General features: G+C 70.3%; 53 protein-coding genes and 1 riboswitch (2 of these 54 cut by a window edge). Of the genes, 20 read left to right on the plus strand and 33 right to left on the minus strand.

Annotated features, from left to right (window positions below; translation table 11 throughout):
- A protein-coding gene (gene bfr, locus AC1P0E_RS08340) for a bacterioferritin (protein WP_482741516.1) crosses the window boundary here: on the plus strand, positions 1-285 show its 3' portion. The gene continues 195 nt to the left of window position 1, outside the view; the window shows 285 of its 480 coding nt (coding positions 196-480); its start codon lies beyond the left edge, outside the window; the stop codon is at positions 283-285.
- On the opposite strand, the gene AC1P0E_RS08345 is transcribed toward bfr, so the two are convergent.
- A complete protein-coding gene (locus tag AC1P0E_RS08345; protein WP_482741517.1) occupies positions 286-546 on the minus strand; it encodes a (2Fe-2S)-binding protein in 261 nt (86 codons plus the stop codon).
- 155 nt (positions 547-701) lie between these two features.
- The gene (locus AC1P0E_RS08350) at positions 702-2,054 is read right to left on the minus strand and encodes a class II 3-deoxy-7-phosphoheptulonate synthase (RefSeq protein ID WP_482741518.1); all 1,353 of its coding nucleotides are present in this window, start codon (positions 2,052-2,054) and stop codon (positions 702-704) included.
- Positions 2,055-2,346: 292 nt separating this feature from the next.
- On the opposite strand from AC1P0E_RS08350, the gene AC1P0E_RS08355 reads away from it, so the two are divergent.
- Positions 2,347-2,403, plus strand: coding sequence for a trp operon leader peptide (locus tag AC1P0E_RS08355; RefSeq protein ID WP_482745690.1), 57 nt, complete (start codon positions 2,347-2,349; stop codon positions 2,401-2,403).
- A 113-nt stretch (positions 2,404-2,516) separates the two neighbouring features.
- Positions 2,517-4,391, plus strand: coding sequence for an anthranilate synthase family protein (locus AC1P0E_RS08360; protein ID WP_482741519.1), 1,875 nt, complete (start codon positions 2,517-2,519; stop codon positions 4,389-4,391).
- 159 nt (positions 4,392-4,550) lie between these two features.
- Here AC1P0E_RS08360 and AC1P0E_RS08365 read toward each other — a convergent pair whose 3' ends face one another.
- The 4 genes from AC1P0E_RS08365 to AC1P0E_RS08380 all read right to left on the minus strand — a co-directional run bounded on the left by AC1P0E_RS08365 (position 4,551) and on the right by AC1P0E_RS08380 (position 8,366).
- Positions 4,551-5,579, minus strand: coding sequence for a 6-phosphofructokinase (locus AC1P0E_RS08365; protein WP_482741520.1), 1,029 nt, complete (start codon positions 5,577-5,579; stop codon positions 4,551-4,553).
- A gap of 99 nt (positions 5,580-5,678) precedes the next feature.
- Positions 5,679-6,365 (minus strand): response regulator, encoded by a 687-nt coding sequence (locus AC1P0E_RS08370; protein WP_482741521.1) that lies wholly within the window; start codon positions 6,363-6,365, stop codon positions 5,679-5,681.
- Positions 6,362-7,597 (minus strand): MacS family sensor histidine kinase, encoded by a 1,236-nt coding sequence (gene macS, locus AC1P0E_RS08375; protein WP_482741522.1) that lies wholly within the window; start codon positions 7,595-7,597, stop codon positions 6,362-6,364. Before macS ends, AC1P0E_RS08370 begins: the two co-directional genes overlap by 4 nt.
- Positions 7,598-7,619: 22 nt before the next feature.
- Positions 7,620-8,366: a lysophospholipid acyltransferase family protein gene (locus AC1P0E_RS08380; RefSeq protein WP_482741523.1), complete on the minus strand. Its 747-nt coding sequence runs from the start codon at positions 8,364-8,366 to the stop codon at positions 7,620-7,622.
- A gap of 201 nt (positions 8,367-8,567) precedes the next feature.
- Here AC1P0E_RS08380 and AC1P0E_RS08385 point away from each other — a divergent pair, with 201 nt between their 5' ends.
- Complete coding sequence (locus AC1P0E_RS08385) at positions 8,568-9,347, plus strand: alpha/beta hydrolase (protein WP_482741524.1); 780 nt, start codon at positions 8,568-8,570, stop codon at positions 9,345-9,347.
- Positions 9,340-10,047: a hypothetical protein gene (locus AC1P0E_RS08390; protein ID WP_482741525.1), complete on the plus strand. Its 708-nt coding sequence runs from the start codon at positions 9,340-9,342 to the stop codon at positions 10,045-10,047. Before AC1P0E_RS08385 ends, AC1P0E_RS08390 begins: the two co-directional genes overlap by 8 nt.
- Positions 10,048-10,250: 203 nt before the next feature.
- Here AC1P0E_RS08390 and AC1P0E_RS08395 read toward each other — a convergent pair whose 3' ends face one another.
- From AC1P0E_RS08395 to AC1P0E_RS08420, 6 genes are all read right to left on the minus strand, one after another.
- Positions 10,251-11,012: an endonuclease/exonuclease/phosphatase family protein gene (locus AC1P0E_RS08395; RefSeq protein ID WP_482741526.1), complete on the minus strand. Its 762-nt coding sequence runs from the start codon at positions 11,010-11,012 to the stop codon at positions 10,251-10,253.
- Positions 11,013-11,075: 63 nt separating this feature from the next.
- Positions 11,076-12,017, minus strand: coding sequence for an ROK family glucokinase (locus tag AC1P0E_RS08400; protein ID WP_482741527.1), 942 nt, complete (start codon positions 12,015-12,017; stop codon positions 11,076-11,078).
- A gap of 56 nt (positions 12,018-12,073) precedes the next feature.
- On the minus strand, positions 12,074-12,544 hold the full coding sequence (locus AC1P0E_RS08405) for a DUF5304 domain-containing protein (protein WP_482741528.1): 471 nt from the start codon (positions 12,542-12,544) through the stop codon (positions 12,074-12,076).
- Positions 12,545-12,625: 81 nt separating this feature from the next.
- Positions 12,626-13,837, minus strand: a complete 1,212-nt coding sequence (locus AC1P0E_RS08410; RefSeq protein ID WP_482741529.1) for an ArsA family ATPase — start codon at positions 13,835-13,837, stop codon at positions 12,626-12,628.
- A 7-nt stretch (positions 13,838-13,844) separates the two neighbouring features.
- Positions 13,845-14,303: an SRPBCC family protein gene (locus tag AC1P0E_RS08415; protein ID WP_482741530.1), complete on the minus strand. Its 459-nt coding sequence runs from the start codon at positions 14,301-14,303 to the stop codon at positions 13,845-13,847.
- 108 nt (positions 14,304-14,411) lie between these two features.
- Complete coding sequence (locus tag AC1P0E_RS08420) at positions 14,412-15,161, minus strand: metallophosphoesterase family protein (RefSeq protein ID WP_482745691.1); 750 nt, start codon at positions 15,159-15,161, stop codon at positions 14,412-14,414.
- Between the two features lie 290 nt (positions 15,162-15,451).
- On the opposite strand from AC1P0E_RS08420, the gene AC1P0E_RS08425 reads away from it, so the two are divergent.
- The gene (locus tag AC1P0E_RS08425) at positions 15,452-17,248 is read left to right on the plus strand and encodes an AMP-dependent synthetase/ligase (RefSeq protein WP_482741531.1); all 1,797 of its coding nucleotides are present in this window, start codon (positions 15,452-15,454) and stop codon (positions 17,246-17,248) included.
- Between the two features lie 404 nt (positions 17,249-17,652).
- On the opposite strand, the gene AC1P0E_RS08430 is transcribed toward AC1P0E_RS08425, so the two are convergent.
- Positions 17,653-18,807, minus strand: a complete 1,155-nt coding sequence (locus tag AC1P0E_RS08430; RefSeq protein WP_482745692.1) for a glycosyltransferase family 4 protein — start codon at positions 18,805-18,807, stop codon at positions 17,653-17,655.
- Positions 18,808-18,905: 98 nt separating this feature from the next.
- Here AC1P0E_RS08430 and AC1P0E_RS08435 point away from each other — a divergent pair, with 98 nt between their 5' ends.
- On the plus strand, positions 18,906-20,153 hold the full coding sequence (locus AC1P0E_RS08435) for a glycosyltransferase 87 family protein (protein ID WP_482741532.1): 1,248 nt from the start codon (positions 18,906-18,908) through the stop codon (positions 20,151-20,153).
- A gap of 441 nt (positions 20,154-20,594) precedes the next feature.
- On the opposite strand, the gene AC1P0E_RS08440 is transcribed toward AC1P0E_RS08435, so the two are convergent.
- From AC1P0E_RS08440 to AC1P0E_RS08460, 5 genes are all read right to left on the minus strand, one after another.
- A complete protein-coding gene (locus AC1P0E_RS08440) occupies positions 20,595-21,830 on the minus strand; it encodes a hypothetical protein (protein WP_482741533.1) in 1,236 nt (411 codons plus the stop codon).
- Between the two features lie 75 nt (positions 21,831-21,905).
- Complete coding sequence (locus AC1P0E_RS08445; protein ID WP_482741534.1) at positions 21,906-22,952, minus strand: C40 family peptidase; 1,047 nt, start codon at positions 22,950-22,952, stop codon at positions 21,906-21,908.
- 289 nt (positions 22,953-23,241) lie between these two features.
- Positions 23,242-24,270, minus strand: coding sequence for a C40 family peptidase (locus AC1P0E_RS08450; protein ID WP_482745693.1), 1,029 nt, complete (start codon positions 24,268-24,270; stop codon positions 23,242-23,244).
- A gap of 307 nt (positions 24,271-24,577) precedes the next feature.
- A complete protein-coding gene (locus tag AC1P0E_RS08455) occupies positions 24,578-25,936 on the minus strand; it encodes an NYN domain-containing protein (RefSeq protein WP_482741535.1) in 1,359 nt (452 codons plus the stop codon).
- Between the two features lie 34 nt (positions 25,937-25,970).
- Positions 25,971-26,213, minus strand: a complete 243-nt coding sequence (locus AC1P0E_RS08460) for a hypothetical protein (protein WP_482741536.1) — start codon at positions 26,211-26,213, stop codon at positions 25,971-25,973.
- Between the two features lie 146 nt (positions 26,214-26,359).
- Between AC1P0E_RS08460 and AC1P0E_RS08465 the strand changes: the two genes are divergently transcribed.
- The 7 genes from AC1P0E_RS08465 to AC1P0E_RS08495 all read left to right on the plus strand — a co-directional run bounded on the left by AC1P0E_RS08465 (position 26,360) and on the right by AC1P0E_RS08495 (position 32,583).
- Complete coding sequence (locus AC1P0E_RS08465) at positions 26,360-27,073, plus strand: rhomboid family intramembrane serine protease (RefSeq protein ID WP_482741537.1); 714 nt, start codon at positions 26,360-26,362, stop codon at positions 27,071-27,073.
- Positions 27,070-27,351 carry an Lrp/AsnC family transcriptional regulator gene (locus tag AC1P0E_RS08470; protein ID WP_005318592.1) on the plus strand — a complete coding sequence of 94 codons (282 nt, stop codon included), beginning with the start codon at positions 27,070-27,072 and terminating at the stop codon, positions 27,349-27,351. The genes AC1P0E_RS08465 and AC1P0E_RS08470 overlap by 4 nt, the downstream gene beginning before the upstream one ends.
- Before the next feature lie 101 nt (positions 27,352-27,452).
- Entirely contained in the window at positions 27,453-27,776 is a 324-nt protein-coding gene (locus AC1P0E_RS08475) for a small hydrophilic protein (RefSeq protein ID WP_482741538.1), read from the plus strand.
- A 52-nt stretch (positions 27,777-27,828) separates the two neighbouring features.
- Positions 27,829-29,199: a sensor histidine kinase gene (locus AC1P0E_RS08480; RefSeq protein ID WP_482745694.1), complete on the plus strand. Its 1,371-nt coding sequence runs from the start codon at positions 27,829-27,831 to the stop codon at positions 29,197-29,199.
- The gene (locus AC1P0E_RS08485; protein ID WP_482741539.1) at positions 29,196-29,861 is read left to right on the plus strand and encodes a response regulator transcription factor; all 666 of its coding nucleotides are present in this window, start codon (positions 29,196-29,198) and stop codon (positions 29,859-29,861) included. The genes AC1P0E_RS08480 and AC1P0E_RS08485 overlap by 4 nt, the downstream gene beginning before the upstream one ends.
- Before the next feature lie 82 nt (positions 29,862-29,943).
- On the plus strand, positions 29,944-31,380 hold the full coding sequence (locus tag AC1P0E_RS08490) for an SLC13 family permease (RefSeq protein WP_482741540.1): 1,437 nt from the start codon (positions 29,944-29,946) through the stop codon (positions 31,378-31,380).
- Positions 31,381-31,383: 3 nt separating this feature from the next.
- The gene (locus AC1P0E_RS08495) at positions 31,384-32,583 is read left to right on the plus strand and encodes a glycerate kinase family protein (protein ID WP_482741541.1); all 1,200 of its coding nucleotides are present in this window, start codon (positions 31,384-31,386) and stop codon (positions 32,581-32,583) included.
- Here the strand turns inward: AC1P0E_RS08495 and AC1P0E_RS08500 are convergent.
- The 6 genes from AC1P0E_RS08500 to ctaE form a co-directional block, all read right to left on the minus strand.
- A complete protein-coding gene (locus AC1P0E_RS08500; protein WP_482741542.1) occupies positions 32,544-33,917 on the minus strand; it encodes an aminotransferase class V-fold PLP-dependent enzyme in 1,374 nt (457 codons plus the stop codon). The two genes, AC1P0E_RS08495 and AC1P0E_RS08500, sit on opposite strands and share 40 nt — an antisense overlap.
- 162 nt (positions 33,918-34,079) lie before the next feature.
- A riboswitch (SAM riboswitch) is annotated at positions 34,080-34,196 on the minus strand.
- Positions 34,197-34,280: 84 nt separating this feature from the next.
- Entirely contained in the window at positions 34,281-35,345 is a 1,065-nt protein-coding gene (gene trpD / locus AC1P0E_RS08505) for an anthranilate phosphoribosyltransferase (protein WP_482741543.1), read from the minus strand.
- 127 nt (positions 35,346-35,472) lie between these two features.
- Positions 35,473-37,101 (minus strand): cytochrome bc1 complex cytochrome b subunit, encoded by a 1,629-nt coding sequence (gene qcrB, locus AC1P0E_RS08510; RefSeq protein WP_482741544.1) that lies wholly within the window; start codon positions 37,099-37,101, stop codon positions 35,473-35,475.
- Positions 37,098-38,150: a cytochrome bc1 complex Rieske iron-sulfur subunit gene (qcrA, locus tag AC1P0E_RS08515; protein WP_482741545.1), complete on the minus strand. Its 1,053-nt coding sequence runs from the start codon at positions 38,148-38,150 to the stop codon at positions 37,098-37,100. The genes qcrB and qcrA overlap by 4 nt, the downstream gene beginning before the upstream one ends.
- The gene (gene qcrC, locus AC1P0E_RS08520; RefSeq protein WP_482741546.1) at positions 38,147-38,956 is read right to left on the minus strand and encodes a cytochrome bc1 complex diheme cytochrome c subunit; all 810 of its coding nucleotides are present in this window, start codon (positions 38,954-38,956) and stop codon (positions 38,147-38,149) included. The genes qcrA and qcrC overlap by 4 nt, the downstream gene beginning before the upstream one ends.
- Positions 38,957-39,024: 68 nt before the next feature.
- A complete protein-coding gene (gene ctaE / locus AC1P0E_RS08525) occupies positions 39,025-39,645 on the minus strand; it encodes an aa3-type cytochrome oxidase subunit III (RefSeq protein WP_482741547.1) in 621 nt (206 codons plus the stop codon).
- Positions 39,646-39,862: 217 nt separating this feature from the next.
- On the opposite strand from ctaE, the gene AC1P0E_RS08530 reads away from it, so the two are divergent.
- Positions 39,863-40,258: a hypothetical protein gene (locus AC1P0E_RS08530; RefSeq protein ID WP_482741548.1), complete on the plus strand. Its 396-nt coding sequence runs from the start codon at positions 39,863-39,865 to the stop codon at positions 40,256-40,258.
- 18 nt (positions 40,259-40,276) lie between these two features.
- Here the strand turns inward: AC1P0E_RS08530 and AC1P0E_RS08535 are convergent, their stop codons facing one another.
- The 4 genes from AC1P0E_RS08535 to ctaC all read right to left on the minus strand — a co-directional run bounded on the left by AC1P0E_RS08535 (position 40,277) and on the right by ctaC (position 44,749).
- Positions 40,277-41,536: a L,D-transpeptidase gene (locus AC1P0E_RS08535; RefSeq protein WP_482741549.1), complete on the minus strand. Its 1,260-nt coding sequence runs from the start codon at positions 41,534-41,536 to the stop codon at positions 40,277-40,279.
- A 113-nt stretch (positions 41,537-41,649) separates the two neighbouring features.
- Complete coding sequence (locus AC1P0E_RS08540) at positions 41,650-42,048, minus strand: cytochrome c oxidase subunit 4 (protein WP_482741550.1); 399 nt, start codon at positions 42,046-42,048, stop codon at positions 41,650-41,652.
- Entirely contained in the window at positions 42,045-43,784 is a 1,740-nt protein-coding gene (ctaD, locus tag AC1P0E_RS08545) for an aa3-type cytochrome oxidase subunit I (protein ID WP_482741551.1), read from the minus strand. The genes AC1P0E_RS08540 and ctaD overlap by 4 nt, the downstream gene beginning before the upstream one ends.
- A complete protein-coding gene (gene ctaC / locus AC1P0E_RS08550) occupies positions 43,781-44,749 on the minus strand; it encodes an aa3-type cytochrome oxidase subunit II (RefSeq protein WP_482741552.1) in 969 nt (322 codons plus the stop codon). Before ctaC ends, ctaD begins: the two co-directional genes overlap by 4 nt.
- A gap of 283 nt (positions 44,750-45,032) precedes the next feature.
- Here ctaC and AC1P0E_RS08555 point away from each other — a divergent pair, with 283 nt between their 5' ends.
- Complete coding sequence (locus AC1P0E_RS08555) at positions 45,033-46,415, plus strand: aminotransferase class V-fold PLP-dependent enzyme (RefSeq protein ID WP_482741553.1); 1,383 nt, start codon at positions 45,033-45,035, stop codon at positions 46,413-46,415.
- Positions 46,416-46,563: 148 nt separating this feature from the next.
- On the opposite strand, the gene AC1P0E_RS08560 is transcribed toward AC1P0E_RS08555, so the two are convergent.
- A complete protein-coding gene (locus AC1P0E_RS08560; protein WP_482741554.1) occupies positions 46,564-47,538 on the minus strand; it encodes a carbohydrate kinase family protein in 975 nt (324 codons plus the stop codon).
- A gap of 179 nt (positions 47,539-47,717) precedes the next feature.
- On the opposite strand from AC1P0E_RS08560, the gene AC1P0E_RS08565 reads away from it, so the two are divergent.
- Entirely contained in the window at positions 47,718-47,927 is a 210-nt protein-coding gene (locus AC1P0E_RS08565) for a hypothetical protein (protein ID WP_482741555.1), read from the plus strand.
- Between the two features lie 132 nt (positions 47,928-48,059).
- Positions 48,060-49,523, plus strand: a complete 1,464-nt coding sequence (locus AC1P0E_RS08570; RefSeq protein ID WP_482741556.1) for a hypothetical protein — start codon at positions 48,060-48,062, stop codon at positions 49,521-49,523.
- Between the two features lie 72 nt (positions 49,524-49,595).
- Here the strand turns inward: AC1P0E_RS08570 and AC1P0E_RS08575 are convergent, their stop codons facing one another.
- On the minus strand, positions 49,596-49,952 hold the full coding sequence (locus AC1P0E_RS08575; protein ID WP_069929089.1) for a HesB/IscA family protein: 357 nt from the start codon (positions 49,950-49,952) through the stop codon (positions 49,596-49,598).
- Positions 49,953-50,197: 245 nt separating this feature from the next.
- Here AC1P0E_RS08575 and nadA point away from each other — a divergent pair, with 245 nt between their 5' ends.
- Positions 50,198-51,385: a quinolinate synthase NadA gene (gene nadA, locus AC1P0E_RS08580; RefSeq protein ID WP_482741557.1), complete on the plus strand. Its 1,188-nt coding sequence runs from the start codon at positions 50,198-50,200 to the stop codon at positions 51,383-51,385.
- A gap of 177 nt (positions 51,386-51,562) precedes the next feature.
- Positions 51,563-51,964 carry a YciI family protein gene (locus AC1P0E_RS08585; protein WP_482741558.1) on the plus strand — a complete coding sequence of 134 codons (402 nt, stop codon included), beginning with the start codon at positions 51,563-51,565 and terminating at the stop codon, positions 51,962-51,964.
- 77 nt (positions 51,965-52,041) lie between these two features.
- Here AC1P0E_RS08585 and AC1P0E_RS08590 read toward each other — a convergent pair whose 3' ends face one another.
- The 3 genes from AC1P0E_RS08590 to AC1P0E_RS08600 all read right to left on the minus strand — a co-directional run.
- Complete coding sequence (locus tag AC1P0E_RS08590; protein ID WP_482741559.1) at positions 52,042-55,191, minus strand: efflux RND transporter permease subunit; 3,150 nt, start codon at positions 55,189-55,191, stop codon at positions 52,042-52,044.
- A gap of 163 nt (positions 55,192-55,354) precedes the next feature.
- Complete coding sequence (locus AC1P0E_RS08595) at positions 55,355-56,056, minus strand: response regulator (RefSeq protein WP_482741560.1); 702 nt, start codon at positions 56,054-56,056, stop codon at positions 55,355-55,357.
- Positions 56,053-56,827: the 3' portion of a sensor histidine kinase gene (locus AC1P0E_RS08600; RefSeq protein WP_482741561.1), read on the minus strand. The gene runs 482 nt beyond the window's last position; the window shows 775 of its 1,257 coding nt (coding positions 483-1,257); the start codon falls outside the window, past its right edge; the stop codon is at positions 56,053-56,055. The genes AC1P0E_RS08595 and AC1P0E_RS08600 overlap by 4 nt, the downstream gene beginning before the upstream one ends.

The following is a 56,827-nucleotide window of genomic DNA, read 5'->3' on the forward strand; positions in this document are numbered from 1 at the left end:
GACGGCCTGCCGAATTACCAGCGGCTCTTCCATGTGCGGGTCGGGCAGACCGTCACCGAGATGTTCCAGGCCGACCGGCAGATCGAGGTCGAGGCGATCGACCGCCTCAAGCGCGGCATCGAGGTGATGCGGGCGAAGGGCGACATCACGTCGGCGAACATCTTCGAGGACATCCTCAAGGACGAAGAGCACCACATCGACTATCTCGACACCCAGCTGGAGCTGGTCGACAAGCTCGGTGAGTCGCTCTACATCGCCCAGCTGATCGAGCAGCCGGAGAGCTGATCAGGCGGCTGCGGAGAGGCTTGAGTCGGCGAGTACGCTCTCGGCGACCGCCGTCTCGGCCAGTGCCGCCTCGCCCTGTTCGATCAACGCGCGGCGCGGGCACGCACCGCGGCCGAGAAGCCCCTGGATCGTGCGTACGCAGGACCCGCAGTCCGTCCCCGCCTTGCTGACCGACGCTATCTGGCGCGGTGTGCAGGCACCGGCGGCAGCGTGCTCCTTGATCTGCTGATCCGTTACGCCGAAGCAGGAACAGACGAACACGCGGCACACCTCCTGACACGGGCGAGGGGGACGGCTAATCGGTAAGGTCAACCTAACCTTACCCGCCGTCCCCCGCACGCAAAAGCCCCGGATACGGCTGTGGGGCGCGGATCACATTCGATCCGCGCCCCACAGCCGTTCTGTGCTGCTACCGCCTACTGGTCGCGGTACATCTCGGCGACCAGGAACGCCAGGTCCAGCGACTGGCTGCGGTTGAGCCGCGGGTCGCAGGCCGTCTCGTAGCGCTGGTGCAGGTCGTCGACGAAGATCTCGTCGCCGCCGCCCACGCACTCGGTGACGTCGTCACCGGTCAGCTCCACGTGGATGCCGCCCGGGTGCGTACCGAGGCCCTTGTGCACCTCGAAGAAGCCCTTGACCTCGTCAAGTACGTCGTCGAAGCGACGCGTCTTGTGGCCGGAGGCGGCCTCGTAGGTGTTGCCGTGCATCGGGTCGGTCACCCACGCCACGGCGGCGCCGGAGGCGGTGACCTTCTCGACCAGCTCGGGGAGCTTGTCGCGGACCTTGTCGGCGCCCATGCGGACGACGAAGGTCAGCCGGCCGGGCTCACGGTCCGGGTCGAGCTTGTCGACGTAACTCAGCGCCTCGTCGACCGTGGTCGTCGGGCCCAGCTTCACGCCGATCGGGTTACGGATCTTCGAGGCGAACTCGATGTGCGCGCCGTCGAGCTGGCGGGTGCGCTCACCGATCCACAGCATGTGGCCCGATACGTCGTACAGGTGGCCCGTACGCGAATCGACCCTGGTCAGGGCGGTCTCGTAGTCCATGAGCAGCGCTTCGTGCGAGGCGTAGAACTCGACCGTGCGGAACTCGGCGGGGTCGGTCCCCGCGGCCTTCATGAAGTTCAGCGCGTTGTCGATCTCGCGGGCGAGCTGCTCGTAACGCTGACCGGAGGGCGAGGACTTCACGAAGTCCTGGTTCCAGGCGTGCACCTGGCGCAGGTCGGCGTAACCGCCCGTGGTGAAGGCGCGCACGAGGTTCAGCGTCGAGGCGGACGCGTTGTACATCCGCTTCAGCCGCTCGGGGTCCGGGATCCGGGCCTTCTCGGTGAACTCGAAGCCGTTGACCGAGTCGCCGCGGTAGGTCGGCAGGGTCACGCCGTCGCGGGTCTCGGTGTTCTTGGAGCGCGGCTTGGAGTACTGGCCGGCGATCCGGCCCACCTTCACGACGGGCACGGAGGCGGCGTACGTCAGTACCGCGCCCATCTGGAGAAGGGTCTTGAGCTTGTTTCGGATGTGGTCGGCGGAAACGCCGTCGAAGGCCTCGGCGCAGTCGCCGCCCTGCAACAGGAACGCCTCGCCCTTGGCGACGGCTCCCAGTCGGGCGCGCAGCTGGTCGCACTCGCCCGCGAAGACGAGCGGCGGATACGACTCGAGGTCCGCGATCACATCGCGCAGAGCCTCGGCATCGGGGTACTCAGGCTGCTGCGCCGCGGGAAGGTCTCGCCAGGTGTTGCCACCGTTAGGGGTGGTCTTAGCGTTCACGGTCACCCTGACAACATTACGTGGTCAGCTCCCCGGTCCATTCTCTGGCCCACCAGATGAGACGGCGGCCGCTCGCATGGACCGCTCCCCCGCGCTCGGCGCCGCGAGTGCGAGCAGCTCGCCGCCCTCACACGCCACGACGGGGAAGGCGTCCCGCAGGATCCCGTCCAGGTCTCCGGATCGCCCGGCATGCCGGGCAGCAGCCTCATCCGTTCCTGCCTCGACGCCGCTCTCGACACGCTGATACGTCGCCGGGACACGCGTGAAGCCGACGGCCGCATCCGCTAGGGTGCGATGCATGTTCGCGCAGACGACTAAGACCTGGTGGTGGACCGCTCATCCGGCGGCCCACTGACAATCGCGCGCAACACTGATCGCGAAGGCCGCCCGAGGGGCGGCCTTTGGTGTTTCCCAGGGGCTGTTCCTCTCCACCCGGATCGACCGCATCCCCCCGGAAGGAACACCACCATGCTGATCAGCACGCTCCTCGACGACACCCGCCCCTTCGCGCTGCTGCGCAGGCGGACGCCCGGCCAGGACCACGACACCGTCGAGGTGCTGATCGGTGACGTGCACGAGGCCGCACGCCTGGCCGACATCCCGGCCGGCGCCGGGGACACGCCGGTGCTCGCGCTGGTCCCGTTCCGGCAGATCCGGGAGCGCGGGTTCGACGTACGCGACGACGGGACGCCACTGAGTGTGCTGGTCGCGCGAGAGACGTACGCGCTGGCGCTCGACGACGTCCTGGCGCAGCTTCCCGCCCACGACGTGCGGGTGGAGGGCGGCGCGTTCGACGTGGGCGACGAGGAGTACGCCGGGATCGTACGGCGGGTCATCGACGACGAGATCGGGCGCGGCGAGGGCGCGAATTTCGTCATCCGCCGCACCTTCGAGGGCGAGATTCCGGGGTTCTCGCGGGCCGACGCCCTGGCGCTCTTCCGGCGGCTGCTCACCGGAGAGCGAGGGGCGTACTGGACCTTCGTCGTGCACACCGGGGAGCGCACGCTCGTCGGCGCGAGCCCCGAGGTCCACGTCCGGATGAGCGGCGGGACCGTCGTGATGAACCCCATCAGCGGTACGTACCGCTACCCCTCGGACGGGCCCGGCGCCGAGGGCCTGCTGGACTTCCTCGACGACGGCAAGGAGACCGCCGAGCTCTCGATGGTCGTCGACGAAGAGCTCAAGATGATGTGCACCGTCGGCGACATGGGCGGGGTCGTCGTCGGCCCGCGCCTGAAGGAAATGTCCCATCTCGCGCACACCGAGTACGAGTTGCGCGGCCGCTCCTCCCTCGACGTGCGCGAAGTACTGAAGGAGACGATGTTCGCAGCGACCGTCACGGGATCGCCGGTGCAGAACGCCTGCCGCGTCATCGAGCGGTACGAGCCCGGTGGCCGTGGCTACTACGCGGGCGCGCTCGCCCTCATCGGCCGGGACGCGGGCGGCGCCCAGACCCTGGACTCGCCCATCCTGATCCGTACCGCGGACATCGCACCGGACGGCGGGCTGCGGGTGCCGGTCGGCGCGACGCTGGTGCGCGACTCGGACCCGCACAGCGAGGTCGCCGAGACGCACGCCAAGGCGGCGGGGGTGCTGGCGGCGCTGGGCGTGCGTCCGGCGCGGCCCGCGCACGAGGGCGTACGGCCGAAGCTCGCGGACGATCCGCGCGTACGGGAGGCGCTCGACTCGCGGCGCGCGTCCCTCGCGCCTTTCTGGCTGCGGATGCAGGAGCGGTCGTCGTCCCTGACCGGGCACGCGCTGGTGATCGACGCGGAGGACACCTTCACGGCGATGCTCGCGCACCTGCTGCGCTCGTCGGGCCTCGACGTGTCCGTACGGCGGTACGACGAGCCGGGCCTGCGGGCTGCCGCGCTCGCGCACGAGGGCCCCGTGGTGCTCGGCCCCGGGCCGGGCGATCCCTCCGACGCGGGCGATGGCAAGATGCGGTTCCTGCGGGGACTCGCGGCGGAGCTGGTGCGCGGGCACCGGCACGGGCTGCTCGGGGTCTGTCTGGGACACGAGCTGCTGGCGGCCGAGCTGGGGCTGGGGATCGTACGCAAGCGGGTGCCGTACCAGGGGGCGCAGGCGCGGATCGACTTCTTCGGGCGGCCCGAGACCGTCGGTTTCTACAACAGCTTTGTCGCCGGCTGCGACGAGGAGCAGGCGGCGGAGCTGGCCGCGCACGGCGTAGAGGTCAGTCGGGACCCCGCCACAGGAGAGGTGCACGCCCTGCGGGCGGCCCGCTTCGCCTCGGTGCAGTTCCACCCGGAGTCGGTGCTGACCCTGCGCGGCGCGGCCATGGTCACTGACCTGCTGACGCCGTCGCTGCTCGGCCGGCGGTAGGCGGGGTGCCCGGGGCTTGTTCCCCCTACCCGGCCCTACCCGAATTCAGCCCGTCCGGCGTTTGAGGACATGCCCGGAGGGCGTCGGGGGCTGGGGGCTTGCCCCCGGTTCGGGAAGGGGCGGGGTGGGGAACAAGCCCCCCGCGCAGCGGCGGCGCGGTCAGCCGAAGAAGACGCCGACCTCCGCGTACAGGGCCGGATCGACCGTCTTCAGCCGCGCCGTCGCCTCCCCGATCGGCACCCGCACGATGTCCGTTCCCTGGAGCGCGACCATCTTGCCGAAGTCGCCGTCCCTTACGGCCTCGATCGCGTGCAGCCCGAACCGGGTCGCCAGCCATCGGTCGAAGGCGCTCGGAGTACCGCCGCGCTGCACATGCCCGAGAACGGTGGTGCGCGCTTCCTTCCCCGTCCGCTTCTCGATCTCCTTGGCCAGCCACTCGCCGACGCCCGAGAGCCGCACATGCCCGAACGAGTCGAGCGTGCCGTCCTTGAGGACCATCTCGCCGTCCTTGGGCATCGCGCCCTCCGCGACGACGACGATCGGCGCGTACGACGCCTTGAAGCGGGAGGTGATCCAGCCGCAGACCCGCTCGATGTCGAAGCGCTGCTCGGGGATGAGGATGACGTTCGCGCCGCCCGCCAGGCCCGAGTGCAGGGCGATCCAGCCCGCGTGCCGGCCCATGACCTCGACGACGAGGACGCGCATGTGCGACTCGGCGGTGGTGTGGAGGCGGTCGATCGCCTCGGTCGCGATGCCGACGGCTGTGTTGAAACCGAAGGTGTAGTCGGTTGCGGAGAGGTCGTTGTCGATGGTCTTGGGTACGCCGACACATTTGACGCCGTACTCGTCGGACAGCCGGGCAGCGACACCCAGCGTGTCCTCGCCGCCTATCACGATGAGCGCGTCGACCTCGCGCTTGGCGAGGTTCTCCTTGACCCTTCGGATGCCGTCCTCGGCCTGGAGCGGATTGGTCCGCGAGGAGCCGAGTATGGTGCCGCCGCGGGGCAGGATGCCGCGTACGGCCGGAATGTCGAGTCGTACGGTGTCGCCTTCGAGCGGTCCGCGCCAACCGTCCCGGAAGCCGGTGAAGTCGTAGCCGTACTCCTGCACGCCCTTGCGGACGACGGCGCGGATGACCGCGTTGAGCCCGGGGCAGTCGCCTCCCCCGGTCAGTACTCCGACCCGCATGAAATTGTCCCTTCGCCACATTCAGCAGTGCCGTGTGGCGCCACGCTAGTGGTGATCCAGGTCACAGCGACATGGGGCGTCGGGCAATTCCGGGTCGTACTAAGCGTCGTCGAGGCCGCGTTCGATCGCGTAGCGGACGAGCTCCACGCGGTTGTGCAGCTGGAGCTTGCCGAGTGTGTTCTGCACGTGGTTCTGCACGGTGCGGTGCGAGATCACCAGGCGTTCGGCGATCTGCTTGTACGAGAGGCCCTTCGCGACCAGCCGCAGCACCTCGGTCTCGCGGTCGGTGAGCTGCGGCGCCTTCGGCTCGTGCGAGGAGGCGGCGGGCAGCGGGTCCGAGGCCAGCCGGCGGTACTCGCCGAGGACCAGGCCGGCCAGGCCCGGGGTGAAGACGGGGTCGCCTGCGGCCGTGCGCCGTACCGCGTCGATCAGCTCCTCGGGCCCCGCCGACTTCAGCAGATAGCCCGTCGCACCCGACTTCACCGCTTCCAGTACGTCGGCGTGCTCGCCACTCGCGGACAGCACCAGGACGCGCAGCGCCGGGTCGGCGCCGACGAGTTCCTTGCAGACCTGGACGCCGGGCATGCCGGGGAGATTGAGGTCGAGGACGAGGACCTGGGGGCCGACGGCCTGGGCGCGGCGCACCGCCTGCGGCCCGTCGCCCGCCGTGGCCACCACGTCGAAGCCCGCCGCGTCGAGGTCGCGGGCGACCGCGTCCCGCCACATCGGGTGGTCGTCGACCACCATCACCCGGATCGTCTTGCCCGTCTGCTGTTCGTCGCTCATCGCGCCTGTCCCGCCTTCCCCCGTGGAACCTTCAATTCGACTTCCGTGCCCTGCCCCGGAACCGAGATCAGCTCGGCGGTGCCGCCGATGTCCCGCAGCCGCCCGCGGATCGACAGAGCGACACCGAGGCGCCCCTCCCCCTCGGCCTGCGCGAGCCGGCCCTCCGGGATGCCGGGGCCGTCGTCCCGTACCGTCACGATCACTTCTTCCGGCCAGTCCTCGACCAGAATCCACGCCTGGGCGTCTTCCCCGGCGTGCCTGCGCACATTGTCCAGTGCGGCACTGACAGCCGCCGCGAGCTCCATGGCCGCCGCCGGTTCCAGCAGGACCGGGGCGCCGGGCTCGGCGAAGCTGACCTTGGACCCGGCGTGCGGGGCGAGCAGGGAGCGCAGGTCGCAGGGGCGCGCGCCGTCGGAACCCTCGTACTCCTCGTCGTCCACCTCGACCGTACGGACCACGGCGCCCAGCGCGGCGTCCTCCGAGGCCCGCGTGGCCGGTACGAGGCCGCTCGACACCAGGGTGCGCAGCGCGACCTCCTGTTCCCCGGCCATCCTGCCCAGTTCGGCCGCCTCGCCGCCGAGGGAGGTGCCGCGCCGCTGCACCATGGCGAGCACCTGGAGCACGCTGTCGTGGATGTCGCGGGCGAGGCGCTCGCGCTCACGGGTGGCGGCCTCGATCTCCAGGGCTCGGGCGAGGGTGCGCTCGGAGGCGCGGGCGACCTCGACGACGTAACCGATCGCGATGGAGGCGACCCACACCAGCAGGACGTTGTGGAACGTGTCCCGGCTGGGCTCGCCGCGCTCGACGATGTTGGCGGCGGCGACGAAGGACGAGGCGAAGGCCGCCCAGCGCCAGCCGCCCTTGATCGCGAACGCGAGAACGGAACCCGCGGTCCATATCGTCGGCAGCGTGGGGCCGTCGACCTGCTGCGCGTGGAAGTCGGCGAGCGGGGTGAGCATGATGCCCGTGAGGGCGATCGCGAGGTCGGAGACGAGGAAACGCTTGGTGCAGCTGGCCGCGTTCGCCACCTTGGGGAGCGTGACGAGCGTCCAGACGGACATCACCGCGAGGAACGCGACGGCCACCCAGGGGCGCTCGAACTTCTCCCGCGTGAAGACGAACAGGAGCACCGCGTACACCGTCGTCATGACGCGATAGCCGGTCAGCGCACGCCACAGCGGCTGCTCGACCGACATGCGCACGACATGCTCACGCTGAGCCTTGGCCATCATCCCCACCCCGTGACGGACACTGTTACGCGCCGGACCGTTCCGCCTGCTTGGCCTTCTCGGCCCTCTCCAGCTCGGCCCTTTCGGCCTTGGCCGCCTTCTCCGCGTCGGCGATCTGGCGCTTGGCCGCCGTGGCGTAGATGTCGACGTACTCCTGGCCGGAAAGCTTCATGATCTCGTACATGACCTCGTCGGTCACCGACCGCAGAATGAACCGGTCGCCGTCCATGCCGTGATAGCGGCTGAAGTCCAGCGGCTTGCCGATCTTGATCCCCGGGCGCATCAGCTTGGGCACGAGCTTGCCGGGCGGCTGGATCTTCTCGGTGTCGATCATCGCGACCGGGATCACGGGCGCGCCGGTGGCGAGGGCCACGCGCGCGAGGCCACCGGGCTTGCCGCGGTAGAGACGGCCGTCGGGCGAGCGGGTGCCCTCCGGGTAGATGCCGAAGAGGTTGCCGCCCTCGATGACGTCGATGCCGGCCTTGATCGCCGCCTCACCCGCGCCGCGCGCACCCGAGCGGTCCACGGGGAGCTGGCCGACGCCCTTGAAGAACGCGGCGGTGAGCTTCCCCTTCACACCGGGCGAGGTGAAGTACTCCGCCTTGGCGATGAAGGTGACCTTGCGGTCGAGGACCGCGGGCAGGAAGAAGGAGTCCGAGAAGGACAGGTGGTTGCTCGCGAGGATCGCGGGGCCCTCGGCGGGGATGTTCTCGAGGCCCTCCACCCAGGGCCTGAAGGCGACCTTCAGTGACCCTCCGATGGAGAACTTCATAGCGCCGTAGATCAACCGAGTGCCTTCCCTTGTCTGTCGACATGACCATAACCCGTGCCGGGCCTGCGCTCTCTCCCAACAAGGCTGCCCGACGGACCTGGTCGGTGTCGGTCCGGTCGCGTACGGTGAAGTACACCTTCGCGCCCCCTCAGCAGTCCAAGACTTCAGCGTCGGACTCACACTCATGAACAGGAGACCCCGGTGCCGGTCCTTCCTGGAGCCGAGCCGTTCCGCCACGAGGGCGGAGAGGTCGGCGTCCTCCTCTGTCACGGCTTCACCGGTTCCCCGCAGTCGCTGCGCCCCTGGGCGGACCATCTGGCCGAGCGCGGACTGACCGTCTCCCTTCCGCTGCTGCCCGGGCACGGCACCCGCTGGGAGGACATGCAGCTCACGGGCTGGCAGGACTGGTACGCGGAGGTCGACCGCGAGCTGCGCGTACTGCGTGAGCAGTGCGGCCAGGTCTTCGTGTTCGGGCTCTCGATGGGCGGGGCGCTGACGCTGCGGCTGGCCGCGAAGCACGGGGACGCGATCTCCGGGATCGCCGTGGTCAACCCGGCGAACAAGGTGCACGGCCTGTCGGCGTACGCACTGCCGGTGGCCCGCCATCTCGTACGTACGACAAAGGGTCTGCGCAGTGACATCGCGAAGGCGGGCGCCGAGGAGGTCGGCTACGACCGCGTCCCGCTGCACGCGGCGCACTCCGTGCGGACCTTCTTCCGGCTCGTCGACGCGGAGCTTCCGCAGGTGACGCAGCCGATGCTGCTGCTGCACAGCCCGCAGGACCATGTGGTGCCGGCGGCGGACTCGGCCCGCATCCTCAGCCGGGTCTCGTCGACGGACGTCACCGAGATCCTGCTGGAACAGAGCTACCACGTCGCGACGTTGGACCATGACGCGGAGCGGATCTTCGACGAGAGTTACGCGTTCATCGGCCGCCTCGCTCCGAGTGTCGGGAAGAAGGGGAGCACGACCGGTGGCTGAGCACGACGCGGAGCCTGCGGGCCGCGAGGAGGAACGGGAGCCGGACGAGACGGCGGGGGCGCCCGGGGCAGCCGCCTCCGGAGAGTCCGCGGAGTCCGGCGGGAGGTCCGTCGACGAGGAAGAGGCGTGGGCCGCGATCGTCGCGGGGTACGGCGAGGAGCCGCCGGACCCGCCGGGTGCGAAGCCGTTCAAGTCGATCGAGGACCTCTTCCTGCCGGAGGGCGACATCAACAGCATGGGCGGCGACCGCCCGAAGAAGTCTCCGGACAAGGACACTGAGGCGGCGGCGGCCGAGCCGGACACGACGGCCCCGGGCCCGGAACCGGACGCGGCCCCGGAACCGGACCGGGAGAGACCGCTCGGCAGTTCCGTCGTCTTCGCCCCCGGCATCGACGGCCCGCGCAACTACTCGCTCGAGGAGCCGGGCGAGGACGACCTCGACGCGAGCGACGAGGGCCACTTCGTACCGCCGGAGCCGCCGCCACTGCCGCCGGCCGACACCACGGCCAGGTTCGCCTGGCTGGCGGTCATCGGCGGCCCGGTGCTGCTGCTCGTCGCGGTGCTGCTCCAGTGGGACATGACGTGGTGGCTGACGACGCTCGGCGTCGGCGGCTTCCTGGGCGGGTTCGCCACGCTGGTGGCGCGGATGACGCACGACGACGACGAGGACGACGACCCGGGCCGCGGCGCGGTCGTCTAGAGACCTCGCTTTCCCCACCCCGCCCCTTCTGGGCGGTGCCATTTCGCACCTCCGCCGCGTGAGGGGCCCGCCCCGGCCCCCGCACGAGCCCGGCTTCCACCCGGCGCGGGCTCCCGGGCGGGGTGGGGGTTTCTGTGGAGTCGGGACCTTGGGGTGGTGGGCTTCGGAGGGGGAAAGAAACGCTCCGCTCCGGTCAGCGGCGGTTACGACGCCGGAACACGCAGGGCCGCCAGCACCGGAAGGTGGTCCGTGGCCGCGCGTACGTCCGCCTCCGGGAGGCCCAACGGGACGCCGCAGCCCAGGACTTCGACCCCCGGTGTCGCGAAGACCGCGTCGATGCGCTGATGGCGGCTGACCGGGGTCGAGGTGTACTCGCCGCCCCACGGCTTCACCGCCCAGCAGTCCTGCAGCTCCCCCGCCAGCCGGCGGAAAGTCCGCCCGTCCGGCCGTTCGTTGAGGTCGCCGCCCGCCACCGCGTGCGGCACGTCCATCTCCTTCAGCCGGTCGAGCAGCAGCCCGCCCTGTGCGTACCGCTCCTGACTCTGGAGGCTGAGGTGGCAGCTCAGTACGCCGAGCCTCGCGCCCCCGATCCGCACCACCGCCGTCGCGAACCCCCGCCGGTGCAGCCCCGGCGTACGCGGCAACAGCACATCCTCCGTACGTTCCACCGTCACCCGCAGCGAACACAGCAGCAGCGGGCCCGAAGCGGTCGCTCCGCCGCCGAGCGTCACCAGGTCGCTGTGGGCCGCGAGCCACGCGGCGCGCTTGCGCCAGCGGAAGAACCGCGGCGCCTCCTGGACGAGGACGAGGTCGGGCTCGCAGGCACTGATGACCCGGGCCAGCGCCTCGCGGTCGTCGCGCATCGAGCGGATGTTGTAGCTGAGGACACGGATGACGGCCGAACCGTCGGCCTCGGTACGGGACTCGGGCAGCGTACTCAGCGTATTGATCGGGCTCGTCGCCATGTGATCACGATACGGAAATGCCCGCCGCACCCCAAGGGGGCACAGCGGGCACAGGCAACCGCCTCAGCCCTGGCGCGCCAGGTCCGCCGCGCCGACCAGGCCGGCCTTGCCGCCCAGCTGCGCCGCGAGCACCTGCGCGTGCGGACGCCACTGACCGCCGATCAGCCAGCGCCGGAACGACTTGCGGATCGGGTCGAGGACCAGCTCGCCCTCGTCCGAGACGCCGCCGCCGACAATGAACGCCGACGGGTCGAAGAGCGAGGCCAGGTCGGCCAGGCCCGCGCCCGCCCAGCGGGCCAGCTCGCGGAAGGAGTCGACGGCCACCGGGCAGCCCTGGCGGGCGGCGGTGCTGATGTGCTTGCCCTCGATGCCCTCGACCGTACCGTCGCCGAGGGCGAGGAGGATCTTGGCGTTCTCGGGGGTGGCGTTGGCACGCTGCTTGGCGTACCTGACGAGGGCGCGCCCCGACGCGTACTGCTCCCAGCAGCCCTGGCTCCCGCAACCGCACAGCAGGCCGTCGGGGACGACCCGGATGTGACCGAACTCGGCGGCCACGCCGAAGCGTCCGCGGCGCAGCTTGTTGCCGATGATGATGCCGCCGCCGAGGCCGGTGCCGAGGGTGATGCAGATGACGTCCTCGTGGCCCTGGCCCGCGCCGAACCTGTACTCGCCCCAGGCCGCCGCGTTCGCGTCGTTCTCGACCACGACCGGCAGCCCCACCCGCTGCTCGACCTTGTCCTTCAGCGGCTCGTGCCGCCAGTCGATGTTGGGCGCGAAGAGGACGGTGGCGCGCTTGTCGTCGACGTAACCGGCGGCGCCGATGCCGACCGCCTCGATCTGGTGGCCCCTGCCGGCCTCGGAGACGGCCGCGCAGATCGCGTCGACGATGCCTTCGGCGGTCGGCGGCGTCGGCACCTTGTGCGTGTCGAGAATGGTGCCCTCTTCGTCGACCACGCCTGCCGCGATCTTCGTGCCGCCGATGTCGACGCCGATGGTGAGTCCCATGTGTCCCTCAGTTTTCGGTCGAGCCCCGCTAAGGCCAACCGTACCCGAGGCGCAGCTCAGTCCAGGTCGATGTGGGTGCTCGACGAGGGGCCTTCGGGGCCGTCGTCTTCGGCGTTCTTACGGTCCGCCGGCTGCGCCGGACCTCGGGTCCAGCGGCCCTCCTGGCCCTGGACGGCGGACCGGTAGGCGGCCAGCAGCTCGTTGCCCGCGGCGGCCAGGTGGTCGAAGACCTCCGGGTTGCGCTCCACGACGGGCTCGACCGCGGACCTCGCCTGGTTGATGAGCTGGCTGACCGTGCCCTGCGCGGCCATGCCGGGCAGTGACGACTGGAACGAGTTGACCTTGTCGGCGACGGCGTCGAGGAGCTTGCGCAGCTCCTCTGCGGCGGACCCCGGCTGTGCCCCGCCGCTCTCGGCGCGACGGCGGGCCTTCTCGGCGGCGAGGTCCTCGGCGCAGGCCTTCGCCCACGCGTCGGCTTCGGGGGCCTCGGCGGGCTCGGGGGAGGGACGCTCTGTGGCATCGCTCATGGCGGACTCCTGCGGCAGGCGGCGGTTCGTACGGCACGTACGCCTCGTACCACCGACGTTACCCGAACGGCGGCACGCGGTTCACTTGGTCTGCGGCCACAGCCGGGGATCCGGCGTGAATCGCACCCTCAGTACGCCGCCCGTCAGGCCCGCCCCCGAGACGTCGCAGCGGCGCAGGGCCGACGGCAGGGGAAGGATGCGGCGGAACGGGCCCGCGTCGAGGACGAGTTCGTCGCCGCGGCGCATCAGCCCGAGCTCCTCCTTCGCTGCCCCGGGCAGCGGCAGGTGCCATACGAGGAAGCCGTCCTGCGCGATGCGGTCCTCCACGGACCAGGACTCGTCAGCGCCCTCGGGCCCCGGCTCCACCGCCAGGGCCCCGTCGGCGGCCAGGGCGTCGAGGTCGGCGAGGCCGCGCGGGTCGCCGCCGAGGTGGCGCACCTCGCGGACCGGCGCCGTCGGCTGCCACTCGTCGGCCCACTCGGCCAGGCACTTCTGCTGCTGGGCGGCGAGCGCCGCGAGCCAGGTGTCCGGGGAGTCCTGCGGCAGCGTCCGGTTCGCCGTCACCGTCTCGACGTGGAGGCCGAAGAGGGCAAGTCCGGTGCGGGCGGTGGCCAGCGCGTCGGCTCCGGCGGGGCCCGGCTCGGCGACCAGTCGTACGGTCGTGTCCGGGTCCGCGAGCAGCGCCTCGACGGCGGCCAGCTCTCCGTCCCAGCGGGCGGCCGTCTCGTACAGCCACTGGGCGGGCATCGGGACGCCGGCGAGCTGGGCGATCATGGGACGCAGCGCGCGAGCCGCCTGTCGCTCGGCCGGAAGCAGCCGGCGCAGGTAGCGGCGCAGCTGCTCGGGAAGCGCGAGGGCGGCGAGGGCGGCGTGCAGCGGCGGCAGGTCGACGACGACGAGGTCGTACGCCGGAGAACCGTCCCCGGCGCCCTGGCCGCAGGCCCGCAGCGCGCGGAGCAGTGCGAACTGTTCGCTGCCGGGGAGTTCGGTCAGTTCCTCGGCGGCCAGGCGGTTCGCGCCGAGCAGGTCGAGTACGGATCCCGCGCGCTCCTGGAGCGACAGCAGCTCGGCGCGGAACTGGGCGCCGGAGTCGACCCTCGCGGCCCACAGCCGCGGAGCGGCCTCGGCCGGGGCGGAGCCGGTGGTTATGCCCAGGGCGGCGCCCAGGGTGTCCGCCGGATCGGTGGAGAGGACCAGGACGCGCTTGCCGTCCCGCGCGGCCGCCAGAGCGGTCGCCGCGGCGACGGTGGTGCGGCCCGCGCCGCCGGGGCCGGTGACGAGGACCGTACGCATGCAGACATCAGCCCTTCGGCTGGCTCGGGTCGCTCTCGACGCGCTTCTTCAGACCGGCCAGAGCACGGTCGATGATGACCTTCTCGGCCTTGCGCTTGATCATGCCGAGCATCGGGATCTTGACGTCGACGGTCAGCTGGTAGGTGACCTCGGTACGGTCGCCGCCGCCCGCCGGGGCGAGGCTGTACGAGCCGTCGAGGGCCCGCAGCATCTGCGACTTGACCAGCGTCCAGCTGACCTGGTTGTCGCCGGCCCAGGTGTACGCGAGGGTGTGGTCGTCCTTGATCGCGCCGGCGTCCAGGAGCAGGCGTACCTGCTCGGCGCGGCCCTGGGCGTCGGTGGCCAGGACCTCGGCCTCCTTCACCTCGCCGGTCCACTCGGGGTAGCGGGCGAAGTCGGCGATCACGCCCATCACGTCGGCCGGTGCCGCCTCGATCGTGATGCTCGAGCTGGTGTGTTCCGCCATCGCTGTGGCTCCTCCAGTGCGGTTACCGGTCAGGGGTCAGGCATGTCAGGGGTTACGTCCGCGTGAAGGCTACCGTGACCGGCCGGACCCCAATTCACCGCTCCGGGCTCACCACTCCATCGCCCACGGGCGGCCGGACGAGGCGAAGTGACCGACGTTCACACATTCCGTGGCGCCGACGCGCATGCGCCGGGCCAGCGGCTGGTGGACGTGGCCGAAGAGCGCGTACCGGGGGCGGGTCCGCCGGATCGCCGCCAGCAGCGCCCGGCTGCCGCGCTCGAACCGGCGGGCGACGGTGTCGTACACGAGCTCGGGAACCTCGGGCGGGATGTGCGAGCACAGCACGTCCACCTCGCCCAGCGCCTCGACCTTGGCGGCGTACTCCTCGTCGTCGATCTCGTAGGGCGTGCGCATCGGCGTCCTGAGCCCGCCGCCGACGAAGCCGAAGACGCGGCCGCCGATCTCGACGCGCTCGCCGTCGAGGACGGTGGTCCCGGGCCGGGCGTACTCGGGCCACAGCTGCGGCATGTCCACGTTGCCGTAGGTGGCGTACGTCGGGGTGGGGAACGCCGCGAAGAGTTCGGCGTACTGCTTGCGTACGGCCTCTTCGGTGGCAGCCGCCCGGTCGACGCCCGCCCACAGCCTGCGGCCGAGTTCCCGGGCCTCCTCGAAGCGGCGGGCGGTGCGCAGCTCGACGATCAGGTCCGCGTTCTCGATGCCGAAGAGCTCGGGGAAGATGCCGCGCGAATGATCGGCGTAGTCGAGGAAGAGCACCAGGTCACCGAGGCACACGAGCGCGTCGGCGCCGTCCCCGGCCCTGGCCAGATCCCTGGCGTTCCCGTGTACGTCGCTGACCACATGCACTCGCATGGCGATCACCCTAGGACGCCTGGGCCCAGCGTGGGTAGAGGGGGCCGGACCTGCGGATACTTCCGGGTCCCCGGGTGATTGGACTAGTCTGCCCGGAGCACCGCCACAGCGTGTGACGCAGCGAACATCTGGCCGGAACCCCCTATCGGGAACCGTCTACTGGTGGGTAACGTCCGGGCAGTCCAACCGTGCTCACCCCACTGAGCACCTGCCCGGTCTTGGACCGCAACCGACGCGCACACCGATGTGGCGCCGGCGCCCGATGAGGAGCAGCAGTCTTGCGCGAGTTCAGCCTTCCGGCCCTGTACGAGGTCCCCTCGGACGGCAACCTGACAGATCTCATCCGCCGCAACGCCACTCAGCACCCAGATGTGGCCGTCATGAGCCGCAAGGTCGGGGGCGTCTGGACGGATGTCACCGCCACCGAGTTCCTCGCCGAGGTCCGCGCCGCCGCCAAGGGCCTGATCGCCGCCGGCGTGCGGCCGGGCGACCGGGTCGCCCTGATGTCCCGTACCCGCTACGAGTGGGTGCAGATGGACTTCGCGATCTGGACCGCCGGCGCGGTGACCGTACCGGTGTACGAGACCAGCTCCGCCGAGCAGGTGCAGTGGATCCTGGGTGATTCCGGCGCGGTCGCCGTCATCGTCGAGAGCGACGGGCACGCCGCCGCCGTCGAGTCGGTACGCGACCGGCTGCCGGCCCTCCAGCACGTCTGGCAGATCGACCGGGACTGCGTGGGAGAACTGCGCGCCTCGGGTGCGGAGGTCACGGACGAGACGGTCGACGAGCGCAGTACGAGCGCCAAGGCGGACGACCCGGCGACGATCGTCTACACCTCCGGCACCACCGGCCGCCCCAAGGGCTGTGTGCTCAGCCACCGCAGCTTCTTCGCGGAGTGCGGGAACGCGGTGGAGCGCCTGAAGCCGCTGTTCCGTACCGGCGAGTGCTCGGTGCTGCTCTTCCTGCCCGCCGCGCACGTCTTCGGCCGGCTGGTCGAGATCGCCTCGGTCATGGCGCCGATCAAGCTCGGCTGCGTACCCGACATCAAGAACCTCACGGACGAGCTCGCCTCCTTCCGGCCGACGCTGATCCTCGGTGTGCCGCGCGTCTTCGAGAAGGTCTACAACTCGGCGCGCGCCAAGGCGCAGGCGGACGGCAAGGGCAAGATCTTCGACAAGGCCGCGGACACCGCGATCGCCTACAGCCGCGCGATCGGCACGCCGCAGGGCGCGTCGCTGGGCCTGAAGCTCAAGCACAAGCTCTTCGACAAGCTGGTCTACAGCAAGCTGCGCGCAGTGCTCGGCGGCCGCGGCGAGTACGCGATCTCCGGCGGCGCCCCGCTGGGCGAGCGCCTCGGCCACTTCTTCCGCGGCATCGGCTTCACGGTCCTGGAGGGCTACGGCCTGACGGAGTCGTGCGCGGCCACCGCCTTCAACCCGTGGGACCGGCAGAAGATCGGTACGGTCGGCCAGCCGCTGCCGGGGTCGGTCGTGCGGATCGCGGACGACGGCGAGGTGCTGCTGCACGGCGAGCATCTCTTCTCGGGGTACTGGAACAACGAGGCGGCCACCGCCGAGGCGCTGACGGACGGCTGGTTCCACACCGGTGACATCGGCACGCTCGACGAGGACGGCTACCTCGCGATCACCGGCCGCAAGAAGGAGATCATCGTCACGGCGGGCGGCAAGAACGTGGCCCCGGCTGTCATCGAGGACCGCATCCGCGCGCACGCGCTGGTCGCGGAGTGCATGGTGGTGGGCGACGGGCGGCCGTTCGTCGGCGCGCTGGTCACCCTCGACGAGGAGTTCCTGGGCCGCTGGGCCGCCGAGAACGGCAAGCCGGCCGGTTCGACCGCGGCCTCGCTGCGCGACGACGCGGAGCTGCTGGCGGTCGTCCAGCAGGCGGTGAACGACGGCAACGCGGCGGTGTCGAAGGCGGAATCGGTGCGGAAGTTCAAGGTGTTGCCCACCCAGTTCACTGAGGAGGCCGGTCACATCACGCCCTCGCTGAAGCTGAAGCGCAACGTGGTCGCGAAGGACTTCGCGGACGAGATCGAAGCGATCTACCGGGGCTGACGGGCCGTCACGGTGTGACGTGGTCCATCAGCGGACCGGAGCCCGCGGGCCCGCCGTCATCGCGCACCACGCGCGGTGGCGGCACAGCCACGTCACGGCAGCGCACCCGACGGCGAGCGCCACGACGGCGGCCGCCACAGCGTCAGGGCCGCCCCTCCCGCGAAGACGGCCGCCACACGGCGCAGACGGTGCGTGTCCGGTGCCGGCACACCCTCCGAGGTGGCGCCCGGCGCCAGGGCCGCCGCGGAGGCCCCGGCGGCGGCCCGGCCTACGTGCCGGCACGCAGTCCCGGGCGGCAGCCCGGAGGCTCCCCGCGAAGAGGCCTTCCCCCGCAGTGACCCGGTCGCCGCGCATCCGTCACTGGTGGCCGCGCCCGCAGAGGCGCCCACGTGGCGCCCCAGTCGTCACAGCAGCGTCTTGAGCTTCTCCGCGAGCAGGTCCCAGCGCCACTTCTCCTCGACCCACTCCCGCCCCCGCTCCCCCATCCGGTGCCGCAGTTCCGGGTCCTGGAGCAGCGTGACGATCCGGTCGGCCGACTCGTCGGCGGCGACGGCGGCGGGCCCGCCGCGCACCACCCACCCGGTCTCCCCGTCGAGTACGGCGTCGGGCGCCCCGCCCGAGTCGCCCGCCACCACGGGCAGGCCGGTCGCCGACGCCTCCAGGTAGACGATGCCGAGCCCTTCGACGTCGAGCCCGCCCCTGCGCGTACGGCACGGCATCGCGAAGACGTCACCCGCGCCGAAGTGCGCCGGCAGCTGGGCCCAGGGCACGGGCCCGGTGAAGCGGACCGAGTCCGTGACGCCGGTCTCGGCGGCGAGCTTCTTCAGTTCCTCGGCGTACGGTCCGCCGCCCACGATCAGCAGCACCGCGTCCGGCACCTCGCGCAGGATGCGGGGCATCGCGAGGATCAGCGTGTCCTGGCCCTTGCGGGGCACGAGGCGGGACACGCACACCACCACGGGCCGGTCGGCGAGCCCGAGCCGCTGGCGCACGTCGTCGCCGCCGGAGCCGGGGTGGAAGGTCTTCTCGTCGACACCGGGCGGGAGTTGGACCATGCGCGCGGCCGCTTCGGGCGTGAGCGCGGCGGCGATCCGCGAGCGCGTGTACTCACCGAGATAGGTGATCGTGTCCGTACCCTCGCCGATCCTGCGCAGCAGCTGCCGGGCGGCGGGCAGCTGGGCCCACCCCGCCTCGTGGCCGTGCGTGGTGGCGACGATCCGCCGCGCGCCCGCCCTGCGCAGTGCGGGAGCCATCAGGCCGAGCGGCGCGGCCGCCCCGAACCACACGGACGTACAGCCGTGTTCGCGCAGCAGCCCGGCCGCCCGCCGGGTGACGCGCGGCGTCGGCAGCAGCATCGTCGTCCGGTCGCGTACGACGGTGAACGGCTGCTCGGCGTCGAAGGCGGCTGTCGCCTCGGCGCCCTCGCTGCCGCGCTTCCAGGTGGAGGCGTAGACGACGAGCTGCTCGGGGTCCAGGCGCAGCGCCATGTTGTGGAGGAACGCCTGGATGCCGCCGGGGCGGGGCGGAAAGTCATTGGTCACGATCAAGGTCTTGTCCATCGTCGCCGACAGTACCGAACGGCCCAGCTCCTTGGCTCGCACAGTCCGGCCCTGCATCATGTCTCCCTCAGCCACGCAGGAAACGGACGAGGGTGGTCATGACGGGCGCAGGCAGCACAAAGCCCATCGCGGTGTGGGCGCTCACCCGGACCGTGCTGCTGATGTGCGTCTTCAAAGTACTCACTGTGCCCGGCCCCGACGTCACCAGTGACGTATCGGTGATCTACCAGGGCTGGTACGAGATCCTGCGGACCGGCACCTTCCCGCTGGACGACATCACCTGGCAGTACCCGCCGGCGGCCGCCCTCGCGGTCCTCTCCCCCGCCCTGCTGCCGTTCCTCGGCTACGCGACGGCCTTCTTCGTACTGGCCTGCCTGGCCGACGCGCTGGTCATGGGTCTGCTGCTGTACGCCGGACAGCGCCCCGGCAAGCGGCTCGCGGGCGCGTGGGTGTGGGTGGCCGGTGTGCCGCTGCTCGGCCCGACGGCGTACGCCAGATACGACGTGATGGTCACCGCGGTCGCCGTAGCGGCGCTGCTGGCGGGGACGCGCCACCCGCGCGTCCTGGGGACGCTCGCGGGCTTGGGAGCGCTCCTGAAGGTGTGGCCGCTGCTGGTGCTTGTCGGCACGGTACGGGGGCGGGTGACCCGCGCCGCCTGGACAGCGGCGGCGGCGACCGGGGCCGGGCTGGTGGTGGTGTTCTGCGCGACGATGCCGGGGGCGCTCGCCTTCCTCACCTTCCAGCGCGAGCGGGGCACCGAGGTCGAGTCGCTCGGCGCTCTCGTCTTCCATGTGGCCCGGCACTTCGGCTGGCGGGGCGAGGTGCTGCTGAACTACGGCTCGGTGGAGTTCGTCGGCCCGTACGTGCCGCTCGTGAGCACGGCCGCGATGGGGCTCACGGCGCTCGCGTTCGGGTGGCTGGTGGTGTGGCGGATGCGGGCGGGCGGGTTCCGGGCGTCGACGCCGTGCGACGCGGCGTTCGCCGCCGTCCTGTTGTTCACCACGACGAGCCGGGTGATCAGCCCGCAGTACCTGGTGTGGCTGGTCGGCTTGGCCGCGGTGTGTCTGGTCTTCCGGGGCAGCCGGATGGGGCTGCCGGCGCTGCTGGTGCTGGGGGCTGCCGGGGTCACGTTCCTGGAGTTCCCGGTGTGGTTCTCGCACGTGGTGACGAGCGACGGGCTGGGCGTGCTGCTGCTGGTGGTGCGCAATGGGCTGCTGGTGGCGGCGACGATGCTCGCGTGCCGGCGGCTGTGGCGGGACACGGTGGCGGCCCCGCGCGGCGGCGACACGAGCGCGCTGCCGGCCCAGCGTGCGGCGGCCCGGGAGCCGAAGCAACTGGCGTCGTAGGGTGCGGGCCGTCGAGTCCTGCGGAGCTGTTCCCCTGCCCGCCCCTTCCCACAACTGCGGCTCCGCCCCAGACCCCGCTCCTCAAACGCCGGAGAGGCTGATGGTGCCGGGGGGTGCAGGGGCTCGCCCCACACCCAGGTCCTCAAACGCGGAGGCGCTGAGGTGCCGGAGGGCTGCAGGGCTCCGCCCCACACACCGCTGATCAAACGCCGGACGGGCTGGAGGTGCCGGGGGCTGAGGCTTGCCACTGGGCGAAGGGAGCCCGCTGAGCTGGAAGTTGCCCCGGAGCAGAAGCTGCCGCTCGGGGGGAAGTTGCCGCCGGGAGGGAAAGGTTGCCCGACCAGCGGGCAAATCCAGCCCGTCCGGCGTTTGAGGACACGTCCGTAGGGCGTCCGGGGCTCGCCCCACCACGCGGCGGAGCCGCAAAGTGTCGCAGCGGTTTCAGCCCAGCCGCTGCCGTGCGTACTCCCGCCACCGCACCGTGAAGTCCTCCACGGTCGTGCCCAGCACGTCACGCATCGCCTTCTCCACCGTGCCCTCTCGCCCCCCGTGCCCGCCCACCGCGCGGTAGAAGTCGGTCAGCAGCTCCTCGCCCCACCTCTCCGCGATCAGCGCGCACGCCAGCCACCCGCCCTCGTACGCCCGGCCCAGTGCCCCCTCGTCCCGGCCGAAAGTGAAGTCCTTGTCCGTCGGCAGGGCCGCGGGGGCGTCCCCCGCCCGCACAGCTCGCCGGAGCTCGGGCGCGGCCTGGGCCGCCGTCCGTCCCGTCCCCCGGTACGCCGCCCAGTCGGCGAAGCCCTCCGAGAGCCACATCGGGGTGGCGGCGGAGGTGGCGGCGCGGGTGGCGACATGCGTGGACTCGTGGGTCATGACGAACTGCTGCCCGAAGTCGCCGAGCAGCCCGTACGCCTCCGGGTTCACGACCACCCGGTCCGCCGGCGCCGCACCCGAACCCCCCGCCTCCCCCGTCGTGACCGCCGCGATCCCCCGGTAACCGGCCGCCGGAGCGCCCAGCAGCGACCCCATGCCGTCGAGCGAGGACGGCACCAGGACCAGCAGCCGCCGAGACCACCGGCCCGGCCACGCCCGGTCCACCGCCGGCACCGCGCGGTCGGCGGCGTCCGCCATCGCCCGCAGCCGCTTCGCGTCCTGTCCGGCGCCGAGGACCAGGCTGCGTGCGCCGCGTACGGCCGTGACCTTGCCCTGCTCCCAGAGCGGGCTGCCGCCACGGGCCTCCTGGTGCTCGGCCGAGACGTACCAGCGCCCGTCCCGTCGCGTCAGGTCCAGCCGCTCGGCCACCTTCGTGGGCGCCTCGTCGTACCCGTCGAACCGGTACCGCAGCTCGACCCGCGCGGTGGCGCGCCCCGCGCCCGTACGGTCGAGGCCGGTCAGCCGGTACTCCCAGGAGCGCAGCGGCACCGCCGCGAGGTTCGCGAACTCCTCGCGCTCCGCCGCCCGGAGTTCTGTCGCCGCCGGGTCGAGCGCCGCCAGGTAGGCCGCCTCGTCGCGGGAGACAACGGCCGCCGCCCTGCGGTCCAGCGTCCGCTGGATGTCCTGGGCGGCGGTGTCCGCCGGCTTCCCCGGCGTCGTGCACGCGGACGCGGACGCGAGCAGCAGAGGCACGAGGACGGGGCCCGCCCACCGCCTCCACCGAGTCCCGCGCCGCTTGCCTGCCACCCCGCCGATCGTACGGGCAAGGCGGCGGGCTCGAGCCGGGCCGGGCCGGGCCGAGTCGGGTCGGGTCGGGTCGGGTCAGACCCGGGTCACCGACGACACCGGCATCATGCCGACCGGGTCGTAGCGCACCGGGGCTCCGGGGTAGGGCGCGTGGATCACCTGGCCGTTGCCCATGTACATGCCGATGTGGCTGGCGTCGTCGCGGTAGGTGACGAGGTCCCCCGGCTGCGCCTGGTCGAGGGAGACCTGCCGTCCGGCGTAACGCTGTGCCTGAGAGGTGCGCGGCAGTGAGACGCCGGCCTGCGCGTACGACCACTGGGTGAGGCCCGAACAGTCGAAGCCGGACGGGCCGTTGGCGCCCCAGATGTACGGCTTCCCCACGGCCTGCTGCGCCGCGAGGACGGCGGCCGACGCACGCCCGGAAGCGGGCGCCCCCTCCAACGCGGGCGGCGTCCCACCACGGTCGCCGGAGCGCGAGGACCGGCCGTCGAACTCCTCGCGCTCCTGTGTCGGCAGCGAGTTGAGCAGCCGCCGGGCCTCGGCGAGTTTGCCCTCGACGGTGCGCTTGTGGCGGGCGACAGCGGCCCGGCTGCGCTCCAGCTCGCCGAGCTTGGCGGAGGCCTCCGCGCGCTGCTGTCCCAGTTTGCGCTGCGCGGCCTTGAGTTCGCTCAGGGCGCTCACCTGGCGGGCGCCGATGCGGTCGAGAGCGGCGGCCTTGGACAGGTAGCTGTCGGGGTTCTCGGACAGCAGGAGGGCGAGAGCCGGGTCCAGGCCACCCGCCCGGTACTGGGCGCCCGCGACCGCTCCGAGCGCACCCCGCATGTGGTTGATGCGCTCCTGTCCGCGTGCCGTCATGTCCCGCGCCTGACCGACCTCTGCACGCAGCCGGTCGGCGCGCTCGTCGGCCTTGTTGAACCGCTCGGTCGCCTGCTCGGCCTGCGCGAAGAGCCGGTCGACCCGCGCCTGGGTGGTCGTGGCGATGGCCGACGACGCGTCGTGGGGGTCGGCGCTCGCCGGGGACGCGACAAGCGCTGCCGCCGCCGTCGCCGCCGCGGCGGACAGCACTGTGACCCGGGCGCTCTGCGTGAGGCCGGACTGTGAGGAACGCCGATGGGTCACCACAGGAAGCCGCACTCCTTCCACTGCGTGCAGCCCCCTGCCGCCCGGGCGGGCGGACCAATGGACCGGGGAGCTGCGCGAGCAGACAGTAGCGGTGCGATCACGCGGCGGCCAAAGACCGCGCCGGGCGGAGACCGGGCGCAAACAGTGACGCCCCGCTGGAGAACCAGGTCACCGGCGGGGCGGACAGTCAGCGGGAGGTGCCGGAATTCGCCCGAATGGGCGGTGCCGGCAACGGCCGTTGGGATTGGCGTTCGTCAGATACGCATTAGATACGCGTCAGCCGCGCAGCTCAGACACGCACGCCGAACTGGAAGGTGCCCATGTAGTCCATCGACTCGTAGCGCACGTTGGTGCCGGGCTTCGGGGCGTGCAGGATCTGGTTGTTGCCGGCGTAGAAGCCGACGTGCGCCAGGTTGTTGAAGAACACCATGTCGCCCGGCTGGAGCTGGCTCTTGCTGTACAGCTTCTGGCCGTCGTTGTGCTGGGTGAACGTGGTCCGGGAGATGGAGACACCGGCCTGGGCGAACGCCCACTGGGTCAGCCCGGAGCAGTCGTACGCGTTGGGCCCGGTCGCGCCGGAGATGTACGGCTTGCCGATCTGGGTGGCCGCGGCGTTCAGCGCGGCGGCGCCGCGGCCGGAGGCCGGCTTCTCGTTGCCCAGGTTCACGCGCTCGGTGGCCGCGCGGCTGGCGCGCTGCTCCTTCTCACGCAGCTCTTCACGCTCGGCGGCGGTCAGCGTGTTCAGGAGCCGCTGCGCCTCGGCGAGCTTGCCCTGGAACTTCTTCTTCTTGTCGCCGAGTTCCTGGCGTACGTCCTCGAGGTCGGCGAGCTTGTCCGTCGCCTCGGCCCGCTGCTGCGCGAGAGTGCGCTGCTTCGCCTGGATCTTCTCGAGCGACTGGGCCTGCTTGGCGCTCAGCTGGTCCATCGCGCCGGCCTTGTCGAGGAAGCTGTCCGGGTCCGCGGAGAGGAAGAGCTGCACGGAGGGGTCGACGCTGCCTGTGCGGTACTGCGCACTGGCCACGGAACCGAGCGCGCCTCGCATCTCGTTGAGGTCCTCCTGGCCGCGGGCGACCTTGTCCTGGAGGTTGTCGACCTCGTCCTTGAGCTTGTCCTGCCGCTCCTTGGACTGGTTGTACTTCTCCGTCGCGGCTTCGGCCTCGTGGTAGAGCTTGTCGACCTTGGCCTTGACCTCGCTCTTGGTCGGCTTGGGGTCGGCCTGAGCGGTCTGGGACGTGAGCGCGACGGCTGCGGCTGCGGTCGCGGTGAGCACGGTCACACGAGTGCGGCTCGGCTGCTTGGGACGACGGTGGGACGCCACGAAGGCGAGCTCCTTCTTCCTCGAGCCGCCTACCGGGGTCGGGGACATGATCCCCGGCTCCACGCTTCGGTTCCCCCGCGGAAATGGACCGAATTGCATGGACTCGGCGGTACCTTCGCTGACACCCCGGATGGGTGATCAACCGTTCGAAGGTTCGAGGGCAGACCTTAGTGACCTTCTTGTGATCAGTTCAAATCCTCAGGTGTAAAAACTCACCCAGTGGTCACAATCTTTACTTACATCACACTGGCAGTAATGACCAGTTGACGGTGCGTTTCCCCAATTCGGGCATTACGCCGCGAAGTTACTAGACGCGCGAAAGCCTCTTCAGCAACAAGGCGGACGCAACGGGCCTCGCCCCCGACTTGGCGACTCCGTCGGCCACTTCGCGGTCGGTCGAGGCCACGACGACGGGCCGCCCCGGCGGCTCCGCCCGTACGAGCTGCCTGATGAGCTCGTCCGCGGTCACCCCCGGCTTGCTGAACAGCACGCGCACGCCGCGCGGCGGTGCCAGCAGTACCGGCGCCACCAGTTCCGCCCCGTCGAAGACGCACGTCACCTCGGCGCCCGTCTGCGCCGCGAGCATCGAGAGGCCGCCGAGGAGCCGCAGCCGCTGCTTGTCGAGCGGCATCTGCGGATAGCCGGTCTTGGTGACGTTGTAGCCGTCCACGACCAGATGGCACTGCGGCAGTTCCAGCAGCTGGTCGAGCAGTGCCGGGTCGGTCTCCGACAGCGCCCTGGCCGCGATGTCCTTGGGGGTCATACGTCCCGGCTCGACGGCGTCCACCGTGTCCGCGGGATGCACGGACGCGGGCGGCAGGGCCAGTTCGCGGCGCAGCCCCTGGGCGGCGTCCAGCACCGTGTCGAGCAGCAGCCGCACCCGCATGTCCTCGATGCTGCGGCCCTCGCGCACCGCCCGGCGGCTCGCCTCGACGGACGCCTCCGCCTCGCCGAGCCGGGCCCGCAGTCGCCGCGCCTCGCTCTCGGCGGCGGTGATCCGGGCGGCGGCATCGGACTTGAGCGTCTCGGTCTCGGCGTTCGTACGACGCAGGGCCGCCTCGCCGCGCTTCACGTCGCTCAGCGCGCTGCGCAGTTTGCGGCTCAGTACGTCGGCCTCCTTGCGGGCGGCGTCCAGCTCCGTGCGCAGCCGTTCCGTCTCACTCTTCGTCTGCTCGCGCGCGTGCGCGAGATCCTCGCGCAGCCGCTCCAGTTCCCGCTGGGCCGCCTCGTCGGCGCGCTCGGCGTCCGCCCGCAGCGCCTCTTCGCCCGCGGCGGCCACCAGCTTGACCCAGCCGACGGGACGCAGGACGTACGCCGCGGCGGCCACGTCGAGGGGGTCGGCGGCGGCCGGCGGGGAGCTGGACTCCAGGGCGCGCGAGAGCTCGGGCTGCGCCTCGCGCAGCCGCTCGCCGATGCGCTGGCGGAACAGCGCGTCGCCCTCCAGGGCCGCGGCCATCGCGTTGCCCGCGAACTTGGCGCGCCGGGTCGGCGTAAAACGGGCGTACTGCCTCAGCTGGGACGGAAGTTCGGCGACGGTGAGCCCGCCGAAGGCGTCCGAGACCAGTGCGACGACCTTGTGCCGTACGCCTTCGGGCAGCGGGCGGTCGAGCACCTCTGCGGCGTCCCCGGCCGAGCCGGCCGGTTCAGCGCCGCTTGCATGCTCCACAATCCGTCACCCCACTACGTTCGGGCCGGTCCTCTCAGGAGCCGGCGCCCGGCCTGTCCACCAGTTCGATCTGGTCCACCGCGTTGCACCAGCGGCAGCGCACGGACTCGATGGTCTCACTGACCACCTCGCGTTCCTCGACCTTCGCCTCTCCGGCCAGGTCGAGGTGCATGTACTCGATCACCTTCGACGAGCGGGTCACATCGAAACGCGTGAGATTGCCGCACAGGGCGCAGCGCCACCGGGTCTCGGCAGTCGGCAGGGGAACCGTCGTCATCGTGCGTCCACGTCCTCTTTCATCGTGCCTACTGCCCGTAACCCTACGGCCTCACGGGTACCCCCTGCGGCGGACCGTCCACGGTGCGGGACGGGGTCCGGCGAGGCGTTCTGTCCTGCCCGGTCCCGTTACGAGATGATCTGGTCATGATCAATTGGCGAAAAGCGGCCCGGGGCCCCGTAGTGACGTACGGCGCGATCGGCCTCTGCTGCCTGATCTTCCTCATCGGGCCCCTCTCGGGACTCAATCCGGCCTACGGCACCGGCGACATCCTCCTCGCCGCCCAGAGCGCGTATTTCGAGCGCTGGGGTGTGATCCCGAGCGAGCTGCCGAGCGGCGGCCCGTCCGCGCTCGTCACCCCGCTCACCGCTCTCTTCGTACACGGCAGCTGGCTGCATCTGCTGGGCAACATGCTCTTCCTGTTCGTCTTCGGGGCGATGGCCGAGGAACGCATGGGCCGCGTCCGGTTCACCCTCTTCTATGTGGGCTGCGGCTACCTCGCCCTCGTGACGTACGCCGTCGTCCATGCCGACTCGGAGCAGACACTGGTGGGGGCCTCGGGAGCGATCTCGGCCGTGCTCGGCGCCTTCCTCTACCTCTTCCCCAGGGCGCGCGTCACGAGCCTGTTCCCCTTCCTCTTCTTCCTGCCGCTGCGCTTCCCCGCCTGGATCGTGCTGATCTTCTGGTTCGCCCTGCAATGGGTGGCGGCTCAGCGTGCCGGTTCCGGCCCCGGGGTGGCGTATCTCGCGCATGTGGCCGGGTTCTGCACGGGCTTCCTCCTCGCCTGGGGACGTAGTCGACGTACGACTAGAGTGAGGAACTCAGCGCCGCCGGCCACCGAGGGAGAAAGCCAACCGTGATCACCGCGATCGTGCTCATCAAGACCAGCGTGGACCGGATCCCCGAGATCGCGGAGTCGATCGCCGCGCTGGACAGCGTCAGCGAGGTCTTCTCGGTCACGGGTACGTACGACCTGATCGCCATGGTGCGTGTGGCCAAGCACGACGACCTGGCGGATGTCATCCCCGGCCGGATCAGCAAGATCCCCGGCGTCGAGGGCACCGACACGCACGTCGCGTTCCGTACGTACTCGCAGCACGACCTGGAAGCGGCCTTCGCGATCGGTCTCGACGCGTAGCGCCTTCCGGCGCGCGGGCCCCCGGCGCATCTCCCGGCACATGAAGGATTCTTCATCGGGCCCTCATCCGGGCTCCACGCACCGGCGGCACGATGGCTGTCATGGCCTTCTCCCACCGCTTGGCGACGCTCGCGGCAGTCGTCGCGATACCGCTCGGCATCGCCGCGACCAGCTACGCCCTGACCGACAGCGCCGAGACGCCGAAGGTGCCGTCCAGAGTCGAGCTGGAGAGCACCGCTCCGGAATCCGGACCCCCCTCGGCCCGTACGACACCGACACCGGCACCGAGCGGCACGCCGGGCACCACCCCGAGCGACGCGGTGGTCCCGGGCCCGACAGCCACCGACGACGACTCCGGCGACGACGGTGACCGCGACCTCGACCGGGACCTGGACCGGGACGACGAGCCCGGTGAAAAGGACTGAATCGCGCAGGATCTCCGCGCGGGTCCGCATCCTGCTGTGGCTGCTGCTGGTGATGGCGGTGGCGCTGGGCGCCGTGGCGACCACCACCCGTTCGATACTCCTGCGGGACGTGGACCACCGGGTAAGCCGGCTGCTCACCCAGGAGACGGGCGAGTTCGCGAACTTCGTGGACCAGGGCGTCGACCCCGGGACCGGCGGCCGCTTCGGCACACCGCGCCGGCTGCTCGAGGTCTTCCTGCAGCGCCAGTACTCCGACCCGGACGAGGAACTCCTCGGCCTCACCCGGTCGCGGGGCGCCGTGCCCGACGTACTCCGCCAGCCCCGCGACATCGTCGCCGGCACCGCCCTCCACCGCGACCGCGCGTCGCTCGCCGCGATCTTCGCCTCCGACGCGGCCTCCGGCACCGTGCAGCGGCCCCGGGGCGAGGTCCGCTGGGCGAAGGTCGAGATCGCCCCGGCCGGCGGGGCGCCGCGCGGCGCGTTCGTCGTCGCCTTCCACACGGACAACGAACGGGCCCAGGCCGACGAGGCGTTCCGTACGCTGCTGGCCATCTCGGGGGTGGCGCTGCTGATGACGACCGGCATCGGCTGGGCGGTCGCGGGCCGCATACTCGCCCCCGTACGGGTGGTGCGTACAACAGCGGCGCAGCTCACCGAGCAGGACCTCACCCGGCGCATCCCCGTCCAGGGGCGGGACGACATCGCGGCCCTCGCCGAGACCTTCAACGCCATGCTCGACCGCCTTGAGCGGGCGTTCGCCGCGCAGCGGGAGTTCGTCGACGACGCGGGGCACGAGCTGCGCACGCCCATCACGATCGTGCGCGGCCATCTGGAGCTGATGGGTGACGACCCGGCCGAACGCGAGGAGACCGTACGCCTGGTCACCGACGAGCTCGACCGGATGAGCCGCATCGTCGAAGACCTGCTGCTGCTCGCCAAGTCGGAGCGGCCGGACTTCGTCACGCCGGAGCCGGTGCAGCTGGCCGAGCTGACGGCGGACGTCTATGTGAAGGCACGCACGCTGGGCGACCGCGAGTGGGTACTGGACCCGGTCGCCGACCGCGAGGCACATCTGGACCCGCAGCGCATCACGCAGGCGATGGTGCAGCTCGCGCAGAACGCCGTGCAGCACACGGTGCCGGGGCAGCGGATCCGCATCGGTTCGCGGTCGTACGAGGGGCGCTATGAGCTGTACGTCGCCGACAGCGGGCCGGGCGTACAGGAACAGGACACCGATGTGATCTTCGAACGGTTCCGGCGCGGGACGGCCCGGCGCGGGGCGCGCGGGACGGGGGCGGGGCTGGGCCTGTCCATCGTCAAGGCGATAGCCGAGGGACACAGGGGCCGTGTCGAGCTGCGCCCCACGGAGGGCGGCGGAGCCACGTTCGCACTCGTACTCGCACTCGTACTGGAGGACCAGTGAGCCGGATTCTCATCGTCGAGGACGAGGAGCGCATCGCGTCCTTCGTGGAGAAGGGCCTGCGTTCGAACGGCTTCACGACGACGGTCGCCTCCGACGGCGAGACGGCGTACGACTACGCCTGCACCGGCGGCTTCGACCTGGTCGTCCTGGACATCGGACTGCCGGGCAAGGACGGCTTCACGGTGCTGCGAGAGATGCGCGAGGCGCGGGTGACGGTGCCGGTGATCGTGCTGACGGCCCGGGATTCCGTGCGGGACACGGTGGCCGGGCTCGAAGGCGGCGCGGACGACTGGATGACGAAGCCGTTCCGCTTCGAGGAGCTGCTGGCGCGGGTGCGGTTGCGGCTGCGTACGGCGGCGAGGGCGCCGGAGGTGACGGTGCTGAGGAGTGGGGAGCTGACGCTGGATCTGCGGACGCGCAGGGCGCGTTCCGGGGAGCGGACGGTGGACCTGACAGCGCGTGAGTTCGTGCTGCTGGAGCTGTTCCTGCGCCACCCGGACCAGGTCCTGTCGCGCGAGCAGATCCTTTCGCATGTGTGGGGGTACGACTTCGACCCCGGCTCGAACATCGTGGATGTGTACGTACGGGCGCTGCGGAAGAAGCTGGGCGCGGAGCGGGTGGAAACGGTACGGGGCATGGGCTACCGCCTGCCGTCGACGTAACCGCCCCTGTCCCCGCTGCGCGTGAAGTTCCCTTCATGTGCGGCTCATTGGACGCTCACGCCCGTCTTCCAGACTTCTCGGCGTGACCCCGACCCCGCTCAAGCCGTGGCAGTACGCAACCCTGTGCACCGCACTGACCACGTGCGCACTCCTCGTACTCCCCGGCACCGCCCCCGCCGCCCTGCCCGGCGACGCCCGCCTCACCCTCGCCGTCTTCGTCCTCGCCACCGCCGCCTGGATCGCCACTCCCGTGGACGACACCTACATCGCCCTCGGCGCCGGGCTCGCCCTCACCGCGACCGGTGTCATCAGCAGCGAGACGCTCTTCGGGACCCTGGGCGACGAGACCGTCTGGCTGCTCATCTGCGCCTTCGTGCTCGCCGCAGCCGTGGCGAGGACGGGTCTCGCAGGCCGGGCAGCCGCGTTCCTGGTCAGCGGCGCCCGTACCGTACGTCAGCTCACGCACCTCACCACCGCCGCCCTGGTCGTCACCGCTTTCGCCGTCCCCGCCACCTCCGGCCGCGCCGCCCTCGCCCTGCCCGTCTTCCTCGCTCTCGCCAAGGTCCTCGCGGACCGCCGCCGCCTGGTCGTCATGCTGGCGCTGCTCTTCCCGACGGTGATCCTGCTGTCCGCCGTGGCCACCCTCATCGGCGCGGGCGCGCACCTCATCACCGTCTCCGTCCTCTGGGAGGCGACCGGCGAACGCATCGGTTTCACCCAGTGGCTGCTGCTCGGGCTCCCGCTCGCCGCCGTGTCCTCCCATCTCGCCGCGGAGGCCGTGCTGTTGACGACCACGCGTCGCGAGGACCGATCGGGTCCGGTACGTATCACCGCCGAGCAGATCCAGGAGCACAGCGAGCAGCCGGTCACCGGCACGCTCGGCCCCGCCGAGACCCGGTGCGCCGCGCTGCTCGCCACCGTGGTGGTGCTGTGGTGCAGCGAGCCCCTGCACCAGGTGCCGCCCGCCGTCGTCGCTCTCATCGGCGCGGTCGTCGCGTCCTCCCCCGCGCTCGGCACCGTACGTCTCAAGGACGCCCTGCGCACCGTGCCGTGGTCGCTGCTGCTCTTCATGGCGGCCACGATGGCGATGGGCGTCGCCCTCGCCGACTCGGGCGCTGCCCGCTGGCTGGTGTCGGGGCTGCCGGTGAGCGTGCCGCCGTGGCTCTTCCTGGCCGCCGTGATCGCGGTCAGTACGGCCGCCCACCTCGTCCTCCAGTCCCGTTCGGCCCGCTCCAGCGTGCTCGTGCCACTGGTCGTCGCCGCCGCCGTCGGCTCCGGCGTCAACCCCGTCGCCGCCGCTCTCGCCTCGACCGCCGCGGCCGGCTTCTGCCACACCCTGCCCGCGTCCGCGAAGCCCGTGGCGCTCTTCAGCCACATCCCGGACACGCCGACGTACACGCCACGCGATCTGCTGCGCCTCTCGGCGGTGCTGGCGCCGCTGACGGCGGCCGTGGTGCTGCTGTTCGCCCTCCTGGTCTGGCCGCTGTTCGGCGTCCCGGTCCTCACCGAAGGAAGTTGAGCCATGCCTGGCACCTTCAACCGTTTCGCCGTCGCCCCCAGCGGCTTCAAGGAGTCGCTGTCCGCGCAGTCGGCCGCCGAGGCCATCGCCGCAGGGGTACGCCGCGTCGTCCCCGACGCCGACATCGACCTGATCCCCCTCGTCGACGGCGGCGAGGGCACCGCACGCGCGCTCGCCACCGCCACCGGCGGCCGCCTCGTCCCGCTGTCCGCCACCGGCCCGGTCGGTGAGCCCGTCGCCGCGCATTTCGCGCTGCTCGGCGACGGCAGCGCGGTCGTCGAGATGGCGGCCGTGGCCGGCCTGTCCCTGGTCCCGCGCTCCCTGCGCGACCCGGGCGCGACCACGACGTACGGCGTCGGGGAGCTGATCCGCGCCGCCCTCGATCAGGGCGTACGCCGCATCCTCGTCGGCTGCGGAGACTCCGGTACGTCGGACGGGGGCGCCGGCGCGCTCCAGGCCCTCGGCGCCCGCCTGCTGGACGCGCAGGGCCGAGAACTCCCGCCCGGGGGACGGCAGTTGAACCGGCTCCATGACATCGACGCTAGCCGCCTCGACCCGCGTCTGCCGGACACCGAGATCCTGGTCGCCTGCAACCCGTACAACATCCTGTGCGGCCCCCGCGGCGTGGCCCGCGTCTTCGGCCCGCAGAAGGGCGCGAACCCGGCGCAGGTGGAGGAGCTGGCCGCCGCCCTCGACCAGTGGGCGTACGTCCTGGAACGTTCCGCTTTCGCCCCCGCCGGCACCGATCTGCGCTTCGGTTCCGGCACCGGCGCCTCCGGCGGCCTCGGTGCCGGGCTCGCCGCGCTCGGCGCCCGGCTGCTCCCCCGCTTCGACGTTCTCCTGGACCACATCGACCTGGACGCCCGCCTGGCCCGCGCCGACCTGGTCGTCACCGCCGAGGGCGCCCTGGACCACCAGACCCCGCGCGGCAAGATTCCCGCCGAAGTGGCCCGCCGCGCCAAGCTGTCCGGCCGCCCGGTGCTCGCGCTGGCAGGCACGATCGGGGAGGGCGCGCACGAGGTGCGGGCGGCGGGCGTCGACGCGTACAGCTCGATACTGCCCGCGCCGATGTCACTGACCGAAGCGCTCGGCCGCGGGGCCGAGTTCCTCACCGACGCGACCGAACGGGCCCTGCGGATGGTCCTGATCGGCACTCGGGCGGCTCAGACCGCCGGAACGCAACGGCCTTCCTCGGTGCGGTAGTTCCACTTCGCGCCGTCCCGCACGAGCTCCTTCACAGCGCCCACGAACCGCTCGACGTGCTCGTCGGGCGTACCGGCCCCGAAGCTCACCCGGATCGCGTTCAGCGAGCGCTCACCCGGCTCGGCCTCCGGCGCGCCGCACTCCCCCGGCTCCTGCGGTTCGCTGCCGAGCAGGGTGCGTACCAGCGGGTGGGCGCAGAACAGGCCGTCCCGTACGCCGATTCCGTACTCGGCGGAGAGCGCGGCGGCGAAGTGCGAGCTGTTCCAGCCCTCGACGACGAAGGAGATGACGCCGACGCGCGGGGCGTCGTCCCCGAAGAGCGAGAGCACCCTCACCGCGTCGACCTCGGCCAGCCCGTCCAGCACCTTCGTCACGAGCTGCTGCTCGCGCTCGACGAGCGAGTCGAAACCGGCCTCGGTGAGCGCCTTGCAGGCGGAGGCGATCGAGTACACGCCGATGACGTTGGGCGAACCGGCCTCGTGGCGGGCGGCCGTGGTGTGCCACTCGACGTCCACGCCCCCGTCGGCGCGGCGGGCGACCTTGCGCGAGGCGCCGCCGCCCGCGAGGTACGGCTCGGCGCTCTGCAGCCAGTCGGCGCGGCCCGCGAGCACGCCGGAGCCGAACGGCGCGTACAGCTTGTGCCCGGAGAACGCGACCCAGTCGACGTCCAGCTCGGCGATGTCCAGCGGGTGGTGCGGGGCGAGCTGGGCCGCGTCGAGCACGATCCGCGCGCCGTGGGCGTGCGCGGCGGCGGCGAGTTCCTTCACCGGCCACAGCTCACCGGTGACGTTCGACGCGCCCGTGACGCACACCAGGGCGGGACCGTAGGGGTCACGGGCGGCCAGTGCGCGCTCCAGGGTCTCGACGGCCCGGGCCGGAGTCCGGGGCGCGTTCAGGAAGTTGACCTGCGCGTCACGCCAGGGCAGCAGGGAGGCGTGGTGCTCGGTCTCGAAGACGAACACCTGGCAGTCGGCCGGCAGGGCCGCGGCCAGCAGGTTGAGCGAGTCGGTCGTGGAGCGGGTGAAGACGACCTGGTCGCTCTCGCGGCAGCCGAGGAACTCGGCGACGGTGGCGCGGCTGCTTTCGAAGAGGTCCGTCGACAGTTGCGAGAGGTACCCGGCGCCGCGGTGCACGCTGCCGTAGTACGGGGCGTACGCCGCCACGTCGTCCCACACGCGCTGGAGGGCCGGGGCGCTGGCGGCGTAGTCGAGAGCGGCGTAGGTGACCTCGCCCCCGGTGACGAGCGGGACGAGTACATCTCGGCCCAGAACAGGCAGAGCTCCCGAAATGTCACTACAAACGGTCTGGTCGGCGGCAGCGGTGGAGACAGACATGGCGAACTCCCGAAACAGGCAGGCGAATTCCCCGCGCCGGCGGATACGCGGCAGCGCTGGAGAGGAAGAGAAAAGGGGTGTGCGAAGAAGGGGCGTAAGGCCCTATCGCATTCGCTTGCTCACAAGAGGCTCCCTGAGAACCAGGACCCCAAGGCTTCGAGGGGTCCGCGCTTGCCGTGGACCTTTCTGTCCACGACCTGGTCTTCACCCGGGGCACCCCGCCACGGACGGAGGGTTGCCGGACAGCAAGCCGGGGCCAAAACGCTGTCACTCATGACCTGGCAAGCATCTTGCCACACGATCAAGAAGACGCAAGGCGTAGTCCAGAATTCGGACTACGCCTTGCGTCACACATCCGCGCCCTCAGCTGTTGCTGGCAGCCACCCAGCGCTCCAGGGCCGCCCGCGCCGCCCCCGAGTCGATCGACTCCGCCGCCTTCGCGATCCCCGCCGCGAGCTGCTCGTTCAGGGAAGCGTCAGTGGGGTCGAGGGCCACCAGCGCCGCCGCCGTGTTGAGCAGCACCGCCTCCCGCACGGGGCCGGTCTCGCCGGCCAGCAGCCGCCTCGCCACATCCGCGTTGTACGACGCGTCCGCGCCGCGCAGCGCCTCGACGGGCACGATCTCCAGGCCCACGTCGCGCGGGTCGAAGGCCTGCTCCGTGACCGCCCCGTCCCGTACGATCCACACGCGCGAGGTCGATGTCGTGGTCAGCTCGTCGAGGCCGTCGTCGCCCCGGAAGACGAGCGCGGAATTCCCCCGTTCGGCGAGCACGCCCGCGACAATGGGGGCCATCCGGGCGTCCGCGACACCGACCGCCTGGGCCTTCACCCGCGCCGGGTTCGTCAGCGGTCCGAGGATGTTGAACGTCGTCTGCGCGCCCAGCTCCTTGCGTGCCTTGGCGGCGTACCGCAGGGCGGGATGGAACTTCACCGCGAAACAGAAGGTGATGCCCGCTTCCTCGGCGACCTCGGCGACGCGCTTCGGCGTCAGCTCCAGGTTGACGCCGAGCTTCTCCAGTACGTCCGAGGCCCCGCTCGCGGACGACGAGGCCCGGTTGCCGTGCTTGACGACCTTGGCACCGGTCCCGGCCACGACGATCGCCGACATCGTGGAGATGTTGACCGTCTTGGCCAGGTCGCCGCCCGTACCGACGATGTCGACCGTACGGCCCGGCACCTCGATGGTGTTGGCGTGCGCGTACATCGCCCGTACCAGGCCGGTGACCTCGTCGACCGTCTCCCCCTTGGAGCGCAGTGCGACCGCGAAGCCGGCGATCTGGGCGTCCGTCGCCTCGCCGCTCATGATGCGGTCCATGGCCCAGGCCGTGTCGTCGGCGGAGAGGTCCTCGCGGCGCAGCAGGGCGTTCAGGACACCCGGCCAGGAGCCGGCCGCCACGCTGTCGCCGCCAACCGGGGTCACAACGTTCATGGTCCGCTCCAGGGTCCACAGCCAGTAAGGATGGCTCCCACCCTATCCAGCCGCACGGACAGCGAAGAGCCCCGTCCGACGAATGGACGGGGCTCTCGCTGTGGCGACCTGTGGGTCGGGCCGGAGATCAGTGGTGGCCGTGGCCGCTGGTGATCTCCTTGTACTCGTCGGCGGTCGGCTTGGGGATCTGGTTCCCCTCGCCGTAGTAGCCCTTGCTCAGCTTGGCCCGCAGCTTCTGGCCACGCGTCACCTTGCGCTCGACACCGTTCTCGTCGACCTTCGGGCCGATCTCGGCCGGCGCGTACTGCTCGTGCGCCGTGAGGCTGTGCAGCGCCTGCTGGCTGAGCGGCTCGTGGATCTCGACGAACTCACCGTGCGGCAGGCGCTTGATGATGCCGGACTCGCGTCCGTGCAGCACCTTGTCCTTGTCGCGCCGCTGGAGACCCAGGCAGATGCGCCGGGTGACGATGAACGCGAGGACCGGTCCCACGAAGTAGGTGATCCGGACGAACCAGGTGATCGAGTTGATCGACAGGTGGAAGTGGGTGGCGAAGATGTCGTTGCCACCACCCAGCAGCATGATCATGTACGCCGTGATCCAGGCGACGCCGAGACCGGTCCTGGTCGGCGCGTTGCGCGGCCGGTCCAGGATGTGGTGCTCGCGCTTGTCGCCGGTGACCCACGACTCGATGAACGGGTAGACCGCGATCGCGCCGAGGACCAGACCGAAGACCACCAGCGGGATGAACACGCCCAGGGCGAGCGTGTAGCCCCACAGGTTGATCTCCCAGCCGGGCATGACACGGATCAGGCCTTCGGCGAAGCCCATGTACCAGTCGGGCTGGGCGCCGGTGGACACCTGGTCCGGACGGTACGGGCCGAGCGCCCAGACCGGGTTGATCGTGAACAGGCCCGCGATGGCCGCGATGACACCGAAGACCAGGAAGAAGAAGCCTCCGGCCTTGGCCATGTAGACCGGCAGCAGCGGCATGCCGACGACGTTCTTGTTCGTACGGCCGGGGCCCGCGAACTGCGTGTGCTTGTGGTAGAAGACCAGGATCAGGTGCGCCACCACGAGGCCGAGCATGATGCCCGGCAGCAGCAGGATGTGGATGGAGTAGAACCTGGCCACCATGTCGTGGCCGGGGAACTCCCCGCCGAACAGGAAGAACGAGATGTACGTGCCGACGACCGGCGTCGCGAGGATCGCGCCCTGCGTGAAGCGGACACCGGTGCCCGAGAGCAGGTCGTCCGGGAGCGAGTAGCCGGTGAAACCGGTGAACATGCCCAGGACGAACAGCAGGAAGCCGAACATCCAGTTGATCTCACGCGGCTTGCGGAACGCGCCCGTGAAGAACACGCGCATCATGTGCACGAACATGCCCGCGAGGAAGATCAGCGCGGCCCAGTGGTGGATCTGCCGGATGAGCAGACCGCCACGGACGTCGAAGCTGATCTCCAGGGTCGACGCGTAGGCCTCCGTCATGCGGATGCCCTGCATCGGCACGTACGAGCCGTGGTACACGACCTCGTTCATGCTCGGGTGGAAGAACAGCGTCAGGTACACACCCGTGAGGATGATGATGATGAAGCTGTAGAGGCAGATCTCACCCAGCATGAAGGACCAGTGGTCCGGGAAGATCTTGCGCATGTTGGCCTTGGCGAGGCTGTAGATGCCCAGCCGGCCGTCCGCCCAGTCGGCGACCCGCTCACCCGCGGGGGCCTCTTTGCGCTTTTCGTCAGTCACGGTGCTCATCCGCGCTCCCAGAAACTAGGACCGACGGGCTCTTCGAAGTCGCTGAGCGCTTCGAGGAATCCTTCGTCATTCACGCCGATCCGCAGCTGCGGGAGGGCGTGACCGGCCGGGCCGAAGATGACGCGGGCACCGTCGGAGAGGTCGAAGGTGGACTGGTGGCACGGGCAGAGCACGTGATGCGTCTGCTGCTCGTACAGGCTGATCGGGCAGCCGACGTGGGTGCAGATCTTCGAGAACGCCACGATGCCCTGGTGGGACCAGTCGAGTTCGCGCTTGTCCTTGATGTCCGCCGGCTGAAGCCGGACGATCATCAGGGCCGCCTTGGCGATCTCGTTGTTGAACTCGTGGTTGTCCTCCTCCAGGCCTTCCGGCTTGGCGAAGGTCAGCGAACCGACCGCGACGTCCTCGGGACGCAGCGGCTCGTTCGTGTTCATGTTGATGAGCTGCTTGCCCGCGCCCCACAGCGTGTGGCGCAGCTTGTCCTCGGGCAGCGGGCCCAGGTCGCGCAGCAGCACCACACCGGAGAGCGGCACCATGGCCAGCGCACCGAACATCGTGGTGCGGATCAGCTTGCGGCGGCCGATCACCGACTCCTCGGCGCCTGCCTTGAAGTCGGCCATGACCTTGGCCTTGACCTCGGGCTCGGCCGAGATGGGGTGGCGGTCGTCGGCGACTTCCTGGTCGGACATCAGGGTGCGGGCCCAGTGGACCGCACCCGCGCCGATGCAGAAGAGCGCGAGGCCGAGGGTCAGGCCCAGCGAGAGGTTCAGCGCGCTGACGTGCCCGAGCGGCCAGACGTACGTGATCTGGTCGACGGGGAACGCCACGAACGAGGCGATGAAGCCGACCGTGGCGAGCATCGACAGCGTGAACAGGAGGGCGACCGTGCGCTCGGAGCGCTTGGCTGCCCGCTCGTCGATGTCCTGGATGCGGGGCTTGTGGGGCGGCAGCCCCGGGTCCGCGAACGGGTCGTCCGCCACGGCTACCGCGCCGTGCGCGGTGTCCTGCTCACTGGGCAGGTTCTTCTCTGGAATCTCTTGGCTACTCATGACTTCTTGGCCTTAGCGGTGTGGGCCGCGACCCAGACGGCGACAGCGATCAGCGAACCGAGACCGAAGATCCAGCCGAAGAGGCCCTCGCTGACGGGGCCGAGGCCGCCCAGCGCGAAGCCGCCGGGCGTCTCCGTCTCCTCGCCGTTCACGGTCTTGACGTACGCGATGATGTCCTTCTTCTGCTGCTCCGGCAGCGTCGTGTCGGGGAAGGACGGCATGTTCTGCGGGCCGGTCTGCATGGCCTCGTAGAGGTGCTTCGGGCTCACGTCTTCAAGGCTCGGGGCGTACTTGCCGTTCGTCAGGGCACCGCCCTCGCCCGTGAAGTTGTGGCACTGGGCGCAGTTGGTACGGAACAGGTCGCCACCCTTGGCGATGTCCGCACCTTCGGGGCTGTACTGCTTCTCGGTCGGCGTGATCGGGCCGGCGCCGAGGGAAGCGACGTACGCGGCGAGCTGGTCGATCTCGGCCTGCGTGTAGACCTTCGGCTTCTCCGGCACCTGGGCGCCGGGCTGCTGCGCCGGCATGCGTCCGGTGCCGACCTGGAAGTCCACTGCGGCTGAGCCGACGCCCACGAGGGACGGGCCGTCGGAGCTGCCCTGACCGCCGGTGCCGTGGCAGCTGGAGCAGCCGACGGCGTACAGCTTCTTGCCCTCCTCGATGGCGAGGGACTGGGCGGTTTCATCGGCCTGGGCCTTGCCCGCGGGCGCGAACGCGGCGTACAGCCCCCCGGTGGCCGCCAGCGCGAGGAGTAGTACGACGACCGCCGCCAGCGGATGGCGTCGTCGTGCGGAGAGCTTTTTCACGGATTACCCCGGTGTCAGGATCTTCTGCGTCGATGGGTGCTGGATGTGGGCCGGGTTACGGACCCGACCTACTTGATCATGTAGATCGTGGCGAAGAGGCCGATCCAGACGACATCGACGAAGTGCCAGTAGTAGGACACGACGATGGCGGCGGTTGCCTGCTCGTGGGTGAATCTCTTGGCCGCATATGTGCGGCCTAGGACCAGCAGGAAGGCGATGAGTCCGCCCGTCACATGCAGTCCGTGGAAGCCGGTCGTCAGGTAGAACACCGAGCCGTACGGGTCGGACGAGAGCGAGAGGCCCGCGTCCTTCACCAGCTCGGTGTACTCGAGGACCTGGCCTCCGATGAAGATCGCACCCATCACGAACGTGATGATGAACCACGTCCGGAGCTTCTTCACATCGCCCCGCTCCGCGGCGAAGACGCCGAGCTGGCAGGTGAGGGAAGAGAGCACCAGGATCGTGGTGTTCGTCGCCGAGAACGGGAAGTTCAGGTGTTCGGCCTGCTGCTTCCAGAACTCGGGACCCGTCACCGATCGCAGGGTGAAGTACATCGCGAATAGGGCCGCGAAGAACATCAGCTCGGAACTCAGCCAGATGATGGTTCCGACGCTGGTGAGGTTCGGTCGATTGACCGACGGGTGCGCGTGCCCGGTATCTACTGTCGTTGCTGTCGCCACGACCGACATTATGTCGGTCGCTTATCCCGCCCTCACTCCCGGGGGTGCCATTCGGTGTGTCCATGCTCTGGGAAGGCCCTGTGACCTGAGCCGAACGGCCCATCGGGAGTACCGTCGAAGGCATGAACGAACCACTGCTGACCGGCTGTCGGACGGAGTAGCATCCGCGCATCGGTTCCTGATCCAACACCGAGCCTTCGAGGGCTTTCAGATGCATGGAGGAACAATGACCGCCACGGTCCTGGTCTACAGCGACAACGCGAACACCCGCGAACAGGTGCTGCTGGCGGCGGGTCGCAGGCCCGCCGCGGACGTGCCGCCGGTCGAGTTCCTGGAGTGCGCCACGCTGCCGGCCGTCCTTACGGCGCTGGACAAGGGCGGTGTCGACGTCTGCGTCCTGGACGGCGAGGCGGTGCCCGCGGGCGGCATGGGCGTATGCCGGCAGATCAAGGACGAGGTGTTCAACTGCCCGCCCGTGCTGCTGCTGATCGGGCGCCCGCAGGACTCCTGGCTGGCCACTTGGAGCCGCGCCGAGAGCGCCGTGACCCTTCCGGTCGACCCGGTGGAGTTCGCGGACGCCCTGGCGGCGCTGCTGCGCGGCAGGCTCACCGTAGAGGCGTGACACCCGCGCGAGGCCCCGTCAGACCTCCGGCCGCAGCCTGGCCATGTCGACGGGGCTTCCGCCTTCCCGGACACCGGCCAGCAGGGCGCTGCCCATGCGCCACTTGTCCCAGGGCACGTTCCAGTCGCCGAAGCCGTTGCCGAACGGGTCCATCTCGGTGCCGGCGCTGTTCACGACCTTGACGATGTCGCCCTCACGGACGGTTTTGAAGAACCACTCGGCGTTGCTCGTACTCATGCCGGTACAGCCGTGGCTGACGTTGGCGGACCCCTGCGAGCCGACCGACCAGGGCGCGGCATGGACGTACTCGCCGCTCCAGGTGACCCGCGTCGCGTAGTACACGGACAGGTCGTACGAGTCGGCCGAGCCCTCCGGGATGCCGACGCTCGTACCGCGCATCCGTACGAAGTACTCCTTGCCCAGTACGACCTTGACGCCGTTGCGGGTGGAGAAGCCGGGCTTGCCCGTGGTCACCGGAATGGTGTTGATCACCTGCCCGTTGCGCATCACCGTCATCTGGTGCGAGCCGGCGTCGGTGATGGCCTCCAGCCGGTCCCCGATGGTGAGCCGCAGCGGCTTCGTGGGGCCGCCGTAGAGCCTGTCGGCCACCTTGATGCCGTCGAGGGTGCTGCTCACCGTGATGGTGGCGTTGGCGGGCCAGTACTCCTTCGGGCGGAAATGCAGCTTCTTGTCGTCCACCCAGTGCCAGGTCCCCTGCACCGTCGGCGCGGAGCGCACCTTCAGGGCCCGCTCCACGACCGCTCTGGCGGCCTCGCCCTTGACGGGGACGCTGAGTTCGGCGGTGACGGGCTGGCCGACGCCGTACTTGCCCGCCTTGGGGCCGAAGGTGACCTGCAGCCGTTTCCTCGGCGGTACGGAGGTCTCGAAGGAGAGGGTGCGCGCGCCGGGCGCGCCGCCCTCGTCCTCGGTGGCGACCTTGACCGTGTAGCGCGTTCCTGCCGCCAGCGGGGCGGTGCTGTGCCAGCGTGAGCCGTCCGCGGAGAGCTCGCCCGCCAGATAGCGCCCTGCGGCGTCGGAGGCCGTCACATCGGTGATCCGGCCGTCGTTGTTCCTGGCCGTGATCTCCAGCGGCTTCTCCGGATCCGCCTTCGCCGTGCCCTGGGCCGCGTTGAAGGAGACCTGGTCCGCCGCGTCGTACGGCGCCGCAGACAGCGGGTGGCCGTCGCCGGACCCGCTGCACGCCGTCCCGGCCGCCGCGAGGGACGCGATCAGCAAAGAGCAGCTCAGGACCGTCCGGACTCGAGGAGAGTGGGTCATGATCACACATTAGGAACATTTCGCGCGTACGGCGCGCCGGGAGATGCCAAACGAGGGGCCCGCCCACCTGATGTGCAGGTGAGCGGGCCCCTCGGGAGTGTCGCGCGTACGGACTACTGGTTCTGGTTCTCGCCCCGGTAGTACTCGAAGACCCAGCCGAAGAGGCCGATCAGGAGCAGCGGCAGGGAGAAGAACAGCAGCCACCAGCCCAGGGCGACGGCCAGGAAGGCGAACGCGCCACCGATGGCCAGCGAGAGCGGCTGCCAGCTGTGCGGAGAGAAGAAGCCCACGTCACCGGCTTCGTCCGCTACGTCGGCCTCCTTGTTGTCCTGAGCCATGGCGTCCACACGCTTGGCCGTGAAGGCCAGGTAGTAGCCGATCATGATGCTCAGGCCGAAGGCCAGGAAGAGCGCCGTGGTTCCGGCCGGCTCCTTCGACCACACGCCATAGACGATCGCCATGGCGAGGATGAAGATGCTCAACCAGATGAACATCTTGCCCTGGATCTTCACTTGCCGACCTCCTTGCCGCCGAACAGCGCGGTGTCCTTCTGTCCGTGGTTCTCGAGCTGCTCGAGAGCGGCGATCTCAGGGTGGTGCAGGTCGAACGCCGGGGATTCGGAACGGATCCGCGGCAGCGTGAGGAAGTTGTGCCGCGGGGGCGGGCAGGAAGTCGCCCACTCCAGCGAACGGCCGTAGCCCCACGGGTCGTCGACCTCGATCTTCTTGCCGTACTTCGCGGTCTTCCAGACGTTGTAGAAGAACGGAAGGATCGACAGGCCCAGCAGGAACGAGGCGATCGTCGAGATCGTGTTCAGCAGGGTGAAACCGTCGGCCGCGAGGTAGTCCGCGTACCGGCGCGGCATGCCCTCGGCACCGAGCCAGTGCTGCACCAGGAACGTGCCGTGGAAGCCCACGAACAGCGTCCAGAAGGTGATCTTGCCCAGGCGCTCGTCCAGCATCTTGCCGGTGAACTTCGGCCACCAGAAGTGGAATCCGGCGAACATCGCGAAGACCACGGTGCCGAACACGACGTAGTGGAAGTGCGCGACGACGAAGTACGAGTCGGAGACGTGGAAGTCCATCGGGGGCGACGCCAGGATGACACCGGTCAGACCACCGAAGGCGAAGGTGATCAGGAAGCCGACCGTCCAGAGCATCGGTGTCTCGAAGGACAGTGAGCCCTTCCACATGGTGCCGATCCAGTTGAAGAACTTCACACCGGTCGGTACCGCGATAAGGAAGGTCATGAACGAGAAGAACGGCAACAGCACGCCGCCCGTGACGTACATGTGGTGCGCCCACACCGTGACCGAAAGGCCCGCGATCGCGATCGTCGCGGCGATCAGACCGATGTAACCGAACATCGGCTTGCGGCTGAAAACCGGGATGATCTCGGAAACGATTCCGAAGAACGGCAGCGCGATGATGTAGACCTCGGGATGCCCGAAGAACCAGAACAAGTGCTGCCACAGGAGCGATCCGCCGTTGGCCGCGTCGAAGATGTGCGCACCGAATTTACGGTCCGCCTCCAGCGCGAAGAGAGCCGCGGCGAGCACCGGGAAGGCGAGCAGGACCAGTACACCGGTCAGCAGCACGTTCCAGGTGAAGATCGGCATCCGGAACATCGTCATGCCGGGTGCGCGCATGCAGATGATCGTGGTGATGAAGTTGACCGAACCGAGGATCGTGCCGAAGCCGGAGAAGGCCAGACCCATGATCCACATGTCGGCGCCGATGCCCGGCGAACGGACCGCGTCCGACAGCGGGGCGTAGGCGAACCAGCCGAAGTCTGCCGCACCCTGCGGGGTGAGGAAGCCGGCCACCGCGATGAGCGAGCCGAAGAGGTACAGCCAGTACGCGAACATGTTCAGCCGCGGGAACGCCACGTCGGGCGCGCCGATCTGCAGCGGCATGATCCAGTTCGCGAATCCGGCGAACAGCGGCGTCGCGAACATCAGCAGCATGATCGTGCCGTGCATCGTGAACGCCTGGTTGAACTGCTCGTTCGACATGATCTGCGTGCCGGGACGGGCCAGTTCGGCGCGCATGAAGAGCGCCATCACGCCGCCGACGCAGAAGAACGCGAACGACGTGATCAGGTAGAGCGAGCCGATGGTCTTGTGGTCAGTGGTGGTCAGCCACTTGATGACGACATTTCCCGGCTCCTTGCGCCGTACCGGCAGTTCGTTCTCGTAGTACGAGCCGTCTGCCGCCGCGGCACCCTTGGGTTCGTTGAGGATGCTCACAGTTTGTTCGTCTCCGCATTCCTGGCCGGGTCGGTCTGCTCGATACCGGACGGGATGAAGCCGGTCTGGCCCTTCTCCGCCAGCTCCTTGAGGTGCTGCTGGTACCGCTCCGGGGAGACGACCTTCACGTTGAAGAGCATCCGGGAGTGGTCGACACCGCAGAGCTCGGCACACTTGCCCATGAAGGTGCCCTCACGCGTGGGGGTCACCTCGAAGGCGTTGGTGTGGCCCGGGATGACGTCCTGCTTCATCAGGAACGGCACCACCCAGAAGGAGTGGATGACGTCACGCGAAGTCAGGATGAAGCGGACCTTCTCGCCCTTCGGCAGCCACAGGGTCGGACCCGGGTTGCCGTTCTGCGGGTTCCGCTCGCCGGGAGTGCCGACCGCGTAGACGCCTTCGGCGCCCGCGGGGAACTGCTTGGTGTAGCTGTCCGGGATAGCGTCGAGCTCCTTGGGGGGCTTCACGCCCGTGGCGGCGTCGCCGTCCACGTTCTCCACGTAGTTGAAGCCCCAGCTCCACTGGAAGCCGACCACGTTGATGGTGTGGGCCGGCTTGTCCTCGAGCGCGAGGAGCTTCGACTCGTCGCGCGCGGTGAAGTAGAAGAGGACCGAGACGATGATCAGCGGAACCACGGTGTACAGCGCCTCGATGGGCATGTTGTACCGGGTCTGCGGAGGTACTTCGACCTTGGTGCGGCTACGCCGGTGGAAGATGACGCTCCACAGGATCAGGCCCCATACCAGGACGCCCGTGATGAGCGCTGCCGCCCACGAGCCCTGCCAGAGGGAGAGAATCCTGGGAGCCTCTTCGGTGACCGGGGTAGGCATCCCGAGGCGGGGGAAGTCTTCCCATGTGTACGAGCAACCAGAGGCGGTCGCCAGGACCACGCCCGCGGTCAGCACCTGGAGCAGCTTCCGCCGCATCGGGCGCCGCGACGAGCGGTCGGAGCCGTTGGGACTCACGTAGCGCCTTCCCGAGAGTCTCGCCCGCGCGGTTGGTTGCGGCCGTCTCACTGGTCGGTCGCCGGCCCTGACGCGGGCAGGGGTTTGGATGTTTATGCGGACCAAACCCTACTGGACGCTATTTGGGGTCGCGCGGGGAGGGTGCCCAACGCGCCGCACCCCTCCCCGAAGGGGTGGCTTATCGGCGGAATCCCGGCCTCCGCCCGCCGTCTGACCGGCCATCCGCCCGACCGCCCGACCGCCCGGCCGGTCATTTCGGGAGGACGGGGATTAGCGTGGCGGTGTGCCCTACTTCGACGCCGCGTCCTCCGCCCCGCTGCACCCCGTCGCCCGGCAGGCCCTGCTGGCCTCGCTCGACGAGGGATGGGCCGATCCGTCCCGCCTCTACCGAGAGGGCCGGCGGGCCAGGATGCTCCTCGACGCGGCGCGGGAAGCGGCGGCGGAAGCGGTGGGCTGCCGCCCCGACGAGCTGGTATTCACCTCTTCCGGCACCCGCGCGGTGCACTCCGGGATCTCCGGCGCGCTGGCCGCGCGTCGGCGTGTCGGCCGTCACCTGGCCGTCTCGGCCGTCGAGCATTCCTCGGTGCTCCACTCGGCCGCCGAGCACGAGGCGGCGGGCGGTACGACGACACAGGTCGCGGTGGACCGGGCGGGCCGGGTGGACCCCGGGACGTACGCGCGGGCGCTGCGCGAGGACACCGCGCTGGCCTGCCTCCAGTCCGCCAACCACGAGGTCGGCACCGAGCAGCCGGTGGCCGAAATCGCACAGCAGTGCCGGGCGGTGGGTGTGCCGCTGCTGGTGGACGCGGCGCAGTCGCTGGGGTGGGGGCCGGTGGAGGGCGACTGGTCGCTGCTTACGGCAAGTGCGCACAAATGGGGTGGCCCGGCGGGGGTCGGGCTGCTGGTGGTGCGCAAGGGCGTGCGGTTCGCGGCCCAAGGGCCCGCCGACGAGCGGGAGTCCGGGCGGGCGGCCGGCTTCGAGAACCTGCCCGCGATCGTGGCGGCGGCGGCCTCGCTCCGGGCCGTACGGGCGGAGGCGGCCGGCGAGGCGGTCCGGCTGCGGGCGCTGGTGGACCGGATCCGGTCCGAGGTGGCCGAGTTCGTACCGGATGTGGAGGTGGTGGGCGATCCCGTGCGGAGGCTGCCGCACGTCGTCACCTTCTCCTGCCTGTACGTCGACGGGGAGACGCTGCTGCACGAGCTGGACCGGGCCGGCTTCTCCGTATCGTCCGGTTCGTCGTGTACGAGCAGCACGCTCACGCCGAGCCATGTGCTGCGGGCGATGGGGGTGCTGACGGAAGGCAATGTCCGCGTTTCGCTGCCGCCGGGGACTACGGCGCAGGACGTGGACCGGTTCTTGGAGGTGCTGCCGGGGGCTGTGGCGGGGGTGCGGGAGCGGCTGGGGGCGCCGGTCGGTTCCCCCACCGGTCCGTCCGACGAGCCGTCGCTCGTCGTGGACTCGCTCGGGAAGCGGTGTCCGATCCCGGTGATCGAGCTGGCGAAGGTGATCGGCGACGTGCCGGTCGGGGGGACGGTGACGGTGCTGTCGGACGACGAGGCGGCGCGGCTGGACATTCCGGCGTGGTGCGGGATGCGGGGGCAGGAGTACGTCGGGGAGCGGCCGGCCGAGCGGGGCGTGGCGTACGTGGTGCGACGCGTGAGCTGACGGGTGCGGGTGCGGGTGCGGTGCCTGCGGCGCTGTCCCCTGCCCGCCCCGGACCCCGCTCCTCAAACGCCGGAGGGGCTGGATTTCGTTGCGGCAGCCATCCAGCCCGTCCGTCGTTCGAGGACACGCCCGTAGGGCGCCCCGGGGGTCAGACCAGGTGTACCCGGACCTCTTCCGCTGCCTCGTGGCCGTACGCCTTCGTGAAGCGGTCCATGAAATTGGCGCGGCGCAGCGTGTACTCCTGCGTGCCCAGCGTCTCGATCACCAGCGTCGCCAGCATGCAGCCCACCTGCGCCGCACGCTCGAGGCCGACGCCCCAGGCCAGCCCGGACAGGAACCCGGCGCGGAACGCGTCGCCGACGCCGGTCGGGTCCACCTTGCCCTCTTCCTCGGGGCAGCCGACCACTACCGGCTCGTCCCCCACGCGCTCGATCCGCACGCCGCGCGAGCCGAGCGTGGTGACGCGGTGGCCCACCTTGGCGAGGATCTGCTCGTCGGTCCAGCCGGTCTTGGACTCGATGAGCCCCTTCTCGTACTCGTTGGAGAAGAGGTACGTCGCGCCGTCGAGCAGCGTGCGGATGTCGTCACCCGTCATGCGGGCGATCTGCTGCGAGAAGTCGGCCGCGAACGGGATGGAGCGGGTCTTGCACTCCTCCGTGTGGCGCAGCATCGCCTCGGGGTCGTCCGCGCCGATCAGGACGAGGTCCAGGCCGCCGACGCGCTCGGCGACCGCCTGGAGCTCGATCTGGCGGGCCTCGCTCATCGCGCCCGTGTAGAAGGAGCCGATCTGGTTGTGGTCGGCGTCGGTGGTGCACACGAAGCGGGCGGTGTGCAGGACCTCGGAGATGCGCACCGAGCCGGTGTCCACCCCGTGCCGGTCGAGCCAGGCGCGGTACTCGTCGAAGTCCGAGCCGGCGGCGCCGACGAGGATCGGGGCCGTGCCGAGCTGGCCCATGCCGAAGCAGATGTTGGCGCCCACACCGCCCCGGCGTACGTCGAGGTTGTCGACCAGGAAGGAGAGCGAGACCGTGTGCAGCTGGTCCGCGACCAGCTGGTCGGCGAAGCGGCCGGGGAAGGTCATGAGGTGGTCGGTGGCGATGGAGCCGGTGACTGCGATACGCACGACGAGGACGCTCCTGTGGAGGGGTGGCGTTGACAGTTCACGCTACCTGGTCGTAGCCCCCTCGCACTAAGCGGCAAAACTACCCAATAGTAGGTCTTTTTTCCGGACGTCGCTGGTGCCTACGGTGCCAACATCGGGTCCGCAGTGTGGCGGCCCCCATAGCAACGGGAGCATCCCGCATGCAGAAGCACAGCGTTACGCCGTCCGCCCGGACCGAGCAGGACGGCGGCCTGGAGGAACTGCGCGGGGACTGCGCCCGGATGGTTCCGCACTGGCCGGTACCCGCCGCCGCAGCGGCCCCTCCCGTACCGGCCCCGCTCATCCACGGCGTCACCGTGCCGCCCGCCTCGGCCCGGCTGGTGGGCGGGATGTCCGAATACGGGGGCTGAGCCGGGCCCCTGCGGCGCGTGCGGGGAGTACATGGGGAACCGTGCGCTCCCCCGCTCCGTCCCACCGGTGTCCCCCGTAAAGGGGATACGACGTACGGCACAGGACGGCAGAGCAGCCGAAGGAGCGATGCGGTGAGCACCGAGCGACCGGAACGACCGGAAGAGGACGCGGTCAGCGCCCACAGGCGGCGTTCCCCGCTGGTCGCCGCCTCAGTGGCCGCAGCGGTGCTGCTGGCCGGGGGCGGCGCCGCGTACTGGGCGTCGACCGCCTCGGGCGGTGGCAGCGGTACGGGGAGCGGCGCGGCGGCGGGCGACGGCACTCCGCCGCCGCTCAACCTCGACGGTCATACGGATGGGGACGCGCCGGGCATCGCGCCCGGTGAGCCGGACCCGAACGGCGGGGTGACCTACCGCGCCGACGGGAAGCTGCCGAAGGGACCCGGCTCGGCACCCGTGTACCGGGCCTCGGGGACGGTCACCGAGGCCGAGGTGGCGCGGCTGGCGGAGGCGCTCGGCGTACCGGGCAAGCCGCGCGCCGAAGGCACGGCGTGGAAGGCCGGCGGCACGAAGGACGGCTCGGGGCCGGTGCTTCAGGTCAACAAGCAGGCGCCGGGCACCTGGACGTTCGCGAAGTACGGCCCGAGCGGCAGCGACGACTGCTCCAAGGGCGAGAAGTGCCCGGAGGTGTCCGACCGGCCCGGCGGTGAAGGGTCCGCGGTGAGCGAGAAGGCCGCGAAGGCGGCGGCGGCGCCCGTACTGAAGGCGCTGGGCCAGGGCGACGCCAAGCTGGACGCCCGCCAACTGATGGGCGCGGTACGGGTGGTGAACGCCGACCCGGAGGTGGGCGGCCTGCCGACGTACGGCTGGGCGACCGGCATCCAGATCGGCTCGGACGGGGAACCGGTCGGCGGCAGCGGGCAGCTGAAGAGCCTGACGAAGGGCGCCGAGTACCCGGTGATCAGCGCGGACGAGGCGCTGAAGCAGCTGAACAAGGCCGGGGAGGGTGCCGGCAAGATCGGCATCGGTGGTTGCGCCACGCCCGTGCCGCACGGAGACAAGAACGACGCGGGCGGCAAGGCCGAATCGCCTTGCGAGACGGACGGCGGGCAGCCGCCGGCCGTGCCGGAGCCCGTGACCGTGGGCGGTGCGGTCTTCGGACTGGCCGCGCAGTACGTCGACGGGAAGCAGGCGCTCGTACCGTCGTGGCTCTTCGAGGTGAAGCCCGGGGGCGGCGCGCAGCCGTTCACGATCACGCACCCCGCGGTCGATCCCGACTACCTGGCCAAGCCCCCTGCCTCGCCGGCTCCGCCCGGGAGCGGTGACCCCTCGGCCGAGCCGCGCCAGGTCCAGTCGTACAGCGCCGACGGGCGCAAGCTCACCCTGCACTTCTGGGGCGGCGTGTGCAGCGACTACGCGGCGAAGGCCGACGAGGAGAACGGGGTGGTGAAGGTGAAGATCACCGAGACCAACCCCGATCCCGAAAGGGCCTGCATCATGATCGCCAAGGAGCTGAAGGAGACGGTGACGCTGGACAAGCCGCTGGACGGCCGGAAGGTCGTCGACGCGCGGAGCGGCGAGACGGTGCCGCGCGGGTAGGTCCCGTACGTACGAAAGAAGGCGGCGGCCCCGATCCCGGGGCCGCCGCCTTCTTTCGTACGCGGTTCAGGCTTAGCTGAACGAGTCGCCGCAGGCGCAGGAGCCCGTGGCGTTCGGGTTGTCGATCGTGAAGCCCTGCTTCTCGATGGTGTCGACGAAGTCGATGGAGGCACCGCCCAGGTACGGGGCGCTCATGCGGTCGGTGACGACCTTGACGCCGTCGAAGTCCTTGACGACGTCACCGTCGAGCGAGCGCTCGTCGAAGAAGAGCTGGTACCGCAGGCCGGAGCAGCCGCCGGGCTGGACGGCGACGCGCAGCGCCAGGTCCTCCCGGCCTTCCTGGTCCAGCAGGGCCTTGACCTTGGAGGCGGCGGCGTCGGACAGGAGAATGCCGTCGCTCACGGTGGTCTTGTCGTCCTGAACGGACATCTACATCTCTCCCGGGTTGTACGGACTGCTTGCCGACGTTTGCAACCGGCGCGGCCGCGGATTCATTCCTGGCCTGAGCGCTTGTCTTCCACATTCATGCTCGCACACCCCGTTCGGTGGGGGCACGGGCCTGGCGGCGACGGGAATTCGTCACATCGACGACATCGGCATCGTCAAAGTGACATGAAGCAGGTTATGATAGATAACGTCAAATCGACGAAAAGCGTGTTCGCAGACAAGAAAGGGTGCGTGTCGTGACCACCGCCCAGCCACTGGATGTCCAGCCGTCGCCGCTCGCTCTGCTGCTGCTCGGCCGCGAGGCCGACGCCAAGAGCGAGCGGGGTGTCGACTGCCCCGGCGACCTGCCCTCGCCCTCCGACCCGGACCTGGTGGAGCGCGCCCGCGCCGCCAAGGAAAAGCTCGGGGACAAGGTCTTCATCCTCGGTCACCACTACCAGCGTGACGAGGTCATTCAGTTCGCCGACGTCACCGGGGACTCCTTCAAGCTGGCCAAGGACGCGGCCGCCAAGCCGGAGGCCGAGTACATCGTCTTCTGCGGTGTGCACTTCATGGCCGAGTCCGCGGACATCCTGACCTCCGACGACCAGAAGGTCGTACTGCCCGACCTCGCCGCGGGCTGCTCGATGGCCGACATGGCCACCGCCGAGCAGGTCGCCGAGTGCTGGGACGTGCTGACCGAGGCCGGAGTGGCCGAGCAGGTCGTGCCCGTCTCGTACATGAACTCGTCCGCCGACATCAAGGCGTTCACCGGCAAGCACGGCGGGACCATCTGTACGTCGTCGAACGCCAAGCGGGCGCTGGACTGGGCCTTCGAGCAGGGCGAGAAGATACTTTTCCTTCCCGACCAGCACCTCGGGCGCAACACCGCCGTGCGGGACATGGGCATGTCGCTGGACGACTGCGTGCTCTACAACCCGCACAAGCCGAACGGTGGCCTGACCGTCGAGCAGCTGCGGAACGCGAAGATGATCCTGTGGCGCGGGCACTGCTCGGTGCACGGGCGCTTCTCGGTCGAGTCCGTCAACGACGTGCGCGAGCGCATCCCCGGCGTCAACGTCCTCGTGCACCCCGAGTGCAAGCACGAGGTCGTGGCGGCCGCCGACCACGTCGGCTCGACGGAGTACATCATCAAGATGCTGGAGGCGGCTCCGGCCGGCTCCAAGTGGGCCATCGGTACCGAGCTGAACCTGGTCCAGCGGCTCGCCAACCGGTTCGCGGCCGAGGACAAGGAGGTCGTCTTCCTCGACAAGACGGTCTGCTTCTGCTCCACCATGAACCGCATCGACCTGCCGCACCTGGTGTGGACGCTGGAGTCGCTGGCCGAGGGCAACCTGGTCAACCGCATCGAGGTCGAGCGCGAGACCGAGCAGTTCGCCAAGCTCGCGCTGGAGCGGATGCTGGCGCTGCCGTAGGTCTTTCCCGTACGTCGTCGGTAAGGGGCATCCCGCATTGCGGGGTGCCCCTTACCTGTGTCACGTCACCGGGTGCGGCGCCTTGGCTTACCTGCCACCGTGGAGGCGATGAGTTCCGGGGCGTCCGGACGTCTACCTCTTCACAAGGCCATACAGCCGCCGGGAAGGGTGAGGAACATGCAGTACATGATCCAGATGAACGTGCCTGCCGATGAGTGGGACGGCATGATGTCGTCGTTCTCAAAGGAGGACATGCTGGCGATGTTCGCGCACATGGACGCGCTCAACCAGGAGATCGGAGCGGCCGGCGAGCTGGTGGAGGCGCGCGGTCTCGGCGGGCCCACCCTGGTCAAGACCGTACGGGCGACCGACGACGGGCGGGCGAAGGTGACCGACGGGCCCGCGGCGCCCGGGCGGATCCTGGCCGGCTACTGGGTGGTCGACGTCAAGGACGAGGAGCGGGCCCTGGAGATCGCCGCGCGGGCGTCGGCCTGCCCCGGCCCCGGGGGCAAGCCCGGAAACGATCCGGTCGAGGTGCACGCCGTCCCGGAGGGGCCGCCCGAGGTGCCCGAAGGCTGAGAACGGGGCGAGCCCCGGCACCCCTCGTGAGGGATGCCGGGGCTCGCTGCTGTGCGGAATCAGGTGTCGTACGCCGGTCAGACCTTCGCCGGCTCCTGTGACGCGTCGGTGTCGGACTGGGCCGGGACGCCCGCCTTCGCCGCGCGCTTGGCCGCCTTCTTCTTGGCGCGGCGCTCCTTGCGGAGCTCCACCATCGCGTACAGCGTCGGCACCAGGAGCAGCGTCAGCAGCGTCGACGTGATCAGACCGCCGATCACCACGATCGCCAGCGGCTTCGAGATGAAGCCGCCCTCTCCGGTGATGCCCAGTGCCATCGGCAGCAGCGCGAAGATCGTCGCCAGTGCCGTCATCAGGATCGGCCGCAGGCGGTGACGCCCGCCCTCCAGGACCGCCTCGACGACGCCCAGACCCTGGGCGCGGTACTGGTTGATCAGGTCGATCAGGACGATCGCGTTGGTGACCACGATGCCGATGAGCATCAGCATGCCGATCATCGCCGGGACACCCATGGGCGTACCGGTGAGGAGCAGCAGGCCGATCGCGCCGGTCGCCGCGAACGGGATGGAGACCAGCAGGATCAGCGGCTGGACGAGCGAGCGGAACGTCGCGACCAGCAGCATGAAGACGATCGCGATGGCCGCCAGCATGGCCAGGCCGAGCTGGACGAACGCCTCGTTCTGGTCGGAGGAGACGCCGCCGATCTCGACGCTCGCGCCCGCCGGCAGCTCCTTCTTCAGCTCGGTGATCTTCGTCTGGAGCGCGGCGGTCACCGCGCCCGTGTTGTCGGCGGACGGCTTGGCCGTGATCGTCGCGGCGCGGGCGCCGTCGATCCGGGTCTTGGAGACCGGACCCGCGACCAGCTTCACCTCGGCGATGTCACCGAGCTTCACCTGCCCGAGGTTCAGCTTCTTCAGCTCGTCCATCGTGGTCGCCGGCCTGGCCGACTTCACGACGACATCGCGCTCGGTGTCGTCGAGGATCGCCTTGCCCGAGGTGGTGCCGCGCACCGCCTGGGCGACGGCCGCGCCGAGGGTCTGCTGGTTGAAGCCGGCGGCGGCCGCCGTGTCGTTGGCCGTGACGGAGATCCGCGGCACGCTCTGAGCCAGGTCGCTCTGTACGTCGGTGACGTCGTCGAGCTTGGCGACCGCGTCCCGTACCTGCTCGGACGCCTTCTTCAGGACGTCCCCGTCACCGGCCTTGACCACGACACTCAGGTCCTGGCTGCCGAAGCCGCCGCCCGCACCGATCGTGGTGTCGCCGATGCCGTCGAGCTTGCCCAGCTCCTCGTCGATCCGCTCCTGGGTGGCCTCCGACGCGGAGGCGTCCTTGAGGGTCAGCTGGTACGTCGCCTGGTTGGCGCCGGTGCCTCCGCCGAAGGCGGCCGCGAAGCCCGAGGAGCCGACCGTGACCTGGTAGTCCTTGATCGTGTCGATCGAGTCGAGCGCCTTCTCGACCTTCAGGGCGGCCTCGTCGGCGGCCGCCAGGCTGGTGCCCGGCTTCAGCTCCTGGGTGACGGACAGGGTGTCCTGCTCGCCCTCGTCCAGGAAGTTGGTCTTCAGCAGCGGCGCCATGGCGAACGTACCGATGAGGACGACGACCGCAATCGCCAGGCTCATCAGGCGGCGGCGGGTCGCGAAGCGCAGGACGGGGACGTACATCCGCTGGAGCGGGCTGCGTGCCTCCTTCTCCTCCGCCTTGCGGCGCAGAGCGGCCGGGTCGACGCCCTCGGAGCCCTTGGGCGGGCGCAGGAACCAGTACGAGAAGACCGGCACCACGGTCAGGGAGACGAGCAGGGACGCCAGCAGCGCCGCCGTGACGGTGAGGGAGAACGAGCCGAACAGCTGGCCCACCATGCCGCCGACCAGGCCGATCGGCAGGAAGACGGCGACGGTGGTCAGCGTCGAGGCGGTGACCGCGCCGGCCACCTCCTTGACGGCGGTGATGATCGCCGAGTGGCGCTCCTCGCCGTACGCCAGGTGACGCTTGATGTTCTCCAGGACCACGATCGAGTCGTCGACGACGCGGCCGATCGCGATGGTCAGCGCGCCGAGCGTGAGGACGTTGAGCGACAGGTCGCGGGTCCACAGCACGATCAGCGCGAGGACGACGGACAGCGGGATGGAGATGGCGGTGACGAGGGTCGAGCGGACCGACGCGAGGAAGACAAGGATGACGATGACGGCGAAGACCAGGCCGAGGGCGCCCTCGGTGGTGAGGCCGGAGATCGACTTGGAGACGGCCGGACCCTGGTCGAAGACGACCGCGATCTCGCTGCCGGCGCCGAGGCTGTCGCGCAGCTCGGGGAGCTTGTCCTTGACCGCGTCGGAGATGGCGACGGCGCTGCCGTCCTGGTCCATGGTGATGGCCAGGGACAGGCTGGGCTTGCCGTTGGTACGGGTGATGGAGGCCGCGGTGGCGGGCTGCTCCTCGACGGTGGCGACGTCACCGAGGCGTACCGGCTTCGGCGGCTTGCCCTGGCCCGTCGGCGTCGCGGTGACGCGCAGGTCCTCGATCTGCTTCAGCGACGTGTAGCCGCCGCCGACCTGGACCGTGCGGCTCTTGCCGTCCTCGGCGAAGGAGCCGGCCGGGACGGTCGCGCCGCCCGCCTGGAGGGCCTGGCCGAGAGCGGCGGCGTTCAGGCCGGCCGCCGCGAGCTTCTTGTCGTCGGGGGTGACGGCGACCTGAAGATCGCGGACACCGTCGATGTTGACCTGGCCGACGCCGTCGATGTCCTCGAGTACGGGGACGACGGTGTTCTCCAGCCGGTCGGCGAGCGCCTGCTGGTCCTGGCCGGAGGTGACGGCGAGCAGAACGGTGGGTATGTCGTCCGTCGAGCCGGCCACGACCTGCGGGTCGACGTCGTCGGGGAGCTGGGCGCGGGAACGGTTCACGGCCTGCTGGACATCGGCGACGAGCTGCTTGGTGTCGTTGCCGTAGTCGAACTGGGCCATGATCACGGCGTTGCCCTCGCTCGCCGTGGAGGTGACGCCGGTGATGCCGTCGACTGCCTTGATGGTGCTTTCGAGCGGTTCGACGACCTGCTTCTCGACCACATCGGGGGACGCACCCTGGTAGGGCGCCAGCACCGACACCATCGGGAACTCGATGGTGGGCAGCAGCTGCTGCTTGAGCTGCGGGATCGCGATGGCGCCGAAGACGATCGCAATGATCGACATCAGGCCGATCAGTGCCCGCTGAGCGAGGCTGAACCTGGACAGCCAGGACATGGGTGGTCTCTCTTCTGTGGCGTGCGAGGCAGGCGGGCACGACGACGCCTGTTGGCACGGCGGCCCGTTTATACGATCAGCCATTCGAAGAGGGCGATTCCTCGCTCCCAGGTCCCTTTCTTATGCGGCGCATACCGCAGGCGGAGTAGTGGCCGCTACACCTTCACTCCACCCTTGGCCGTACGAGGCCCGATTCGTACGCGATTACCACCAATTGGGCGCGATCGCGGGCGCCGAGCTTCGCCATCGCCCTGTTGACGTGGGTCTTGACGGTGAGCGGGCTGACGACGAGCTGCTCGGCGATCTCGTCGTTGGAGTGGCCGCCGGCGACCTGGACGAGAACCTCGCGCTCGCGCGCGGTGAGCGCCGAGAGCCGCTCGGTGCGGGCTGCCGCGGCTTCGTCGTCGTCCGAACTGCCGCCCTGCGCGAGGAATTTGGCGATCAGCCCCTTGGTCGCCACGGGCGAGAGCAGCGCCTCTCCGGCCGCGGCGATGCGGATGGCGTTGAGCAGCTCGTCGGGCTCCGCGCCCTTGCCGAGGAAGCCGGAGGCGCCGGCGCGCAGGGACTGGACGACGTACTCGTCGACCTCGAAGGTCGTCAGCATCACGACGCGTACGGCGGACAGTTCGGGGTCTTCGCTGATCATGCGGGTGGCGGCGAGGCCGTCCGTACCCGGCATGCGGATGTCCATCAGGACGACGTCGGCGCGCAGAGCCCGGGCGAGCTCGACGGCCTCGGCGCCGTCCGCCGCCTCGCCGACGACCTCCATGTCGGGCTCGGAGTCCACCAGGACCCGGAAGGCGCTGCGCAGCAGGGCCTGGTCGTCGGCGAGCAGCACTCTGATGCTGGTCGTGGCCGTCGTCATGCGTTCTCCACCGTTCGCTCCCCCGTGCGCGCCTTGAACGGCAGGATCGCATGTACGCGGAAGCCGCCGCCGTAGCGGGGCCCTGTGGTCAGGGTCCCGCCGAGGGCGGTGACGCGCTCGCGCATGCCGGTGAGGCCGTGGCCGCCGCCGTCGGCTTCGGGGCCGGCTGCGGCGCTGTCCTTCCCCGTGCCGTTGTCGATCACGGTGACTTCGGCGGACGAACCGACCCGGACCACGCTGACCTCGGCCCTGGCGTGGGCGCCCGCGTGCTTCTGGACGTTGGTCAGGGCTTCCTGGATGATCCGGTACGCCGCGAGGTCGACGGCGGCGGGCAGCGGTGCGGCCACTCCCTTGTCGGGCCTGGCCACCTCCACCGGGAGCCCCGCGTTCCGGAAGGTGTCAAGGAGCTGGTCGAGGACGGCGAGCCCGGGAGCGGGTTCGGTCGGGGCCTCGGGGTCGCCGGACTGGCGGAGCAGGCCGACGGTGGCGCGCAGTTCGTTCAGCGCGGAGCGGCTGGCCTCCCGAACGTGCGCCAGGGCTTCCTTGGCCTGGTCGGGGCGCTTGTCCATGACGTGGGCCGCGACGCCCGCCTGGACGTTGACCAGCGCGATGTGGTGGGCCACGACGTCGTGGAGGTCGCGGGCGATGCGCAGCCGCTCCTCCGCGACGCGGCGGCGGGCCTCTTCCTCGCGGGTGCGTTCGGCGCGTTCGGCGCGTTCGCGGATGGCGTCGACGAACGCGCGGCGGCTGCGTACGGCGTCTCCGGCGCTC

The organism is Streptomyces sp. TRD_SC_5, assembly GCF_056836825.1.

What these genes read in the sequence shown, in the direction of transcription:
- AC1P0E_RS08360 (WP_482741519.1), top strand. Translation starts at nt 2,517, where the DNA reads ATGCTGATCAGCACGCTCCTCGACGACACCCGCCCCTTCGCGCTGCTG.
- AC1P0E_RS08365 (WP_482741520.1), bottom strand. Translation starts at nt 5,579, where the DNA reads ATGCGGGTCGGAGTACTGACCGGGGGAGGCGACTGCCCCGGGCTCAAC.
- AC1P0E_RS08370 (WP_482741521.1), bottom strand. Translation starts at nt 6,365, where the DNA reads ATGAGCGACGAACAGCAGACGGGCAAGACGATCCGGGTGATGGTGGTC.
- macS (WP_482741522.1), bottom strand. Translation starts at nt 7,597, where the DNA reads ATGATGGCCAAGGCTCAGCGTGAGCATGTCGTGCGCATGTCGGTCGAG.
- AC1P0E_RS08380 (WP_482741523.1), bottom strand. Translation starts at nt 8,366, where the DNA reads ATGAAGTTCTCCATCGGAGGGTCACTGAAGGTCGCCTTCAGGCCCTGG.
- AC1P0E_RS08395 (WP_482741526.1), bottom strand. Translation starts at nt 11,012, where the DNA reads ATGGCGACGAGCCCGATCAATACGCTGAGTACGCTGCCCGAGTCCCGT.
- AC1P0E_RS08400 (WP_482741527.1), bottom strand. Translation starts at nt 12,017, where the DNA reads ATGGGACTCACCATCGGCGTCGACATCGGCGGCACGAAGATCGCGGCA.
- AC1P0E_RS08405 (WP_482741528.1), bottom strand. Translation starts at nt 12,544, where the DNA reads ATGAGCGATGCCACAGAGCGTCCCTCCCCCGAGCCCGCCGAGGCCCCC.
- AC1P0E_RS08410 (WP_482741529.1), bottom strand. Translation starts at nt 13,837, where the DNA reads ATGCGTACGGTCCTCGTCACCGGCCCCGGCGGCGCGGGCCGCACCACC.
- AC1P0E_RS08415 (WP_482741530.1), bottom strand. Translation starts at nt 14,303, where the DNA reads ATGGCGGAACACACCAGCTCGAGCATCACGATCGAGGCGGCACCGGCC.
- AC1P0E_RS08430 (WP_482745692.1), bottom strand. Translation starts at nt 18,807, where the DNA reads ATGGACAAGACCTTGATCGTGACCAATGACTTTCCGCCCCGCCCCGGC.
- AC1P0E_RS08435 (WP_482741532.1), top strand. Translation starts at nt 18,906, where the DNA reads ATGACGGGCGCAGGCAGCACAAAGCCCATCGCGGTGTGGGCGCTCACC.
- AC1P0E_RS08460 (WP_482741536.1), bottom strand. Translation starts at nt 26,213, where the DNA reads ATGACGACGGTTCCCCTGCCGACTGCCGAGACCCGGTGGCGCTGCGCC.
- AC1P0E_RS08465 (WP_482741537.1), top strand. Translation starts at nt 26,360, where the DNA reads ATGATCAATTGGCGAAAAGCGGCCCGGGGCCCCGTAGTGACGTACGGC.
- AC1P0E_RS08475 (WP_482741538.1), top strand. Translation starts at nt 27,453, where the DNA reads ATGGCCTTCTCCCACCGCTTGGCGACGCTCGCGGCAGTCGTCGCGATA.
- AC1P0E_RS08480 (WP_482745694.1), top strand. Translation starts at nt 27,829, where the DNA reads ATGGCGGTGGCGCTGGGCGCCGTGGCGACCACCACCCGTTCGATACTC.
- AC1P0E_RS08495 (WP_482741541.1), top strand. Translation starts at nt 31,384, where the DNA reads ATGCCTGGCACCTTCAACCGTTTCGCCGTCGCCCCCAGCGGCTTCAAG.
- AC1P0E_RS08500 (WP_482741542.1), bottom strand. Translation starts at nt 33,917, where the DNA reads ATGTCTGTCTCCACCGCTGCCGCCGACCAGACCGTTTGTAGTGACATT.
- trpD (WP_482741543.1), bottom strand. Translation starts at nt 35,345, where the DNA reads ATGAACGTTGTGACCCCGGTTGGCGGCGACAGCGTGGCGGCCGGCTCC.
- qcrB (WP_482741544.1), bottom strand. Translation starts at nt 37,101, where the DNA reads ATGAGCACCGTGACTGACGAAAAGCGCAAAGAGGCCCCCGCGGGTGAG.
- qcrA (WP_482741545.1), bottom strand. Translation starts at nt 38,150, where the DNA reads ATGAGTAGCCAAGAGATTCCAGAGAAGAACCTGCCCAGTGAGCAGGAC.
- ctaE (WP_482741547.1), bottom strand. Translation starts at nt 39,645, where the DNA reads ATGTCGGTCGTGGCGACAGCAACGACAGTAGATACCGGGCACGCGCAC.
- AC1P0E_RS08530 (WP_482741548.1), top strand. Translation starts at nt 39,863, where the DNA reads ATGACCGCCACGGTCCTGGTCTACAGCGACAACGCGAACACCCGCGAA.
- AC1P0E_RS08535 (WP_482741549.1), bottom strand. Translation starts at nt 41,536, where the DNA reads ATGACCCACTCTCCTCGAGTCCGGACGGTCCTGAGCTGCTCTTTGCTG.
- AC1P0E_RS08565 (WP_482741555.1), top strand. Translation starts at nt 47,718, where the DNA reads ATGCAGAAGCACAGCGTTACGCCGTCCGCCCGGACCGAGCAGGACGGC.
- AC1P0E_RS08575 (WP_069929089.1), bottom strand. Translation starts at nt 49,952, where the DNA reads ATGTCCGTTCAGGACGACAAGACCACCGTGAGCGACGGCATTCTCCTG.
- AC1P0E_RS08585 (WP_482741558.1), top strand. Translation starts at nt 51,563, where the DNA reads ATGCAGTACATGATCCAGATGAACGTGCCTGCCGATGAGTGGGACGGC.
- AC1P0E_RS08590 (WP_482741559.1), bottom strand. Translation starts at nt 55,191, where the DNA reads ATGTCCTGGCTGTCCAGGTTCAGCCTCGCTCAGCGGGCACTGATCGGC.
- AC1P0E_RS08595 (WP_482741560.1), bottom strand. Translation starts at nt 56,056, where the DNA reads ATGACGACGGCCACGACCAGCATCAGAGTGCTGCTCGCCGACGACCAG.